Here is a 57671-nt window from a genome sequence, read left to right as displayed (position 1 = left end):
TTGGCTGAAGTAGAGCGCTTGGTCAATGAGCAAATACTGGCGAACGCGCCGACCAAAATTGAGCAAATGAGTTTGGCTGATGCCAAGGAGAAAGGCGCAGCCGCGCTGTTTGAAGCAAAATATGCTGACAACGTGCGCGTGCTGACCATTGGCGCCGATGACTTCTCTATCGAACTGTGTGGTGGTACCCATGTGGCCCGCAGTGGTGATATTGGCTGCTGTCATGTGATTAGCGAAGTGGGTATCGCGTCAGGTGTACGTCGTATAGAAGCGATTACCGGCGAAAATGCACTGGCGTACTTCCGCGAGCAAGAAGCCCGTGTGCAGCGTCTTGGCGAGCGTCTGAAAACCAAGCCTGAGCAAGTAGAGGCCAGGGTTGAGTCGCTAGTTGATCGTAACCGCGCGCTTGAGAAAGAGCTTGAGCAGTTGAAAGCCAAGCTGGCTAGCGCTGCAGGCAGCGACATGCTTAGCCAGGTGCAAGAAGTTAACGGCGTTAAGCTGCTGGTGACTCAGCTTGAAGGCGTATCGGGCAAAGACCTGCGCGGCGTACTGGATCAGTTGAAAAACAAGCTTGGTTCAGGGGTTGTCATGCTCGGTACAGCAGACGCCGCAGCGGGTAAAGTTAGCTTGATTGCTGGCGTAACCCAGGATTTGACCAGCCGCGTCAAAGCGGGTGAGCTGGTTAACCACGTTGCTTCCCAGGTGGGCGGTAAAGGTGGTGGCCGCCCGGATATGGCGCAAGCAGGTGGTAGCCAGCCTGATGCCTTGCCAGGAGCGTTGAACAGCGTTCCGGCTTGGTTGGAAAACACGCTTCGCTAATAACGAAGGCCGGTGGCATTATCTGCTACCGGCCTTTTTGTTAGTGAAGAAAATTAGCAATAACAACATTCACCCTCCATTCCCGAACCCATAGGAAAACGGCATATGGCATTATACGTACAGAAGTTCGGCGGCACTTCGGTGGGCTCTGTCGACCGTATCAAGGCCGTGGCGGAAAAGGTCAAAGGCTTTCGTGATCAAGGCCACCAAGTCGTGGTCGTCGTCTCTGCGATGAGCGGCGAGACCAATCGCTTGACCGAAATGGCGCAGGCCCTCAATGAAGAGCCGGCACCGCGCGAAATGGATATGCTGCTGTCGACCGGTGAGCAGGTCACCATTTCGTTGCTGGCCATGGCGCTCCAGCAAATTGGCGTTTCTGCCACTTCTCACACGGGTGCCCAGGTAGGTATTCACACCGATAGCGCCTACACCAAAGCGCGCATTCAGCGTATTGAAACCGACGATCTGAAAGCTGACCTGGATTCAGGCAAAGTGGTGGTGGTGGCTGGCTTCCAGGGCGTTGATGAGAACGGCAATATCACGACGCTGGGACGTGGTGGTTCCGATACCACGGGTGTTGCACTGGCCGCAGCGCTGGGCGCCGATGAGTGCCAAATCTACACCGATGTCGACGGTGTTTATACCACCGACCCCCGCGTATGTTCCAAGGCGCAACGCCTTGAGAGCATAACAGTGGAAGAAATGCTTGAACTGGCGAGCTTAGGCTCCAAAGTGCTGCAAATCCGTGCTGTGGAGTTTGCAGGTAAGTACAACGTACCGCTGCGGGTGCTGTCGAGCTTTGAAAACGGCCCTGGCACCCTGATTGTTGCAGACGCAGACCAAGACGAGGACTCTATGGAAGAACCGCTGATCTCCGGTATCGCTTTTACCAAAAACGAAGCCAAACTCACCCTGTTGAACACGCCTGATGTGCCCGGCGTGGCGTCACGTATTCTTGGCCCAATTGCCGACGCCAATATCGAAGTAGATATGATCGTCCAGAACGTGGCGCCAGCAGGTGATTACACTGACTTCACCTTTACGGTTGCCAAGGGTGACTATAAAGCCACTAAGAAGATTCTGGAAGAAACCGTTATTCCTGATTTAGGCGGTGGCGAGCTGCGCGGTGATGATAATATCGCCAAGGTGTCGCTAGTAGGCGTTGGCATGCGCTCGCATGCAGGCGTTGCTTCTAAAATGTTCCGCGTATTGGCCGATGAAAACGTCAATATTCGTATGGTATCTACCTCTGAAATTAAAATTTCCGTGGTGATTGACGAAAAACATATGGAGCTTGCGGTTAATGCATTACACAAAGCTTTCGGCTTAGATAAGACAGATATAGAATCTGAATAACAATAATGCCTTAAACCTTCTACGCTGAAGGGGTGACTCGCTGCCGAGTGGTGGTGAGCTTTCTTTCAACGGGAGGTTAAGGTGTCATGGAGCCAGAGAGCCATTGGTGACGAGCGACGCCATGCAGCATAATAGGGTGGCGTCGCTTCTGGCGGACACATCCCGTTGTATTAAAACGTCTGAGAAGGAGATCAGCCATGCTCATCCTAACCCGCCGTGTTGGCGAAACACTGATGATCGGTGATGAAGTTACTGTCACTGTACTCGGTGTGAAAGGCAACCAAGTGCGCATCGGTGTGAATGCACCCAAAGATGTAGCGGTTCACCGCGAAGAGATCTATCAGCGCATTCAGCGTGAACGTAATAGTGAAAGCGAAGCTGAGTAAATGTCCGTGATTGTCACGCCCCCCGTAGGGCGTTTAAGCGGTAACATCCGGTCGGTGCGAAAAAAAATCTGTAGAGGACTAGACAGCAGTCGTCATAATCGGTAATATTCGCGCCGTGCCGTTGAGGAGAGGTGGCCGAGTGGCTGAAGGCGCTCCCCTGCTAAGGGAGTATAGGGTTTATAGCCCTATCGAGGGTTCGAATCCCTCTCTCTCCGCCAACTGCATATCAAGTAGCAGTATCGCTTGAAAACGTAATATCGTATTACCTTCATGTGTAAGAAGATTAGCGCCCGTAGCTCAGCTGGATAGAGTACCTGACTACGAATCAGGGGGTCGGAGGTTCGAATCCTCCCGGGCGCGCCATCTTACAAGCGGGTGTTGTCAAAGCTAAGTTCTTTGAAATAAAAGTTTTAAAAGAACAGGCAGTTGAAAACAAACGTTGTTGAAAGCGTAAGTACCTGATGTTACAATAAATTCATTGTTTGATACGTTAAGCATGAATGTTAAGCGCCCGTAGCTCAGCTGGATAGAGTACCTGACTACGAATCAGGGGGTCGGAGGTTCGAATCCTCCCGGGCGCGCCAGAATTTAAAAACCCGCTCTCACAGAGAGCGGGTTTTCTGTTTTCTAGCCTGGTCAGCGTGGCTCGCACGCTGATCTTGCGATCGTGTCAAGCGCCCCCGCATTTGCGGTAGGGCGCTTTTTTTTGATCAATTCGTTTAGTTGGGTCTGGTGAGATTAAGCACTGCGCAGTAAGGTTGTATGAGCGACGGCTAAGCACTGTCTAAGTCGCTTCACAGGCAGGAAGAGGGGTGTCGCTAGGTACCAAGTTGGTTAATAGCGTATCGAGGTCTGTGAGGCGCTTTAAGCGCTGAAAGTGCTGGTCGGCTTCTGCATTGCCTTGGCGCATTTGAGCCAGCCACTGTTTCACAAGCGACACCACCACGCGATCAGGTAGTTGCTGCCGTTGTATGGCGGCGTATTGCTTAAGTACGCTGACACGCATTTCCCAGGTGGTTTCAGGAAGTCGCTCGCCGGTTCGCTGCCAGTGGCGAATGCGCGGTGCAAGCCAGGGGTCTGCTAACGCGCTACGCCCCAGCATGACATCGCGACAGCCAGAGAGCGTGCGCGCTTTCCAGTAGTCTTCAAGCGTCCATATATCGCCATTGGCCACTACGGGAATAGACACCTGATGGCGAATTTTGCTGATCCACTCCCAGTGCGCAGGTGGGCGGTAGCCCTCATCCCGTGTTCGGCCATGCACGACTAGTCGGGCTGCTCCGCCGGCTTGGGTGGCTTGGGCGCAGGCGATGGCTAGGCGTCGATCAGAGAAGCCAAGGCGAATCTTGGCCGTCACCGGTATTTGACCCTCCAGAGCCTCGGCAACTGCCTTTACCGCTTGGTAGACACGTTCTGGGCGGCGAAGTAGTGATGCACCGCCATCGTGGCGGTTAACCAGCTTTGCCGGGCAGCCAAAGTTTAGGTCGATGCTCAGCGCGCCAAGGGCAAGCGCTTGGCGCGCATTTTCCGCCAGAGCGGTGGGGTCGGAGCCGAGTAACTGAAGATGCACCGGTACGCCACTTGGGGTGGCGACGGGGCGTTGGGTAAGTTCGGGGCAGTGCCTGTAAAACACACGTGGCGGTAGGCGTGCATCAACTACCCGTACAAACTCGGTTACCGACCAGTCAAAACCTGCTTGCCGGGTGAGTAAGTCGCGGGTGAGAGCGTCGATAACGCCCTCCATAGGCGCAAGGCCTATTTCGCCGTTTTGTAGTAAATTAACAACCATGACTTCCACTATGGCGCCATTGCAATCTATTCTGGATGTGGCAGGTTAGTGCATAGACCTCACTGCGCCAAGTGCCTTTAGAGGCTTTTGAGGTACCGATAAGCATTTGAAATAAGGAGAATGCGGTATGCAAGATACAGAGCTACTCCACGAGGGACTGACCCTAATGGGGCTTGGTATGGGCTTTGTTTTTGTTTTTCTTACTGTTTTGGTAATTAGCGTTACGCTAATGTCAAAGCTGATTGGCCGCTTTCAGCCGACTCCGGCGGCGGTGCCTAGCAGTGGGAACGGTAAAAAAGCGACGGCTGCAAAAAGTCAAAACGATGAGGTGCTAGTCGTGATTAGTGCTGCAGTGCATCGTTATCGTTCTTCACGCCGCCAATAGGCAGCCCTTTTTGTAGCTGGCTTGCCACGCTACCGGCATTTTTTTTGTTAAATTTACTACAAATTCATAACGTACCAACTGTGAGCCACGACCATGAATGAAATAAAACGTCCTCTGGGAATCACTGATGTTGTCCTTCGCGATGCCCACCAATCGCTGTTTGCTACCCGGCTGCGGCTTGATGACATGCTACCGATTGCCGAAAAACTCGATAAGGTTGGTTATTGGTCGCTTGAAACCTGGGGTGGCGCTACCTTTGATGCGTGTATTCGTTATCTGGGCGAGGATCCTTGGGAACGTATCCGTGCGTTGAAAGAAGCGATGCCTAACACGCCCCAGGCGATGCTGCTACGCGGCCAAAACCTGCTGGGCTATCGCCACTACGCTGACGATGTAGTGGATAAATTTGTTGAGCGCGCAAAAACCAACGGTGTGGATGTGTTTCGCGTGTTTGATGCGATGAACGATCCGCGCAACCTAGAGCGTGCTATTAAGGCAGTACGCCAGGTAGGTGGGCATGCGCAGGGCACTATTTCCTATACGGTCAGCCCGGTACATACCCTGGATAGCTGGGTAGATCTAGCCAAAACCATTGCCGCAATGGGAGCAGATTCACTGGCTATCAAGGATATGGCGGGGCTGCTAACGCCGTATATCGCGTATGACTTGGTGGCGCGGCTGAAAAAAGAGCTGTCTATCCCGGTTCATTTGCACTGCCATGCCACTACCGGCCTCTCCACCTCGACGATCCTCAAAGCTGTGGAAGCTGGGGTCGACAATGTCGATACCGCTATCTCTTCAATGTCGATGACCTATGGACACAGCCCCACCGAGTCTGTGGTCGCGATGCTCAAGGATACCGACCGTGATACCGGCCTGGATCTGGAGCTTTTAGAAGACATCGCTAGCTACTTCCGTGAGGTGCGTAAAAAGTACGCAGCCTTCGAAGGGTCGCTCAAAGGCATCGACTCACGCATCCTGATTGCTCAGGTGCCGGGCGGCATGCTTACCAACATGGAAGGCCAGTTAAAAGAGCAGGGCGCTGGCGATAAGCTAGATGACGTGCTGAACGAAATCCCACGCGTGCGTGAAGACTTAGGCTTTATTCCCCTGGTGACACCAACCTCGCAAATTGTGGGTACCCAGGCTGTGATGAACGTCATGATGGGCGAGCGCTATAAGTCGATCTCTAAAGAAGTTCAGGCACTGCTTAAAGGTGAATACGGCTACGCCCCGGCGCCGTTCAATGCTGAGCTACAAAAGCGGGTGTTGGAAGGCGGCGAGCCGATCACCTGCCGCCCGGCGGACAACCTATCGCCTGAAATGGACAGGCTAGCGACTGAACTTAAAGAGAAGGCCGGTGCAGATAAAATCCGCCTAGCTGACGGCGAGCGGGAAATAGACGATGTGCTCACGTACGCCTTGTTTCCGCAGATTGGCCTGAAGTTTCTGAAAAACCGCGACAACCCAGACGCCTTTGAACCCGTTCCCCAGGCGCCTGATGCGAGCGCTGCCAAGGTTCCTGCTAAGGTCGAGAAGAGCGCCAGCGTTCCCGTGGCGGCGAGTGGCCCAGAAACTTACACCGTTAAGCTCAATGGCAAAGCGTTTGTGGTGGAAGTCTCAGAAGGGGGTGACATCGGTGAGGTGAAAGAGCAAGTCGCGGGGGGGGCAAAAGAGCCAGCGCCTAGTGCTGAGGCCGAAAGCAGTGGCGAAAGCATCGACGCTCCGCTAGCGGGCAATATCTTCAAAGTGAATGTGCGCCCCGGCGACCAAGTAGCGGAAGGTGATGTCGTGATTATTCTGGAAGCCATGAAAATGGAAACCGAAGTGCGTGCTAGCAGCGCCGGCACCGTATCGAAAGTTAATGTCAGCGAGGGCGACAGCGTTGCCGTTGGCGACTCGTTGATCGAGCTTTAAGGGCATTCGGCAATGGATAATTTAATCACCTTATGGGAGGGCTCGGGGCTTTATAACCTTGAGCTGGGTCAGGCGGTTATGATCCTGGTGGGGCTTGGGCTGCTCTACTTGGCTATTTATAAGAAGTTTGAGCCGCTGTTGCTGGTGCCTATTGGCTTTGGCGGCATTCTTGCCAACATTCCAGAGGCAGGGTTGGCTATTTCGGCCCTTGATCAAGCAATGGAGGTCGCGCAACCAGCTGTCTTGCATCAGATAGCATCGGCGCTGGGCGCAACGCTTGATCCGTTGGGCGGCGTAGAAGCATGGCGGGAGACATTAAAGGCAATTGCTGACGACGCTGCCGCACCGGATCAGTTGCGTGCTGCAAGAGATGTTGCCATGAACGTTGGCTATGGCGACGGCATGCTTTACACCTTCTATAACATCGCTATTGCCTCTGGAATCGCGCCGCTGATCATCTTTATGGGTGTTGGGGCGATGACCGATTTTGGCCCGCTGCTGGCCAATCCGCGTACGCTATTTTTGGGCGCTGCTGCGCAGTTCGGTATTTTTGCCACAGTCTTTGGTGCCGTCGGTATGTCGGCCATGGGCTGGATGGATTTCTCCATCGAGCAAGCGGCGGCTATTGGTATCATCGGTGGAGCTGACGGCCCAACGTCTATTTATGTATCGAGCGTGTTAGCGCCAGAGTTGTTGGGTGCTATTGCCGTGGCGGCCTATGCCTATATGGCGTTAGTGCCGATGATCCAGCCGCCGATTATGCGGCTGCTGACGACGAAGAAAGAGCGTGAGATTGCGATGACTCAGCTGCGTCCAGTGTCCAAGCTTGAGAAGATTATCTTCCCGCTGGCCCTGCTGATGCTGGTAGCGCTCTTTTTGCCGGATGCTGCACCGCTGTTGGGGATGTTCTGCTTCGGTAATTTAATGCGCGAGTGCGGTGTGGTAGAGCGCCTGACGGATACGGCTCAAAACGCTCTAATTAACATTGTCACGATTGTGCTGGGCTTGGCAGTAGGTTCGCGCTTGATGGCCGATTCTTTCCTGGCAATAGAAACGCTTGGCATCATGGCGCTGGGCATTGTGGCCTTCGCTATTGGTACCGCGGCTGGGGTTCTCATGGCGAAATTGATGAACGTGATGAGTAAGATGCCGATCAACCCATTGATTGGTGCTGCAGGCGTGTCAGCGGTACCGATGGCTGCTCGGGTTGCCAATAAAGTTGGCTTGGAGTCGAACCCGCACAACTTCCTGCTGATGCATGCGATGGGGCCCAATGTGGCTGGTGTGATTGGCTCAGCGGTGGCCGCCGGGGTGATGATCAAGTACCTGAGTTAAACGCAGTCAAAATGCAAAAATACGCATAGCCCGCTAACGCGGCTTATCGAGCAAGCGCTCGCTTAAGTCGCGTTTTTTGTTTTGTGAGTTTTGTTAACGCTATCTATTTAACGCGTAGGCTAGGCCTTCTGGATATTGAGCGTCATTTTGAGGCGGTTCTCGAGCGCTGCTAGATCCAGCACAACGTCCCGCGGCCAGCCAATGGTCAAGCGCACCCCGTTACCATCGTAATCGACATATTGAATCGGGATGTGCTGCTCATCGCACCATGCCCGCGTCACTGCTTCGTGGGCAAAGCCAACGTTTAGCTGATAGTTATCCCGTTCAACAATTTCTCGCAGTGGTAGCGTTTCAAGCCCTGAATTGACTGCTTGGGCATAAGCGCGGGCAAGCCCGCCGGTGCCGAGTTTTGTGCCGCCAAAATAGCGAATCACCACACAACCGATTTCACCCAGCCCACTGCCTAATAACGCTTGATACATAGGTCTTCCGGCTGTGCCGCCAGGTTCGCCGTCATCTGAAAAGCCAATATGTGTTTGCTCTCCTGGTGGTCCTGCAATAAAAGCGCTGCAGTGGTGGCTTGCGTTAGGGTGAGCGGCTTTGGCTGCATGCAGCAGCGCATCAAAAGCTTCTTTGTTCGGGGCATGGCACACCCAGGTGAGAAATTGGTTTTTCTCTACCTCTATAACGGCTGTGTGCCACTGGTAGGGGGGGAAGTCAGGGATGCGATATCGCACTCATTACTCCTGGGAGTCGTGAGGCTTGAATTAGCCTTAATGATGCCGTGATGGTGAGTCGTGATGCTCAATGCCCATCACCATGCCTAAAACTTGAATATCACAATTATGCAGGAATACTGCAGGTGTTGCTGCGTCTTCAGGCAATAAATGCACGCCCAGGCGATTGATCGAGAGCTGTTTTAACGCGACTTCACGCTGGTTAATAGTCACAACCGCTGTTTCCTGCTGGGTATCATGCTGATAGCGGCGAATAATAATAACATCGCCATCGAATAAGTTGCTGTCGCGCATGCGGTCGCCGCGTACTTTGAGTGCGTAGGTGTTGCGTCGTGTAATGTGTGCAGCGTTACGCCGCCGCGCGGTGGTAGTGGTCAGCGTTGCTGGCTGAAGGGGGGCGCCCTGGATAGGCCGTGGTGCTGGCATCGACATCGTCATTGTAGTTTCTCCAATGCAGCGCCCGTTCCTTAGGCGTTTGGTTGTATTGAGTGCTGTGTTTTTATGGGGTGTTTTTTCATACAGTATGTGCAGTATAAACCTGTTTTTGCATACAGTTCCAGTGGTGGTTTTTTTCTTATTTTCAGCACGCTTTTTTTGCGGTCCTGATGATATGTATCATGCTGCGACCCAAGGCCGCAGAGTGCGACTGGCGAGAAAGTGCCTTTCCGTGTAGAGTTCGACCCGAATTCAATATGGCTGGAGAGACCTTTGAGCCTGTGCCTACAAGCCCGACAATTGGCCTGTGAACGCGATGACCGTTGGCTATTTGAAGGGCTCGATCTTGATATCCAACGGGGTGAGATCGTGCGCATTGAAGGCCCTAATGGCAGCGGTAAAACAACGCTGTTGAAAATTCTCTCGGGCCAACTGAGCGATTATCATGGCGATCTTTACTGGAATGGCGCATTAATGCGTGAAACCCGTGAACATTTTCTCGCCAATTTGCTCTATTTAGGACACGCCCCAGGGGTTAAGTCGGGTCTGACTCCCTTAGAAAACCTTACTTGGTATCAGGCACTTAGCGGTGAGCAAGGCTCTGAAGAGCAGCGTGAAGAGGCCTTGGCTAAGGTGGGGCTGAGAGGCTTTGAAGACGTGCCGGCAGGGCAGCTTTCTGCGGGCCAGCAGCGGCGGATTGCGCTGGCAAGGTTAACGCTTATCCCTAGAGCTCTTTGGGTGCTGGATGAGCCATTTACGGCGATTGATCGTAACGGTGTGGCAGCGCTTGAGACGCAGTTAGTTGCGCACGCCAAAGCAGGAGGGTGTGTACTGGTTACCACGCATCACGAGTTAACCGCTTCACCCGTACTTCGAAGAGTACAGTTGGGGTAAAAGGAGATAGCGTTGCCCAGTACAAATGCCACCGTCAGTGCCCCGGTAATGCCTATGCACGACCCCAAAGGGGGGCTAATTGTTGCGCTTAACGCCACACTCAGGCGTGATCTAACGCTGATGCTTAGGCGGCGAGGGGAGGTGCTGAACCCTCTAGTGTTTTTTGCCTTGGTGATTACCCTCTTTCCCATTGGTATTTCACCAGACCCTCAGCTGTTAGCGGTTATCGCGCCTGGGCTATTGTGGGTAGCCGCACTGCTAGCGGCGCTGCTCTCTTTAGATAGCCTATTTCGCAGTGATTACGAAGATGGCAGCCTGGAGCAACTCCTTCTAGCGCCGCAACCTCTGGCAGCGTTAGGGCTAGCAAAAGTAGCTGTACACTGGCTACTTACCGGCCTGCCACTCGCACTAATGGCGCCATTGTTGGGCATTATGTTGGCACTCCCAGCTGGTAGCTATTTGGTTTTAGCACTTTCACTGGCGCTTGGTACGGCTAGCTTGAGTTTAATTGGTGCGATTGGCGCTGCACTAACGGTAGGTTTGGCACGGGGAGGGGTACTGCTTTCACTGCTGGTACTGCCGCTTTATATTCCAATACTTATTTTTGGTGCAGGCGCCGTACAGGCTGCGATTATGGGCGATGGGGTAACGGCGCACTTGGCCATCTTAGGGGCGTTACTTGCGATGGCGTTAATGCTTTCACCTTGGGCGATTGCTGCATCGCTACGTATCAGTATCAACGGCTAAAGGACGGAAATTCCATGTGGGCCTTTATTAATAAACTGAGATCACCCAAGTGGTTTTACGCAATTAGCGCTAAGCTGCAGCCTTGGTTTTGGGCGCTTGCAGCGCTGCTGTTGATAACCGGCACGGTATGGGGACTTGCTTTTGCTCCTGCGGACTATCAACAGGGCAATAGTTTCCGGATTATTTATGTCCATGTGCCAGCTGCGTTTTTGGCCCAGTCAATTTTTGTTTCCATGGCCATCACTGGGTTAGTGTTTATGGTGTGGAAGATCAAAATCGCCGATATGGCTGCAACCGTTATGGCCCCCCTGGGTGCTGCAATGACGTTTATAGCGCTGTTTTCAGGCGCGGTATGGGGAGTGCCCACCTGGGGCACGTGGTGGATGTGGGATGCCCGCCTTACCTCCATGCTAATTTTGTTGTTTCTGTATTTAGGCGTCATTGCCTTGCGGGGGGCGTTCAGTAGCCGAGACAGCGGCTCACGCGCAGCATCAGTATTGGCGATGGTAGGTGTCATCAATATTCCAATTATTAAATATTCGGTTGATTGGTGGTACACGCTACACCAGCCCGCCACCTTTACCATTACCGGCCGAGCGGCGATGCCTCTGGAAATGTGGGCACCGCTGTTGATTATGGTGCTTGGGTTTTACAGCTTTTTTATTGGTTTAACGCTGATGCGTACGCGCAGCGAAATCTTACGCCGTGAGGCCAGTAAGCGCTGGGTGCGTGACCTTATAGAGGAGTCGCGTTAATGGCTTTCTCATCGATTAATGAATTTCTCGCAATGGGCGGTCATGGGCCTTACGTATGGGCCGCCTGGGGCGTTACAGCGCTGTTGTTTTTAGTCATTTTGTGGCATGCGCGGCTGGAGCGTCGCCAGCTGCTTAGCAGCTTAAAACGTCGTGCTCGCCGTGAAAGTCAGGCTAACAACTACCCGCATAAATCAGCGCAGGCACCGGTTAAACCTGTTCAAGGGGACGTTCATCATGACGCCTAAACGTAAGCAAAAGCTGTTTGTTATTTTAGGGTTAGTCTCGTTAACGGCGATTGCCGTTGGGCTGACCCTTTACGCGCTGCGTGCCAACATCAATTTGTTTTTCAGCCCGGTACAAATTGCACAAGGCAATGCACCTATCGAGCGCCAAATCCGTGCTGGTGGCATGGTGAAAGAGGGCTCTGTTTCCCGCGATCGAGAAAGCTTGAATGTTGAGTTTACGGTGACTGACTACGTAGACGATCTCGATGTTTATTACAGTGGGATTTTGCCGGATCTGTTCCGCGAGGGGCAGGGGGTTGTCGTCGTGGGGGAGCTTCAAGCCGACGGGCGTTTCCGGGCTGACCAAGTGCTGGCGCGCCACGATGAAAACTATATGCCGCCAGAAGTTGCCCAAGCGCTGAAAGAAGCAGGCTACTCACCGGCCGACTTCCAAGCGAAGGCGGCTAAAGTCGGTGAGCGGTTGGAGCAAGAAGGCGTTCCACACGCTAGCGAATACTAACGCTCACGCTGCCCTGCTGCGCAGCATGCTGTTTTGCCCAGTGCTATCTCGGAGCGCTCATGTTCATAAAAATGATTCCTGAAATTGGCCATTTTGCCCTGGTTATTGCCCTGCTAATGGCGATAGTTCAGTCGATTATGCCGCTTGCAGGGGCGGCGACCCGCCGCCCACTGTGGATGGCGTATGGTCGTCCTATGGCAGCCGGCCAGTTTTTCTTTGTCGCGATTGCTTATATCTGCCTTACAACAAGCTACATGCTGGATGATTTCAGCGTTGCTAACGTTGCCAACAACTCTAACTCGCTACTGCCCTGGTACTACAAGTTTAGTGCAGTATGGGGCAACCATGAAGGCTCGGTACTGCTATGGAGCCTGATGCTGGCGGGCTGGGGTTATGCGGCATCGGTGTTCTCAGGTGATTTGCCACGGGACATGGTGGCACGGGTTCAAGGCATCATGGGAATGGTCTGCGTTGGCTTCCTGCTGTTTATCTTAATGACCTCCAACCCCTTTGAGCGTCTACTGCCTAACATGCCGCAGGATGGTGCGGATCTAAACCCGCTGCTTCAAGATTTTGGCCTCATTGTGCATCCACCGATGCTGTATATGGGCTATGTCGGCTTTTCCGTTGTTTTTGCATTCGCTATTGCAGCGCTTTTAGGTGGGCGTTTGGATGCCGCTTGGACCCGCTGGGCGCGCCCTTGGACCAACTTGGCCTGGGCGTTTCTTACCGTAGGGATTGCGCTAGGTAGCTGGTGGGCCTACTACGAGCTTGGCTGGGGCGGCTGGTGGTTCTGGGATCCGGTCGAAAACGCGTCGCTGCTACCTTGGCTCACGGGTACGGCATTAATGCACTCGTTGGCGGTCACCGAAAAACGCGGCTCGTTTAAAAGCTGGTCGGTATTGCTGGCGATCTCCACGTTCTCGCTCTCCTTGTTGGGCACTTTCTTGGTGCGCTCCGGCGTACTGACGTCGGTTCACGCCTTTGCCAACGACCCTTCCCGCGGCTTCTTTATTTTGATGCTGCTAACCATCACGGTCACGCTCTCGTTGTTGGTGTTTGCACTGCGCGCGCCACGGGTTAGCCATAAAGTTGGTTTTAACTGGCTTTCACGGGACTCACTGCTGCTGATCAACAATATTCTACTGGTCATCATGACGGTGACGGTGTTGTTGGGAACCGTCTACCCGCTGATTCTAGACTCGATGGGGCTGGGTAAAATCAGCGTAGGGCCTCCTTACTTTAACGCGTTATTTGTCCCCCTTACGGTCATCATGTGTGTCTTTATGGGCTTAGGCCCCGTGGCCCGCTGGAAGAGCATGCCTGCGGGGGAGCTAGTGCGTAAGCTATGGCTGGCAGGGGCTGCATCGCTGGTATTAGGCGCGGCAATGCCGCTGCTATACGGCGGTGAATGGAACCTATGGGTGTCGTTAGGGATTATTTCAGCCCTGTGGATTGTCTTGCCCATGGTGCGCGATCTATTTGATAAAACGCGCCACGCCAGCTCGTTTTTGGCCGGCCTGCGCAAGCTCTCGTTGGCCTATTGGGGCATGGTGCTGGGCCACGTGGGTATTGCGGTGACGATTGTTGGGGTGGCGATTGTTTCTAACTACAACATCGAGCGTAACGTGCGTATGTCACCAGGCACCACGGTGGAGGTCGCGGGCTACCAGTTCACCATGACGGAGCTTACCAATCGCCGTGGGCCAAACTTTTTGGCAGACACATCGATTATCCATGTACAGCGTGGCGAAACAGGGCGTAGCTTCATCATGCGCCCGGAAAAACGTCTGTATTTGGCGACTGGCATGCCAATGACCCAAGTCGCTTTGCGTCCTGGCTTATTCCGCGACCTGTATGTGGCCATGGGTGAGGATCTAGAAGACGGCAGCTACGCCATGCGTGTTCAATATAAGCCGTTTGTACGCTGGCTGTGGCTGGGCGGATTGCTGATGTCCTTCGGCGGCATACTGGCCATAGTGGATAAGCGCTACCGTCGGGTGACTGCGCGTAAGTCCGCGCCTGCCGATGCTGCTCAAGCGCCGTCGAAGGAGGCTACGGCATGACCCGTCGCTTGCTACTGCTACTGCTGCCGGTTGGCTTTATCGGTATCGCACTGTTTCTTTATCAGGGGTTGGGGATTAATCCTTCTGACCGGGATTCTGCGCTGATGGCACGGGAATTCCCCGCCTTTGAGGCCAGCACTCTGCGCGATGCCAGCCGTCGCGTAGACCAGACGCTGCTCACCGGCGAGGTTACGCTTGTGAACATATGGGGAGAGTGGTGCCCCGCTTGTAAACAAGAAATGCCTCAGTTGCTGGCATTGGCTGATCATAATATCCGTATGGTGGGCATCAACTATCGCGATACCCGTGAAAAAGGGCTGGAATTTTTAAGCGAGTTTGGCGACCCCTTTGAGGTCAATATCTTTGATCCTGAAGGCAGCTTAGGCTTTGACCTGGGTGTTTATGGCGCGCCAGAGACCTTTTTAGTCGATGCCGACGGTGTGATTCGCTATCACCATAAAGGCTACGTATCGCCTGAAGATGTCCGCGAACGCATCCTGCCGGAGGTGGAAAAATGGCGTTAATTCGTACGCTTTCAGTTCTCTTGATGTTGCTCTTTACAGCCAGTGCAATTGCTGGCGGTATCGAAGTTAGAGAGTTTGATGACCCGGTAATGGAGAAGCGCTACCGCGACTTGACCGCCTCCATGCGCTGCCCGCTATGTGAAAATCAGGCCATCGATGACTCTGATGCACCTATCTCAGGTGATATGCGCGAGCGGGTTTACCTACTGCTTCAGGATGGCCAGTCGGACATCGAAATTATTGATCATATGGTGCAGCGATTTGGGGATTATATTCTTTACAACCCTCGCCTGGAAAACCGCACCTACCTGCTATGGGGGCTGCCCATTGGGCTGATTTTTGTGGGGATGCTGGTGGTCGTGTTAATGGTGCGTGCCCGCCGTAATGCCTCTGCAAAAGCCCTTAGCGCCGAAGAACGCGCCCGCCTAGATGCGCTGATCAACCGCGAGAGGTCCTCATGACACCGCTCTGGATAGCAATTGCGTTACTGTTACTGCCTACGCTATGGCTGTTAATAGCACCGATGCGTGGCGCCCGTAAGCTGAGTGATCAGCTACATCACTTTGAAGCTAACGATACCTCTGCTGAACAGAATGTGGCGATATTTAGACGCCGCTTAGCTTCCCTGGAAGCCGCCCGCGAACGCGGTGATATTGATGAAGCCCGTTTCGAAGAAGATCGGCTTGAGCTGGAGCGCAGCCTGCTGGACGACACGGTCGTTATTACTAAACGGCCGCTAAAAGCCGCGACTGCCGGTAAAGTTGTGGTGCCCGTGCTGATGGTGACGGTCGTCGTTGCAAGCGTGTTTTGGTACCAGCAGCACGGCGCTGAGGGCGATCTAACCCTATATGCTATTCAACAGGAGGTTAGAAACGACCCAGACGGCTCATTAGCCATGTATCTAGAACGCATGGAGGCCGAGGCCGCCCGTCAGCCTAATAACCCTAACGTGTGGAGCTTGCTCTTTCCGCTATACCGCGACTCAGGCCAGCCAGAACAAGCTGCCGCTGCCTTGGAGCGGTTAATCGAAATTGACGGCCGGATTCCGCCGCTGCTTGCCCAGTTAGCCCAGCTGCGATTCTTTATGGCCGAGCGTGAGCTGGTTCCAGAGGTTCAAGACTTAGTGGACGAAACCCTGGCGCAAGATCCGCGCCAGCCCACTGTGTTGGGTATCCTGGGCATTTATGCCTTTGATAACGGTGAATATGAAGCTGCTATTGATCACTGGCGCCGGGCTCTCGCTAATATTGAAGACCCCAATACAGCCTCTTCGCTGCGCGATGGTGTTCGCGTTGCCCAGCAGCGCTTAGGCATTGAGCCTGAAACAGCCAATGTAGAAGCCGCGCAAAGCCAGGGTATACGGGTAACCGTGTCGTTAGATGAGACCCTAGTGGGCAGTGTCGATGATGATGCGGCGGTGTTCATTACTGCACGGGATCGAGAAGGCGAGCTGCCGCCGCTAGCGGTGGTCAGTGCCCAGGTCTCTGAGCTGCCGATCACCGTGGTATTAGACGATACCGCTGCTATGTCGCCCGACGCGCAGATCTCCCAAGTGCGCGACGCGCGCCTGATGGTGCGTGTTTCGCCTTCTGGCCAGGCAACGCCTCAGCCAGGGGATTTGTTTGGTGACTTGGATAACGTTAGCGTAGGCCCAATTAGCGAAGATGAAGCGGCGAATGTCGTTATCAACCGCGTTTTTGAATAACCGCCACGTAAGTAGCTGCTAAGAAGGGTCGCAATGCGCTTAACCTCTATTCGTCTGGTTGGGTTTAAGTCCTTTGTTGACCCTGTCACCGTGCCCTTCGATGGCAATATGACGGCCATCGTTGGGCCAAACGGTTGTGGTAAATCCAATATCATTGATGCCGTGCGCTGGGTAATGGGGGAGTCCTCAGCGAAAACCCTGCGCGGTGAGTCAATGGCCGACGTTATCTTCAATGGCTCAACGGGTCGTAAGCCCATTGGTCAAGCGTCCATTGAGCTAAAGTTCGATAACCGTGATGGCGGCATGGGTGGCGTGTATGCCCAGTATTCAGAGATTGCCGTTAAGCGCCTAGTAACCCGAGATGGTCAATCCAACTACTTTTTTAATGGCCAGAAGTGCCGCCGTCGGGATATTGCGGATCTTTTCATGGGCACCGGCCTTGGCCCACGCTCCTACGCGATTATTGGTCAGGGAATGATTTCCCGGCTGATTGAAGCCCGGCCCGATGACTTGCGCGCTACGCTTGAAGAAGCCGCCGGTATTTCTAAGTACAAAGAGCGCCGCCGGGAAACTGAAAACCGCATGCGCCGTACTCAGGAAAACTTAGAGCGCCTGGATGATATTCGTGAAGAGCTGGATAAACAGCTGGAACGCCTTAAGCGTCAGGCAGAAGCGGCAAAACGCTATCAAGAACTCAAACAACAAGAGTACCGGCTAAAGGGCGAGCTTGCTCTATTGCGCGGTCGCACGCTGCGTATTGAGCAGTCCCATCAAGAAAGCCGCGTCCGCGAGTTGGAAATTGCCGTTGAAAAAGACGTTTTTGGCGTTCGCCAGTGCGAAACACGCCTTGAGCAAGCCCGTGAGCAGCACGATGAGCTGGCCGAGGTGCTTGACCGCCACCAGCAGCAGTTTTACGAAACCACTACGCGCATCGCCCGCCTAGAACAAGATCAAGCTCACCGTCGCAGCCGCGATGCGCAGCTAGCAAGCGATATCACCACCGCTCGTAGAGACCTGAGCGAACAGCGCCGGGTCAGCGAGGGCGACCAAGAACGCCTCGCGACAATCAACGCTCGCTTCGATGACCTACTGCCTGAACATGAAGCGCTTGAGGAGCAGCTGGAGATTCTTGAGCAAACCCTCGCTGACGCCTCCCCTGCGTTAGAAGCCGCCGAGCAGCAGTGGAGTGATGCCGAGAATCACTGGCGGGATGCCAGTCGTGAAGCCGACCGTAGCCAAGATCAGCTACGCAACTTAGAGCAGCGCATCACCCGCCTGCAAACGGAAAGCCAGCGGCGTCGGCAGCAGCAAGGGGAGTTGGCCGATGTCACCGTGCTACGTTCAGAACACGCCGAGTGTCAAGAGCAGCGTGACGAGGCGGAGCAGCGCAGCGGCGCATTTCAAGTTGAACGCGACCAGTGGCAGCAACGCTACAGCGATGCCAAAGCCGCCTACCAACAGGCTGTTCAGGCCCGCGACCAGCAGCGCGCCGAGTTAACGCAACGCCAAGGAGAGCTGGCTTCGCTTAATGCGTTAATTGAAGCTGCGTTGGCCGACCACGACCCAATGCTAGCGGATGTGTTAGCGGCCCATGACCTTACAGATGCCCCGCGCTTGGGAGAAGCCATTAGCGTCACCCAAGGGTGGGAGCGGGTGATCTCTTGGCTGCTTGAGCCGTGGCTAAATGCCCGCTTGGTCGCCACTGAGCAATTAAAAACCTTGCCTGAAGCGCTGGCGACTGACTGGTGTTTGATCGAACAAACGGCGTATTCACCGTCACTTCGCCACCGTCTAGATTCGCTGGTAACCGGCGCAGGTGCACTCGGCGAGTGGCTGGCACGTATTCACTATGCGGAAACCTCTCAAGACGCCGAGGCGCTGCTTGCGACCCTAGCACCGGGGGAGAGTGTGGTGAGCCGTGATGGGGTTTGGCGCGGACGTGGCTGGCTTCACCAGCAGGCCAATGGCGAAGGCGTGGATGCGCTTTTGGTAACCCGCCGCCGCTATGATGAGTTAGCCGCCCGTCGCGAGCAGGATGAAAAGGCGCTGGCACTGCTAGACGCGCAGTGTGACGCCGCTAGTGACACCATCGAAGCATTAGAGCATACCCGGGAGCAGCAGGCCTCAGAAGAGCGCGCTCATGCGGCGACGCTGCAGCAGTTAGCGGTTCAAGAGCAGCGCCTCGCCCAGCGGCTGGAGCATTTAGAGGGCCGTGCCAGCGAGCTTAACGATGAATTGGCACAGCTGCAGGAGGACGAGGCGGAACTAACGCTCACGCTAGAAGAGCAGCGTGCCCGCTGGCACAGTGCCATGGAGCAGTTAGAAGCCGCTGCTAACGCGCGTGAAGCTAGCGTTCAGCAGCGTAGTCGTCAGCGCGAGCAACGCGAGCAGCTCAACCAGCAGCACGCGCCCCTTAAAGCGCGCCAGCAGTCCCTAGCACTTGAGCGGGAAAGGCTAACTGCTGAACGCGATAGCCTACGTGCCCAGCAAGCCCGCAGTAGCGATAGTGAAGAGCGTCTGGCGCTGCGTATTGCCGAGTTAGAAGAAGCACGGGAAATGTTGGTAGAGCCGGTTGAACTTGCCGCCGAAGAACTTGAGGAGCTGCTTTATCAGCGCGAACAGCAAGAGCGACGCTTAAACGAGACTCGCCAAAAGGCCCAAGCCCTGGCTGAGCAACTGCGGAATGACGAGCTGGCCCGTCAGCAGCATGAACGTAACCTAGAGCAGAGCCGTGAGCAGCTGCAGCAGCGCCGCATGGAAGTGCAAGCGCTGGTGCTAAAGGCCGCTACCCAGGATGAACAGTTAGCCGAGCTTGGTCATGACGCAGAAACCCTTGCCGAACACTTGCCCCACGACGCCAGTGAAACCGCATGGCAGGAGCGTTTAGAGAGCACTACGGATAAAATTCGCCGCTTGGGCGCCATCAATCTTGCCGCCATTGAAGAGTACGACCAACAGGCTGAACGGCGTAACTACCTGGAAGCCCAACATGCCGAGTTAACCGAAGCGTTGGAAACGTTGGAGCGTGCGATTAAGCGTATTGATCAGGAAACCCGCGTACGCTTTAGGGAAACGTTTGAGCAGGTGAATACGGGGCTGCAAACGCTATTTCCGCGAGTATTTGGCGGCGGGGCTGCTTGGCTAACCTTAACCGGGGATGATCTTTTGGAAACCGGCGTGGCCATCATGGCCCGCCCGCCAGGCAAGAAAAACAGTACAATTCATCTTTTATCGGGGGGTGAAAAGGCGCTAACGGCGCTCTCCCTGGTCTTTGCGATTTTTCAGCTCAACCCGGCGCCGTTCTGTATGCTAGACGAGGTAGATGCCCCGCTGGACGACGCCAACGTTGGCCGTTATGCCAAGCTAGTCAAAGAGATGTCGGAAAGCGTGCAGTTTATCTACATTACCCACAATAAAATTGCCATGGAAGCTGCTGAGCGCCTGATGGGGGTAACGATGCAGGAGCCTGGGGTGTCGCGGCTAGTCTCGGTGGGGATTGATGAAGCCGCTGCACTGGTGGATTAGCATTTTCTCTGTACAGCTTTAACCACTAAGCGTCAGTGCATCACCGTACGCGAACAGAATCTTTTAGAGAAATTCGCAAGAAACAAAAATATTCACTAGCCTTACATTCAGCAATAGAAGCTGGGGTGATTCATCAGCGCTGAACACTGATCACTTTTGTTAAACTATTCAAACACCATGCTTCAAACGCCAGGGCAGTATCAGAAAAGTTAGATTCATACAGAATCAAGGATGTTGGATTTAAAGGCAGCTGGATTAACGAGTTAGAGGGACGAGCGGGCGGCCTTTCGCTTAGTGAATGAGCAAAGCCAAAGTGAAAAGATGCGGTACTTGATGTTAATAAGCACTAAAATTGCACTTTTCACGGTTGATACGGTCGGAAAATTGCCTTAAAAACATCTAATGCGTCGCACTAACGTAGAAAATAGCAAAAAGTGGCCCTTTTCGTAGCAATCGCGCTATGCTTGGTGATAATTAGTTACTATCCAAAAGGTTTCCGTCTTCAGGCATGGCGCCTTAGCAACCGGTTAAATGACCCATGGAATGCTCGACATGGAATTAAGAGAGTGGTTAATCATTCTAGGACTGGCGCTTGTTTCGCTTATCGTGGTCGACGGTGTGCGAAGACTCCAGCGTCAGCGTCGCGTCCCTCGACTGGACCAAGCAGTCAACGACTTACCGGCCGTTAAACCGGAGGAGTTCGATGACGATGCTAAAGAGGCCGAGATAAACTGGGAGTTACCCAACGGTGGCGCCAGGGTAGTTAAACCTGCTGACTACAGCGGGCTTGGAAAAAAGCCCAAGTTAGAGAGACAAGAGCATCCTGGGCCTTCCAAAGTGCTCAATGATTTTAAACACTCCTTTTCTAAAGCGATGCCTAAGCACAAATTTACGGCTAAGCAGAAAACTGCGTCTGTTCCACCTAAGACTGTATCTGCTCCACCTATTATCGAACCTCAGGCTAGCGCGCCCTCAACCCATGAGGTCAAGCACAGTGAGCAGCCAGCATTCGAGCAAGACCGTCGCGAGCCTAGCATGTCCATGGCCGATAACGACAGCCGGATGCCCTCAGCGACTGCTCAAGCAGCAACGATTCCTGAATCCATAATGCCTGAAAGCGTTGCTTCTGAACCAACTGTTTCTAAAACCACTGTCTCTGAACCAACGGTCTCTGAACCAACTGCTTCTGAAGCCATCATTGCTGATCAAAAACTAAAAAGTGAAAAAACCAAGGTAGAGCAAGCGCCGCCTCAGCCAGCTGCCCAAACTGCTGCGGCTAGCATTACCGCTACTGAACAGCCTGTTTCAGGTGTTGATACTCCATCTGCCACTCTTTCTACGGCAGAAGAAGCCCCCGCACAAACGGAGGCGCCAGAGCGCCAAGCAGAGCCAGAGCCCGTACTGCGTGCCGAGCCGGAAGATGCTGTGTTTGCCAAACACGCCTCTGATGCGCCTAAGCGCCGTCAGCTGCGCTCAGATACGGTGGGCGAACACGACGAGCTTGATGACGATGCCATTGATGAATACCGTCTGGTTGATTTTGAGGGTATTGGACGCTCCTTTAAACGCCGCTTGATTGAGCGCCGCAAGCAAAAAGCCATTAAGAAAGCTGAAAAAGCCAAGCGTGCCGAAGCATTAGCCAAACAGAAAGCTGAGCGCAAGGCCCTCGAAGCAGAGCAGCGCCGCGAGGCGAAAGAAGCCGCTGAAGCTGAAAAAGCCCGTATTGCCCAAGAGCGTGCAGAGGCCCGAGAAGCGGCGGCCAGCGCCGCGGAAGCTCAGCGAATTGCAATGCAGCAAGAAGCGCGTGAAGCTGCCGCTAGCTCTCCGGTGAGCCGCCATGATGAAGGACATTATCAAGGCCTCTCCGAGGGATATGCTAACGACTATTCCCAAGGTTACGACAGCGTCGATGAGTATGATGAATATGTAACCGATGCTTACACCGCCCAGGATCGCGTTGTACGTGCCCACCCAGCGCTTGAAAAGGCGTTACGCCACGACGTTAATGGCGCGCATGCCAAGGAAACGTTGACCAACGCCGATGAAATGGTCGTGATTAGCGTTCTATCACGTGATCTCGAAGGCTTTGATGGTGCCAAGCTACTTGAATTAATGATGGTATGCGGGCTGCGCTACAGCCGTGAAATGGGCGTTTTTCACCGGTTTGAAACGGAAAGCGCTGATAGTGAGCTGCAGTTCTCGATGGTTAACGTGCTTAAGCCCGGTACTTTCCCCATTGAGGAAATGGACGAGTTCGTTACCCCGGGTATTACGTTCCTGATGCCTCTACCCGGTGCGACGGATAGTTCCGCCGCTTTTGAGGCCATGGTGGAAACCGCTATGGTGTTGGTACGCCATATGGGCGGTGAGTTAAAAGATGAAAACCGCAGCGTGATGACCGCGCAAACCATTGAGTTTGCTCGCCAGCGAGTGCACGAGTTTGAGCGTCGCCACCGCCTGCACCGCCAATTGCAGGCACGTTAATCACCGCGTTGTTATAACACCCGCCTTCTACGAAGGCGGGTGTTTTTGTTATTAAACGTCTGTTTTACTTTGTATGCCGGAACCTCCTGAATGAGTCAGACTGACCCCCGTTTGCTTGAAGAAATTAGCCAGCTCCGCGCCGACCTAGATGATGCTAATTACCGCTACTACGTGTTGGACGAACCGAAACTGACCGATGCGGACTATGACCGAAAGCTTCAGCGCTTGACGCAACTAGAGGCTGAGCACCCTACGCTGATATCGCCAGATTCGCCCACCCAGCGTGTAGGTGCTGCACCGGCGGAGGGCTTTCCTGAAGTCGCCCATGCTATTCCCATGCTCTCATTGGATAATGCTTTTAGCCGTGATGATGTGGTGGCCTTTGCTGAACGGGTCGCCGAGCGCTTGGAGTGTGACGCAACAGAGATTGAGTTTAGCTGCGAGCCAAAGCTTGATGGCGCGGCGGTATCGCTAGTGTATGAGCAGGGCGTATTAGTGATTGGCGCCACCCGCGGGGATGGACGCACCGGGGAGGGAATTACCTCGAACTTGCGCACCCTGCGTTCTGTACCACTAAAACTGATAGGTAAAGACCTACCCGAGCTGTTGGAAGTGCGCGGCGAGGTGATTATGCGCCATGCGGGTTTTGAGGCGCTTAATGACCGTGCCAGGGATGAAGACAGTAAGGTGTTTGCCAACCCGCGCAACGCAGCCGCTGGCAGCTTACGCCAGCTTGACCCGCGTATTACCGCCACTCGCCCATTAGAGTTTCATGCTTATCAAGCGGCACGGTTGCAGCCTGATATGGGTGACACTACCCACAGTGCGCTGATGGCGCGACTATCGGTGCTTGGGTTTCGCACCAGCGCCGAGTTAAGCACTATGCGCGGCCCCCAGGCCGTCGCTGACTACTGCGAACAGCTAGGCGAAAAGCGTGATCAATTGGGCTATGACATTGATGGCGTTGTGATTAAGGTGAATGATCTTCGTCACCAGCGAGAGCTTGGCTTTGTGGCCCGTGCCCCGCGCTGGGCAGTAGCGTTTAAATTTCCTGCCCAGGAAGAGGTCACCACACTGAATGATGTAGAGTTTCAGGTGGGCCGCACCGGGGCTATTACGCCGGTCGCGCGGCTTGAGCCGGTTACGGTTGCCGGCGTAACGGTATCCAACGCGACACTGCATAACGCCGATGAGATCACCCGTCTGGGTGTGATGATTGGCGATACCGTCGCTATTCGCCGTGCAGGGGATGTTATTCCCCAGGTTGTGCGGGTGGATACCGATAAGCGACCGGCAGAAGCACGCACGATTACCTTTCCTGACCACTGCCCAGTGTGCGGCTCGGACATTGAACGCCTGGAAGGCGAAGCAGTTGCCCGCTGCTCGGGTGGGCTCTACTGCGCTGCCCAGCGCAAAGAAGCGCTAAAGCACTTCGCCAGCCGAAAGGCGCTGGATGTTGATGGGCTGGGTGAAAAGCTTATTGAGCAGTTAGTGGATCTAGACTGGGTGAAAACCCCGGCAGACTTGTTTCACCTGACGGCGGGGCAATTGCAAAGCCTGCCGCGCATGGGCGAGAAGTCGTCTACTAACTTGGTGAACGCGCTGGATAAGGCTAAAAATACTACCTTGGCGCGGTTTATTTACGCGTTGGGCATTCGTGAGGTGGGCGAGGCGACGGCGGCTAACGTGGCCAACCATTTTGGAACCTTGCAAGCGTTGCAAGACGCTGACCTCACTGCGCTAGAAGCAGTTAATGATGTGGGGCCTATTGTGGCAGCCCATATCCACACCTTCTTCCGCCAGCCCCATAACCTAGAGACCCTTCAAGCGCTGCTGGATGCCGGTATCACCTGGCAAGAGAGTGAAGTGACCCATGGGCCCACTCCCCTTGAAGGGCAAACCTGGGTGCTGACAGGTGCCATGGACACCATGACCCGGGACGAAGGTAAAGCGCGGCTGCAATTGCTGGGGGCTAAAGTGGCGGGCAGTGTCTCAAAGAAAACCAGCTGCTTAGTGGCCGGTGAGGCAGCAGGCAGCAAGTTAGCCAAAGCAGAGCAGCTGGGCGTTGAGGTCATTGATGAAGCGACGTTTATTGAGCGCCTAGCTGCCTGGGAGCAGAGCGAATGAGCCGATTTATCGAAGTGCCGGCGCGCATGCTGCCGCCGGAAACACTGAATGCCTTGTTGGAAGCGTTTGTCACCCGCCAGGGCTATGACACCACCGATACAACCGGCGAGGGTATGCACGGCTGGGTAGCCGAGGTGAAAAAACAGTTAGAGCGCCATGAACTGATTATTGCTCATGACCTGGAGCTGGAAATGACCGAAGTGATGACGCTCGCCCAATGGCGCTCCTTTGGGCGAGACCTAGCTGATGATGAGGAAGAGGGCGACTACTGAGCTCGCACCAGCGCGGTGATAATGCGCCGCCCAGGGTGCAGGTGATCTACCAGCGGTAACTCTAGCGGTAGCGGGTCGTCGCATACACTTGAGGCAATCACTTCGGCGCACAACGGGGCGCTGGCCAGCCCGCGAGAGCCATGGGCAGTGGAGATCCACAGTCCAGCGTAGTGCTCCCCGTTGATATTGGGCGCTTTTGAGGCATCTTTGCGCAGCACCGCGTAGTCGCGTTGCCAGGCAGCTGCCTTCGGCACTGGCCCTGCATAGGGGCTTTTATCTGGGCTTGCCGCGCGAACAGCAGCGCGGCCTCCCAGGGCGTCAGCACTTAACGCTAGGCCAGATGCTTCAAGCTCTGCGACCCACTCGGGTAGCGCCAGGCGCAGCTCGTCAATGTTGCGCTGGTGGTCGTCAGTGGTGACGTGGTGGGTGGCGTCATTGGGCACAAAGCTGGCGCCAAATGTCAAAACGCCTTCCAACGGTGGCGACACATAGCCACCGGCGCACACTACCCGCTTGGGGGCCTTTACTCCTTTGGGGAGGGGCAGTTCACTGACTTGGCCGCGTACCTGCTGCAATGGCAGTTCAGCGGTCTGTGCAAAACGGTTGGCAAGCGTCGCGTTGGCCACCACCACGTGATCAGCGCTGACGGAATTACCGCTAGCCATCTCAACCTGCCATTGGCTGCCTTCCTGGTGCAAAGCGGAGGCTTCCCCTTTATAGAGCGTGATATTGGCGTGTTCAAGCAGCTGCTCACACAACCGTTTGGGCTGAACCCAGCCCGCCTGGGGATAAAAAAGCCCGTGATCGGCTGATACCGGCACACCGCTGAGTTCGCTAAGTGCTTCTCTCTGGGCGGAAACCACGGTTTCTGGCAGTGGATGGCCGGCCATAAAGCGCTGTTGGCGAGCGGCCTCTTTGTCGCTTAAGGCTAACTGCACCACCCCGCAGGGCTGCCACAGAGGCATCTCAAGCGGCGTGCTGGAAACGAGCTGACTAAGCCAGCGCTGGCTGTAGAGCAATCCCGCAAAATAGAAGCGGCTTTGAGGGTTGGTTTCGGCGGCGAGTTTTACATACAACGCTCCCTGACGGTTGCCAGAGCCGCCTGCACCTGGGGCATCTCTTTCAATAACGGTCACTTTTAGCCCGCGTTTTGCCAGAGCCGCCGCCATGCTGCAACCGGCGATGCCGGCACCTATGACGACCACATGGTTAGCGGGCTTCGCCGCGGGGGGCGTGAACCATGGTGTTGATTGGCGGCGGGTGTCGCTAGGTGGCGTGTCGATAGAGCCTGCGAGCATTTCCCGTTTACGCCCAAACCCCGGCACCTTTTTCCAGTGAAACCCTGCTGCTTTTAAACCGCGTTTAACAATGCCTGCACAGGTGAACGTGGCAAAAGTAGCGCCCGGGCGAGAGCGGGCGGCCATGGCTTCAAACAACGCTGGCTGCCACATACCAGGGTTTTTAGAGGGCGCGAAGCCGTCTAAAAACCACGCGTCCACCAGGCCTGCTAATAGCGTCAGCCGTTCTGTGGTATCGCCAAAGTGCAGGTCTAGCGTGACACGCTCGCTAAGGTGTAATCGGTGGATACCGCTGACAGCCTCTGGCCATAGGGCACATAGCTGCTGTGAATAACGCGCGAGCGAAGGCCAGGCGCTTAACGCGCGGGTCAATGAGTCTCGGTCGAGGGGAAACATCTCTGTGGATAACAGATGCAGTCGCGCGTTGGCGGGTGCGTGCTGTTCAAAACAGGCCCAGGCGCAGAGCATATTTAACCCGGTGCCAAAGCCTGTTTCACCGATCACAAAGGCGCGGGTGTGCTGCCAAGTGGAAAAACGCTCGGGAAGATGATTGGCCCCTAAGAAGACGTGCTCGGTTTCCGCGCGGCCATCTTCCCGGGAAAAGTAGACATCACCGAAGGCATCCGAGTGGGGTGAGGCGTCGTTCCAGGAGAGCAACGGAACGCTTAACGCCGCAAGCGGGGGTAGGACAATGGGGCGTTGAACAGGGCGGTGGGTCACGCGGGTATCCGTGGTGATGAAGTAAATAATAAAAATTGGTTAAAAAATAACCAACTTGTTAATCGTGGCGCTATCGCTGGCTTATAGAAAAGCGTCCGCCGAGTTTTCACAGAGTTTTCCACAGGCTCTGTGAAAAAGACGTCGGTCCCTCCACACTCACTCTAATCGGTCAAGGCAAAACTTTCTTGAATGGCTTAACAATTACCTTGGCATACACCCCTGCAATGATATACGGGTCAGCGTCTGCCCAGGCTTGAGCGGCATCTAAGCTTTCAAACTCTGCGACCACTAAGCTGCCGCTAAAGCCGGCTTCACCTGGGTTTTCGGCATCAATGGCTGGATGGGGGCCTGCTAGCACCAAGCGGCCTTCATCGCGCAATGCCTCTAGCCGGGCGAGGTGGTCGGGTCGGGCCGCTAAGCGGCGCTCCAAGCTGTTAGATACATCTTCACTAATAATCGCGTATAGCATAGGTGTAACTCCTTGAATGCAAGAGGCGGTAGTTAAGCCGTAGGATTGACCGCCTCTACATTAGCGCGCACCATGGCGAGCGCCTGTGAACCGTTAACGGGGAAACAGGATGCCTGTTTGTGTATGACTCACCTATTCTGACAAACTCGCCACACGGCGTCATGCTTATGCCCCTACTTCCTGCAATTTCTTTGCCCCATGTGTTTGATGCCGACCAGCGTTACCCCGTGGATTTACACATGCACTCAACGGCGTCCGACGGCGCGCTTACCCCAACGGCGCTAGTAACGCTGTGCGCTGAGCGTGGGCTTAGCCACATGGCATTAACCGACCACGACACCATGGACGGCGTAGCCGAAGCGGCAGAAGCTGCTCAGCACGCAGGGCTATGCCTGGTACCTGGCTGTGAGTTATCCACCCGTTGGCAGGGAATTAATATTCATGTGGTGGCGCTTATGCCCGGCGGACTGCAGGGTTCTATGATAGAAGGGCTTGAACAGCAGCGCCTGGCACGCATACAGCGTGCCGAGGTGATTGCTGAGCGGCTGGAGAAAGCGGGGCTTGCCAATGCGCTTGAAAAAGCCCGGCAGCAGGCGGGTAGCGAGCGCCCCTTGGGTCGTCCTGATTTTGCCCGCGCACTGGTAGCCGAAGGCATGGTGCCTGACTGGGCGGGCGCGTTTAAGCGCTACCTAGGCAGCGGTAAAAAAGGCGATGTAAAAGCACTCTGGCCAGAAATTAGCGAGGCAGTAGGGTGGGTAGTAGCCTCGGGGGGCGTGGCGGTTCTCGCGCATCCGCTGCGCCACGGGCTAACTCGGCGCAAGCGCGGCCTGCTCATGGACACCTTCCAAGCAGCCGGTGGGCAGGGGGTAGAGCTGGTGAGCGGCCAGCAAAACCCTGACAGCACCCGTGACCTGGCACGCCAACTGGTCGAACGTGGCTTCTACGCCTCTATGGGAAGCGATTTTCACTTTCCCGGTAGCCACGCTGCCCCCGGTAGCATGAGTTTGATCCCCCGTACCGCTGCGCCGCCTATCTGGGAGCACCCGCGCCTCGCGCATCTGCGTGATGCGCCCAGTGGAATGCTGGCGCGTGGGTGACAAGCCTGCGAATCAGCTAAGCTGAACGGATCAAGCTAAAAAATACATAGCGAACATAGCCCTACCAGCAGGAGCAAGCGATGAGCCAATATTTCCAGATACACCCAGAAAATCCGCAAAAGCGTTTGATCGACCAAGCCATAGAAATCATTCGTAAAGGCGGTGTGGTCGCGTATCCGACGGACTCCGGCTATGCGCTGGGCTGCCACTTGGGCGAAAAAAAGGCGATTGAGAAAATCAAATGGCTGCGCTCTCTAGACGATAAACACAACTTTACGCTGGTGTGTTCGGATCTGTCTGAGATAGGCACCTACGCCAAGGTCGATAACGCCGTGTTTCGGCTGTTAAAAGCGCATACGCCTGGCCCCTATACCTTCATTCTGGATGCCACGACCGAAGTTCCGCGCCTATTACTGCACCCTAAGCGTCGTTCTATCGGGGTGCGCGTGCCGGACCACCGTATTACCCACGCCTTGTTAGCCGCGCTGGGCGAGCCGCTCATGAGCGTAACGCTTATCCCGGTCGGCGATGACCTGCCCATGAGCGACCCTGAAGAGATCCGCGAACGCTTTGGCGCCCATTTAGACGCCATTATCGACGGTGGTGCCTGTCATTTAGACCCCACCAGTGTGATCGACCTACGTGAGCTGCCGCCTAAAATCCTGCGCGAAGGCCGGGGCGATGTTTCGCCGTTTACGAGTTAATACCCTGCTAGCATTGATGACCAGCCCCCTGATGACGGGGGCTGTTTACGTTTACCTTCTGCATGTATCTATCATCCATCCAGAGCAGTGATAACAAGCGCATCAATAGTGCTTTCTTTGGCATGTCTCCTTTCTTATTTGAATGAGCAATAAAAATAAATTATGATGATAATGCTTAATGTCTATAATTAATTGTGATGAATGGTGTGGGGTTCCCCCGCGACTTGATAATCACCAATAACTGGAGATTGCTTAATGACGATATCTCGATACCGTAATGCTGCCACAGCAACGGCTTTCGCAAGCTTAGCGCTACTCCCGCTGTCGGGAAACGCTGTAGCCGATGACGCTAGTGCCTGTGAACAGACTGAATACGCCATGGGACTTCGTTACCAACAGCAATCCGCAGAAATAATTGCTTTACAGCGCCAAGGCTTCGAACTGGCGACCTATCGTCTGGAGAAACAGATTGAAGCGCATGGTGAAGGTGCCGACTTGGCCATCATTACCGATGTGGATGAGACCCTTATCGATAACAGTGCCCTATTAGTGCGCGATATGCAGGCCTGTCACGACTTCACTGTTTGGGATACTTGGCTGCATTGGGAGCGCGAAGGCGAGCCGCGTTTGATCCCAGGTGCCATGGAGTTCCTGAAGTTTGCCGATGAGCAGGGTGTGTCGATCTACTATGTATCGGATCGCTACCAAGAAAATAAAGCGGATACGCTGGCTACCATGGAAGCATTAGAGTTTCCCCAGGTATCTGACGAGCGAGTGATGTTGCTTGGCCCTCCGAAGACCGAGCGTCGCGCGATTGTCGAAGACAACCACACGCTTGTGATGCAGCTGGGCGATACGCTGCATGATTTCTCGGGTGACTTTGTCGACGCCAGCCTTGAAGAGCAGCGCGATCTGGTTAATGATCATGCAGAACGGTTTGGTAACGACTGGATTGTGTTCCCCAATGCGTCCTACGGAAATTGGAGCGGCGCGGAGCTTGAAGCTTGGCAAGCACCTTTTGAAGACGAGTAAGTTGTAGCTGCCCACTTGAAAGCTAGCCAGCTCGCTGAGAAGGCCCTAGTGCATGACTAGGGCCTTTTTTCGTTTTTGTGCTCTTTTTTCTTCTTGCGTGGATCTTCGCTCTCTTCGTCCAGCCATGTGCCGCAGCGCAAGCAGTAGCGGGCGCGCTTTTCGTGCCGGTCGTGGCCGCAGCCAGGGCAGGCTTCATCTGAATAACGATCCTCTCGAATAGAGCGTATTACCTGGGCCGAAAATACCCCTGTAGGTACGGCGATAATCGAGTACCCCAGCAGCATCAAAATCATAGTGATCGACTTGCCCAAGGGCGTGGCGGGCACAATGTCGCCGTAGCCTACGGTGGTCATGCTAACAATCGCCCAATAAATGGACATGGGGATGCTGGTAAAGCCTGCCTCTGGCGACTCAATGGTGTACATCAGCGCGGCAAACAGCGTAACAACCATCAGAATGCTGCTAAAAAACAGCAAAATCTGGCGTAGGCTACGTTTGAGCGCATCTATTAGCAGCCGCGCTTCGCCGACAAACTCCATTAAGCGTAAAATGCGGAAAATACGCAGCACACGCAGTAGCCGAACAATGACCAGCCCTTGAGCGCCGGGCACTAATAGCACTAGCCACGTGGGCAAAATGGCGATCAGGTCTATGATGCCGTAAAAACTTTTTAGATAGAGGGTTGGGCGTTCAAGGCAATAGATCCTCACTGCTAGCTCGATGGTAAATAGCAGGGTAAAGGCCCACTCCACATAGAAAAAAATAGCGCCATAGCGCGTGGCGTAGGCTTCCACGCTGTTTAGCAGTATTACCGCTACACTCATCAAAATGGCAATAATCAGCGCAAGATCAAATGCCTTGGCCCCCGGCGTATCCGACTCAAAAATAATATGGAAAAGCCGCGTGCGCAGCCCCTCTGCACCGGGGGTTAAATGAAAGCTCATCGTGTCATCCTGAAGTGGGCTTAATGCGTATCAGCGTAGCGGGGTTTGTGTCGACAAGCGATGGGCCAGCGTTAACGCGGCGTGGCCGTAAGCAGCACTCGGCTGCCCGTTGGCAGTAAGTGCATTGGGCAGCTGTTGGGCAATAGGGTGTAGGTTATCGTCCAGCTGAGGGTGAGTGGCCAGGGCATTCAAGGCCTGCTGGGCCGCTACTAAGTGCGTGTTTTGACCACTGTCGTGATAAGCATCTAGCGCCAGGGTAGCCCGGTGTAGCCACTGGGCGGGCGTGCTGGCATCCGGAAGCGGCCACTGGTTAGCGGCCAAGGCGTTACCCCGGGCAGCTTTGCTGCTGTCAGATGGCCGCAGCGGCACGCTTTCCGTAAGCGCTAGTGCCAGGGACCATAGCGCTTCTGGTTCGCCCGCTTTTAACTCCAGTTCTACCTCGCAAATCAATGCGTGGGCGCCGCCGCTGATAATTTCCCCCTCGTCCAATACCAGCTCAATATGGCTACCTTGCCACGTTAGCTGCCAGCTGTGACGGGTAAAGTCGGTATTTAACGTAGGGGTTAGTTGCTCAATAGCCCTTGCTAGTTCGCCTTGAAAGGGTGGAAGTTCAGCAAGAGCGGTAGCGTCCAGCTGCCGGTGGTTAAGCGCCCACTCCCACTCCTGGCGGCTTGATAGGCCTCCGCTGCCATGGCCTGCAGTTTTAACCGTTTGCAGCACGTGGCTATCTACTTGGCGCAGGCGTACGGCGATCTGGCTCCTGGCTAAATCACCGGCAGGCGTGTCGAAGTAGGTATTAACTAAATGCTGTTTTAATGGCGCCGCACCCACAACGGTCGCGTGGTTAAACAGCGCATCCACCTGTGTGGAAGGCAGTGCCAGCTTAAGCTCAACCTCATTAATGGCAGAATTGAGGTTTGAATTTTTCATGATATTAGCCACCTTAGCTGTGTGACGGTTTGGCGAGTTTCTAACGACATTATGAACTTTTTATGACGGGGGCAGGCGCACTCTTTATACTAGCGCCCGCCATTTCCAGGCACTCCGAAAACAGGCTAAAGGCTATATGGTTACCTCCAACCCTTTTTCCGCGATGTTTGGCCGCTCGCCATTCCAGCCGCTGTTGGCTCACATCGTCAAGGCTAATGAATGTGCCGATCAACTGTTGCCCTTCTTTGAGGCAACCCTTATCGGTGATTGGGAAACCGCGACCACGTTACGCGAAAACGTGACCCGGTTAGAGCACGATGCGGATATGCTCAAAACCGAGCTGCGGCTAAACCTTCCCAACACTATGTTCTTGCCCGTATCGCGCTCTGACCTGCTCGACTTGATCAGCGTACAGGACAAAATCGCTAATAAAGTACGCGACATTACCGGCATTATGCTGGGCCGTAAAATGCGCGTGCCCGATGAGCTAGCAGCGCCTATGCGCGAGTATATGGTCACCAGCGTGGCCTGTGTTGCCCAGGCACGCCAGGCGCTCGAAGAGCTTAAAGACCTGCTGGAGTCCGGGTTTGGGCGCAATGTTTCCGATGTCATGCAGAACATGATCCGTGAACTGCACACCCTCGAACACCAAGCGGATGGTCAACAAGTGGCGATTCGCCGCCGTTTGTTTGAACTGGAAAGCCAGTTGCCCCCCGTGGATGTGATCTTTCTCTACAAGATCATTGACTGGGTCGGCGAGCTATCCGATCGCGCCGAACGCGTGGGCAGTCGCCTACAGATTCTGACCGCTCGCTAAGGGGTTCTCATGCTGATTATTGCCCAGCACGGTGAAATTTTTATTATCCTAGCCTGTCTGTTTGGCTTCTTTATGGCGTGGGGCGTAGGTGCCAACGATGTGGCCAACGCCATGGGTACCTCGGTGGGGTCGAAAGCGATCACCATCAAGCAGGCCATCATCATTGCGGTTATTTTTGAATTTTTAGGCGCCTGGTTAGCTGGTGGGGAGGTGACCGCAACGATTCGCGGCGGCATGCTTGATCCGGTACTGCTTGAGGCAAACCCGCAACTATTGGTCTATGGCATGCTCTCCGCGCTACTGGCAGCAGCGATTTGGCTGATGATTGCCTCTGCTCGCGGCTGGCCGGTATCCACTACTCACTCCATTGTGGGTGCTATCGTCGGCTTTGGCGCAGTAGGTTTAGGTGTGGAAGCCGTAGCATGGGGCAAAGTGGGGCAGATTGCGTCCAGCTGGGTAGTCTCGCCCTTGTTGGCCGGTACCATTGGTTTTGTGCTGTTCAAGTCGGTTCATCACCTGATTTTTGAAAGTAACGATCCGTTTGCTGCCGCCAAACGCTATGTGCCGGGCTACATCTTCTTAGTGGGCTTTATTGTTTCCATGGTCACGCTCACTAAGGGGTTGACCCATGTCGGGCTGGATCTTTCGTTTGGTCAAAGCTTCCTTCTGTCGATCCTGATTGGTGTCGTCATTATGGGCTTGGGCGTGGTGATGCAGCGGCGTATCAAATACGAAAAAAACGCAAGCGACCACTTTGGTTATGCCAACGTTGAGCGGGTGTTTGGCGTGTTGATGATCTTTACCGCCTGTGCGATGGCCTTTGCCCACGGCTCTAACGATGTGGCGAATGCCGTTGGCCCGTTGGCGGCGGTGATTAGCGTGGTGCGTAGCGATGGTGTTATCGATAGTGCTGCGTTAGTCCCTTGGTGGGTGCTGGTGCTTGGTGGCGGTGGCATCGTCTTTGGTCTTGTCACCTACGGCCATAAAGTCATTGCCACCGTAGGTACTGGCATTACCGAGCTAACCCCCAGCCGTGGTTTTGCGGCCACGCTGGCGGCGGCTACCACGGTCGTACTGGCGTCCGGTACGGGCTTGCCGATTTCCACTACCCACACCTTGGTAGGGGCAATCCTTGGGGTGGGCTTAGCACGCGGTATGGCGGCTCTTAACCTGCGTGTGATTGGCACCATCGTGATGTCGTGGTTGATTACCCTGCCTGCAGGGGCAGGCTTAGCTATCCTGTTCTTCTTTATGTTTAAAGGCATGTTTGGCTAATGGGCGATTAGCCTGTACGGCGCGCTTTGGCATGGTGCCAGGGTAGGCTGAACCCCAGCGGCACCTTCTTTTCACAAGAAGGTGCCGCTGTTTTTTGTGCTCTGTTAAAGTAAGTGCGGTTATTTTTCTTTCACCTGCTGCCGGAGAGCGGCCCTTGGACACACGTTTCCCCTTTGTTGATTGGTTTCGCAATGCCTCCCCCTATATTAATGCGCACCGGGGACGAACCTTTGTCATCTTAATTGAGGGCGAAGCCATGGCGTCTGGCCGAGGGGAGCAGCTGATCCAGGATTTGGCGTTACTACATACCCTGGGCGTGCGGTTAGTGGTGGTGTTTGGTATACGCCCCCAGGTGCACGAGTCACTCCTCGCTGCCGGTGTTGAGCCAACCCGTGTCGATGGCCGCTGGGTAGCCGACCGCGCGGTAATGGCCCATGTCGAGCAGGTGGCCGCCCACCAGCGGCTATGGCTGGAAGCGCGGCTGTCACTTGGCCTGCCCAGCACGCCGCTGCACGGCGTGGAGCTTAGCGTGATTTCCGGCAACTTAGTGACTGCCAAGCCACTGGGCGTGCGTGAAGGGGTCGATTTTGACCACAGTGGCGAAGTACGCCGGGTGCGGGCCAGCGCCATTGAAGGACTGCTTGAAAAAGGCTCGCTGGTGTTGCTACCACCGTTGGGCTTCTCCAGTACCGGCGAAGTGTTTGATTTAGATGCCTCGGATGTGGCCCAGCATGCCGCCGTTGCCCTAAAGGCAGATAAGCTGATTTTACTGGGTGAATCTGAGGGGCTAGAAGACGAGCAGGGCGCGCTGCTGCGCCAGCTCTCCCCCGCAGAAGCCGAGCCTCGCCTGCAGCATGCGTTGCCGGGCAGCGAGTTGGCACGCCACTTAAACGCGGCCTGTACCGCTGCCCGGGAAGGTGTAGCTCGCACCCACTTACTTTCCTGGCGTAATCACGATGCGCTATTGGGGGAGCTGTTCACCCGTGACGGGGTGGGCACCATGATCACCCAACACCGCTACGAGCAGCTTCGCCCAGCCACGCTTAACGATGTAGCGGGCCTGCTTGAATTGCTAGAACCGTTAGAGCGTCGTGGCATGCTGGTGGCCCGCTCCCGGGAGCGGCTTGAGCATGAAATAGATGATTACATGGTGATCGAGCGGGACGGCATGGTGATTGGTTGCGCCGCGCTGCATGTTTTCCCCGGTACCACCGTGGGCGAAATGGCCTGCGTAGCGGTACACGGTAACTACCGGGGCGGCGAGCGGGGCGAGCGCTTAGTCGAGGCATTAGAGCGCCGTGCCCGCCAGCGTGGACTGGCAGAAATATTTGTGCTCACTACCCATACCGCCCACTGGTTTGTGGAGCGCGGCTTTCGCACGGCTAACCTAGATGACCTGCCGCCGTTAAAACGCGAAACCTATAACCACGCACGAAAATCCAAGGTGCTGGTAAAGTCGTTAAACGGGTAACGTTGACCAAGACGAAGCGGGTGAAAAACTGGATAATGGGCCGCAATTCGCCTGGCGCCTTATTTTAAATGCCAAGGCACACTCATTGCTCCGGACGCCCGCTCATGGAAATTAAAGTTAACTATCTCGATAACCTCCGCCTAGAGGCTAAGTTCGACGACTTCACGGTGATTTCTGACCAGCCGATTCGCTACAAAGGCGACGGCTCGGCCCCTGGCCCGTTTGACTACTTCCTGGCGTCTTCTGCCATGTGTGCCGCTTACTTTGTAAAGGTGTACTGCAACGCCCGGAATATCCCCACCGAGAACATCCGCCTTTCCCAGAACAATATCGTCGACCCGGAAGATCGCTATAAGCAGATTTTTAAAATCCAGGTCGAGCTGCCGGAAGATATCTCCGAAAAAGATCGCCAGGGCATTTTACGCTCCATTGACCGCTGCACCGTTAAGAAAGTGGTGCAAACCGGCCCCGAGTTCCAGATTGAAACAGTCGAAAATATCGATGAGGATGCCCAGGCACTGTTAATGGGCGCCCCGGAAGGCAGTACTACCTACATTCCGGGTAAAGACCTGCCGCTAGAACAGACCATCGCCAATATGAGTGCGATGCTGGCCGAGCTAGGCATGAAAATCGAGATCGCTTCCTGGCGTAATATTGTGCCCCACGTCTGGTCGCTGCATATTCGTGATGCTGCTTCGCCCATGTGCTTTACCAACGGCAAAGGCGCCACCAAAGAGAGCGCGCTGTGCTCGGCTCTGGGTGAGTTTATAGAGCGCCTGAGCTGCAACTTCTTCTATAACGACCAGTTCTTTGGTGAAGAGATTGCGGGCAGTGATTTTGTTCACTACCCCAATGAAAAGTGGTTCCAGCCGGGGCCTAACGATGAGCTGCCCAACGAAATCCTCGATGAGCACTGTCTGGCCATCTACAACCCAGAAGGTGAACTATGCGGGTCGCACCTGATTGATACTAACTCCGGCCGCGAAGACCGAGGCATTGTATCGCTGCCGTTTGTGCGCCAATCCGATGGTGAAACGGTCTACTTCCCCTCGAATCTCATCGAAAACCTTTATTTAAGCAATGGCATGAGCGCCGGTAATACGCTGGTAGAAGCCCAGGTGCAGTGCCTGTCGGAAATTTTTGAGCGGGCGGTAAAGCGGGAAATCCTTGAGCAGGAGCTAACCCTGCCCGACGTGCCCCAGGAGGTGCTTGCCAAGTACCCAGACATCTTGGAGGGCATTAACGCCCTGGAGGCTCAAGGCTTCCCAGTGCTGGTGAAAGATGCCTCCATGGGCGGTCAGTTCCCAGTGATGTGCGTGACGCTGATGAACCCACGTACCGGTGGCGTGTTTGCCTCTTTTGGTGCCCACCCAAGCTTTGAAATAGCCCTAGAGCGCAGCCTGACCGAGCTGCTCCAAGGCCGCAGCTTTGAAGGCCTGAATGACCTGCCGTTGCCGACGTTTAACTCCCAAACCGTGTCCGAGCCCAACAACTTTGTTGAGCACTTTATAGACTCTTTCGGCGTGGTGTCCTGGCGCTTCTTTAGCGCGACGCCTGATTTTGAGTTCAGCGAGTGGGACTTCTCAGGCAGCAACGAAGAGGAAGCCGCCACGCTGTTCGGTATTTTTGCAGAGCTAGATGCGGAAGTGTATATGGCGGTACACGAAGACCTGGGCGCGCCGGTCTGCCGTATTTTGGTGCCGGGCTACTCCGAGGTGTACCCCATTGAAGATTTGATTTGGGATAACACCAATAAGGCGCTGGATTACCGCGAAGATATTCTCAACCTGCATCGACTGGATGATGATCAGCTCACCGACTTGGTGGAGCGGCTGGAAGAGAGCCAGATGGATGACCACGCCGATATCATCACGCTGATTGGTATTGAGTTTGATGAGAACACCGTGTGGGGACAGCTGACGATTCTGGAGCTAAAGCTGCTGGTGTATCTGGCCCTGCAGCGCCATGAAGAAGCGTTGGACTGTGTGCAGATGTTCCTGCAGTACAACGACAACACCGTGGAGCGCGGCTTGTTCTATCAAGCGGTGAACGCGGTGCTGGAAATTGCGCTGGATGACGAGCTGGAGCTTAAAGACTACCTGCCCAATTTCCAGCGCATGTTTGGCGAGGCCACCATGGCGGCGGTGGTGGGCTCAGTCAGTGGCGAGGTTCGCTTCCACGGCCTCACGCCAACGAATATGCAGTTAGAAGGCCTAGAGCGCCATCAGCGCCTGATCGAAAGCTATAAAAAGCTTCATGCGGCTCGGGCGGCAAAGGCGAATAGCTAACCCGTTGGCTTTATCGTAATCAGCGCCATCTAGCGATCAACGGTGCGTCGCCTTACAAGACGCGCACCGTTTTGCTATTTGCTTGAAGAGACGCTGAGTTTTGTTACGGTCGCGAGTATTAACGCCATGCCAGCCATTTGCACAACGCCTAGCTGTTCGCTCAGTATCACGACGCCGAACAGGGTAGCCGTGATGGGTTCAACCATGGCAATCATGGAGGCGAGAGCAGCAGACGTATGGTTGATGCCTAGGATATAGAGTAGAAAGGAAAGGCCCGCGCCGAAAATACCCAGCGCCAAAAACAGCGGTACATCGGGTGTGCTCAACACGCTGATAGTTTGATTGATATCGGTTGGCACCAGTAGAACGATAGTCAGAACGGCAAAGGCAATAGAAAGTATCGCTTGGGGGCTGCCATGGGGAGCGGCATATTTAAAACCAAAAATGAATATGGCGTAGGAGAGCCCTGCCAGTAGCCCAGCACCGACCCCAAATAGCGATAGTTCGCTAGTGCCAATCTCATAAAGCTTGGTCAGCATAGTGATGCCCAGCATTACTAGAGCGATCGCCACCCACTTTCCAACCGTCGACCTTTCGAGCTTTAGTGCAAAGGAGATCAGGTAAACGAAGATTGGCGCGCAATACATCAAGGTAGCGGCAACTGCCACGTTACCGTGGTCAATACTGATGAAGTAGAAAGTGAAATTGCCTGCTACGCCAAGACCCGCGATAACCGACCAAAACCAAAGCTGCTTGTTTCTCAGGCCGCTGTGCTTTCGCTGAAGTAGTAGCCAGAGTATCGCGAAGAGAAGGCCGACAGCCCCACGGTAAAATGTAACAACAGAGGCATCCCACCCATCGTCTAAAAGAACGCCTGCAATTCCCCCTGATACCCCCCAAAAAAAAGCGGCGAGTACAATAAATATGCTGCCTTTACTTAGCATTACTTCTCCCATCATCCATGATGACGCCCAATAAACTGGCGTAGTAGACGCTTAACTATAGTCTAAAAAGCCTCTTCATAAGGCTCGGTTGAAAAATGAGGACGCAACTTTTTTAAAATGAGTATGGCAGCCATCTAAGCTGCCAGCATAGAACGTGGTTTACCGGGTGGCGGCCACTTCTACCTGGACAAACTGCATGTTTAACGATGAAGTCGCAGGATAGAGGTGCAGCTTTCATTAACGCTTGGCTAGTGCTTTTTTACTTTCCAAACTCGCCAGGTAAGCGTAGCGATAATAAGCGTGCCCAGCGGGACTAGCACGGTGGCGGCAACGTTGGGTTCGATATCTATTCCTAGCGCACTTAAACTTTCTAGCCCTAACTTCATTAAGCTGAAGATGTAGTAGCTGATCACTATGATCGAAAGCCCTTCAACCGCTTTCTGTATTTTAAGCTGGCTGCTGGCGCGAGCATCTAGGCTTTGCAAGATTTTGTAGTTTTGCCCTTCGATTTCTACCTGAGAGCGTGTGCGTAACAGGTCATTAAGTCGTGTGGCACTGGTGGCAAGGGTTTCAACGCGGCGGTTCATGGCGTCGCAATAGCGGGTGGCAGGCTCAAAGCGGCGCAATATAAACATGCCAAGTTGAGGATAATGGCCGACCCGTTCTTCGCGCATCTCACTGATACGGGCAAACACAATGCTGGAGTAAGCCTCTGTTGCGCTGAACCGCTGGCGGGTTTGTACGCCACAGCGCTCAAGCTTTGCCGAAAAGAGCGTTAAAGCGCTTAGCAATGGCTCCGCTGGCGACGTGTGTTGCTCGGCGTGTTGGTTAGAGAGCGTCGATAGTTCGGCCTCATAGTATTGAAGGTCGCTACTCAATGCTTTGGCTTCAGGCAGCGCAAGCATCGCCATCATTCGGTAGGTTTCAATATCAAATAGCCGTCTCGCCATTCGTCCTAGTCGGTAGTTGTCCAGACAGTCGTTGACCAGTAAAAAGCGGTTGATGTGCCGATCATCGAGGTTGAAATCGCTCCATACAGTGGCATCGTCGCCCCCTATCCGCGAGCCGGCGGGTTTATCTAAACCGTAGGCCTCAACACTGCCTGCCCAGCGGTTGGCGGTTTCTACGCGTAGTGTGCTGGCGCTGATAATTTGATCAGCATAGTCTGCCAAAACGCTATGTAAAAACTTGGGAGGCGTTGGCCATGTTTGCGGGTCGTCACTGTTTGCTTGCTTGATGGTCAGCGTAAAAAACTCAGTGTGGCGCTCCCATTTCACAGAGCACCCTTGGTAGCTGACAATCTGTTGCACTTGATCTGGGGAAACCGTGGTGCCTGTTGCATCCGCGAGACGAATAAGCAGCGCATCAACGTCATCGCCCTCAATTACAAAGGCGAAGTGATGTAGGCAAGCTGGGCCTTCAAAATAGATAGGGGGGCGGGCGTGGAGCTCGTTATGAAGCGCCGCATGTTGGTGGTGAATAGGGAGTTACTCAATATATTGTTATAGAAAAGTTATTCAGTGGCTTAGTTGGCGCTAAGCTGCCTAGCCAAAAAACCAGTAGCAGACTGCAATGGCCGTAAAAATACCAGCGGCATCGGCCACCAGGGCGCAGCCTAAGCCGTGACGAATACGGCGAATTCCAACGGCGCCGAAATAGACGGCGATAACGTAAAACGTGGTTTCAGTGCTGCCCTGCAGGGTGGCGGCCAGTAGCCCTGCAAAACTGTCGACGCCGAAGGTATCCATGGTTTCAATCATCATGGCGCGGGCGCCGCTGCCGGAAAGCGGCTTCACAAAGGCAGTGGGCAGCGCATCCACAAAGCGGGTGTCCCAGCCAACTCCTTCTACCAGCCAGCGCACGCCGCTTAGCCCGGCATCCAGTACGCCGCTGGCGCGCAGCACACCCACCGCCACCAGCATGGCGATTAGGTACGGCAGCAGGGTGACGGTAAAGCTGACGCCCTCTTTTGCGCCTTCAATAAAAGCGTCATACACCTTCACGCCCCGAAGCGCACCCACCACTAAGAACATAATCACAATACTGAAAAGTGTTAGGTTGCCCACGAGGGTGGAAGCTGCGGCTAACGCCTGTGCTGACATGCCCGCCAGCGTGGTAATTAAAAGCCCCAAGGCAAGTGCAGCAGCGAGTAAGTAGGCAAGCACAACAGGTTGCCAAAGCTTTAAGCGTTGCATTAACGCCACCGCCAGAAGCCCCGCTAGGCTAGAGGCGCTGGTGGCCAGCAAAATAGGTAAAAACACCAGTGTTGGCTCGTCTGCGCCCTGTTGAGCGCGGTACATAAAAATAGTAACCGGCAGCAGCGTGAGCGATGAGGTGTTCAGTACCAAAAATAGAATTTGCGCGTTACTGGCGGTCTCTTGACTGGGGTTAAGGCTTTGCAGCGAGTGCATGGCCTTGATACCAATGGGGGTCGCTGCATTATCCAAGCCCAGAATGTTAGCCGCAAAATTCATACTAATCAGCCCCATCGCAGGGTGGCCACGGGGTACGTCGGGCATTAGGCGGCAAAACAACGGGTCAAGCACACGCCCAAGAAGGCGAATCAGCCCTGCTTTTTCAGCAATAGAAAGAAACCCTAGCCACAGCGTCATGGTACCCAGCAGCACCAAAATGATATCGACGCTCACCCGCGCCATATCGAACAACGACTGCACAAGACGCGCAAATACTTCGCTGTCGCCACCCACTAACCACTGCCAGACAGATGCTGCAAAAGCAGCAATAAAAAAGCTTAACCAAATTCCATTTAGCATGAGGCGCGGGCATCCTGGGCATTGAAGCGATGGCGATTTAAACTGTCAGAGCTGCTTATCCTAACCAATACACGCTCATGGTTACTAACCGGATAGCGAAAGAAAAAACAGGATGAGCGGCGGGGAGAGCAGCGATAGGATAAAGCCGCTGACGACTGCCACGGGCACGCAGGCCACGCCGCCGTGTTGTTGGATAACGGGTAGAGTGAAGTCCATGGACGTCGCACCGCCGTAACCAATGGCCAGGGCGGTGTGGCGGTGAATGACCAGTGGAATCAGGATAAACGCCAGCAGCTCACGGGTAAGGTCGTTAAAAAACGCCACGCCGCCCATCAGTGGGCCAAGCTGGTCGCCAATTAAAATGGCTGAAAGTGAATACCAGCCAAAACCTGACGCCATGGCGAGGCCTTCGTTCCAACTCAACGAAAGCAGCGGAGCGGCCACCAAGCCCGCCAGCAGCGAGCTAAGCGCTAGCGTCACGGCAATGGCTAACCCCATGCGGTTGAGCAATATTTGCTTTAGTGGCATGCCTGAGTTGCGCAATTGGCAGCCAATCAATACCAGCAGCAGGTAGAGCACCCATTCAGCCAGTAAATCGGCTGTATCAAACAGCGCTTCACCTAGATAGGGGCCAAGCAACAGACCTACTATAACGCCTGCCACCACTACTGCGACTAGCAGCAGAGAACCCTGCATCGCGGCCAGTTTGCTGGTAGGGGCATTTTTTACCACCGGGGAGTTGCCCACTTTTAACCTTAAACGACATGACAGCCACCACAGCGCCGCTAAGTTAAACGCGGTGGTAATGCTGAATAGCAGCAGGGCATTGCCGCCCAAGCGTGAAAGTTGACTGGTAAGGTTTTCAAGCCCCGCCAAGCTGATGCCCATAAACAGCAGGATCAGATAAACCGAGCCACTCACGGCTCGGTTTATCTGATCAAGTAAGCGGGATGAGCGAATGCGGACTAAGTAACCCAGCACCAGGGGCAGTAGAACGATCAGTAATCCTGAGAGCATTTAGGGCGTATCTACCTCGGCGGGATTAAATTGCGTCATGGTGAGCTGCGTTTGCCGACGCCCCTCTTTTTCATACCGTGCCGACAGAATTAGCCCCGGCCACTCAGGGTGGAAGTTAATCTGTAAATGGCGGTCGGGCTTCTCCACATCGAAGAGTGTTACGCGGCGTGCTTCAAATTCACCTGCCGGAACGCTGACGGTGCCAGGCTCGGTCACGTAATACTGAAAATGCTCGTCGCGCCCGCGATGGTCGACAAACTCGATATCGCACGGGGCATTGGCTGTGCAGTTCTCGTGACCGGCTCGGCGTGAGAGATCGAACAGCGCAGCCTGACGATCAAGGGAGCTAATATCACTTTCGTCTAGCTGATAACTATCGCCTATTCCAAACAGCGAGTAGCTGCTGTTATAAAGCAGTGAGTGTGTCTCGTTATCATTTAATGTAAAGCGGCTGCGTTCTTGGCCCCTTGCCACTGCCACAGAAAAACGCATATCGCTGAGCCAGTGAAACCCTTCGTTGTTGAGGGTGTGGGTGATGGAAGCGCTCGGCCAGCCGCGAATTTCAAGCTGGTACTGAGCCTCAAAAGGCTGCGGCATGGGAAGTGGCTGGGTATCGGCATTAGGCGCGGTATCGGCGGCGGCAGAGCTATAAAAAGCCAAGCCGTACATTGCCAACATAATAGCAGCGCTGGTTAACTGGCTTTTAGTTAAACGTAGCGAAACGTTACGCAAAAGCTCATCCTCCATTGATAGTGTAGTCCTAAGAGTTGTTGACCAGCACTTGGTTCCCAGTACCAGTATAACGAGGGCGGCGGGCAGCGTCAGTAGCCTGCATCAGGATTAACAGTGGCAAGTTCTTCACCTGCTTCAAAAGCGCGAAGATACGAGATGACTTGGTCAATCGCGTCGTTTAACGGCGTGGGGCCGGCCATGTGGGGGGTGACGATAACCCGCGGATGCTGCCACAACGGGTTGTTGGCAGGTAGCGGCTCTTCACAGAAAACATCCAGCAGTGCACCGCGTAGATGCCCTGGCTTGCGATCTTTGCCAAGTGCGTCTAGTAGCGCCTGCTCGTCGATGAGGCTGCCCCGGCCAGGGTTAATCACACAGGCGCCTTGGGGGAGTTTTGCCAGTCGTTTAGCGTTGAGAATGCCGTGAGTCTCGGCGGTATCCGGCAGAATAGTCACGACGCACTGCACTTGGCTAAGCAGCCCATCAAGTCCTGCGTCACCGTGAAAGCACTCAACACCCGAAATCTGCTTTGCTGAACGGCTCCAGCCTAGTACTGGAAAACCTGCTTGCGAAAGGTGAGTGGCCACTAGGCTTCCAATCGCCCCTAGGCCCAGGATGCCAATTGGCCAGTGGGATTTCTCAGGCACCTGGTGAGGCTGCCACTCGGCATTAGGCTGCTGCTGGGCGTAGCGGTCCATACTGCGATAAAAATGCAGTGCGCCGTAAAGGGTGTAGTCGGCCATTAGCTCGCCCATGCCCGCGTCGCGTAATTTCACGATCGGCACACCGCTGGGTAGGCCAGGCGTTTTTAGCAGGTGATCCACTCCCGCGCCTAGGTTAATAATGCCCTTAAGCTGGGCTTGTTCCTGCAATAGGTGCGCCGGGGCTTTCCAGACTGCTAGGTAATCGGCATTAGCACGCGCTTCGGCGGGCGCGTCGCTCGTCAACACCGTTGCCTGGGGTAGCGCTTTCTCAATCGCCGCCTGCCACTGGGCGGCATCATCAATATGCACCACTATTTTCATATCGTTTCCTCTGGCTCATCGTCGTGTTTTATCAGCCTAACATGGTGAGCGCTAAAGGCTGATCTACGCGGGTATAGCGTATATCACCGTTCAGTATGCACTTTTTGTAATAAAGGCTTTGACCGGCAACCAAGGGTGAGTGCTAGTATCGGCTTAAGACGACATTGGCGGGCCTACTGCGGCGGTGGCCAGGTCGATCCTGTGGCCCAGCGCAGCGCCTATTATGGGCAGTGTGCTGGTTCTTAGTGATCTTTGATGGCGAGTTGCCCGATGACTGAGGTTTCCCTGCCTTTTACGCGCGAAGAGTATGCTACCCGCCTGTGGAAGGTGCGTGCAGAAATGGCTGGCCGTGGCATTGATGTGCTGATCGTCAGCGACCCTTCTAACATGGCGTGGCTAACCGGCTATGACGGCTGGTCCTTTTATGTTCACCAGTGCGTGCTGGTGGGCCTTGAAGGCGAGCCGGTATGGTTTGGCCGCCGGATGGATGCCAACGGTGCCCTGCGCACCTGTTGGATTCATCCTGATAACATCACCTACTACCCGGATTACTATGTTCAGAATCCGGATATGCACCCCATGGAGTATCTGGCTCAGTCGATCATGCCTGACCGTGGCTGGCATACCGGCGTGGTGGGCATGGAAATGGACAACTACTACTTCTCTGCCAAAGCGTATCAAAGCCTTTTGCGCGAACTGCCACATGCGCGCTTTATGGATGCCAACGCCCTGGTGAACTGGTGCCGAGCAATTAAGTCCCCACAAGAAGTCGCTTACATGCGTATCGCCGCCAAAATAGTGGAAGGTATGCATACGCGCATCTTGGAGGTGATCGAGCCGGGCCTTCCCAAGAGCAAGCTGGTATCGGAAATTTACCGCGTCGGTATCGAAGGGTTTATCGACGAAAATGGCAAAGTGTTTGGCGGTGACTACCCGGCCATTGTGCCTATGTTGCCCACCGGCAAAGACGCCGCCGCACCGCACCTTACCTGGGACGACACACCCTTTCGTAAAGGCGAAGGCACGTTTTTCGAAATTGCCGGGGTGTTTAAGCGCTACCACGCGCCGATGTCGCGCACGGTGTTTCTGGGAACACCGCCGGCGGATTTTATCCGTGCGGAGTCAGCCCTGTTGGAAGGCATTGAAGATGGCTTAGCCGTTGCCAAGCCTGGCAACCGCACGGCGGATATCGCCATGGCGCTGGGCGCGGCCATGGATAAATACGGTTTTGATCGGGGTGGTGCTCGCTGTGGTTACCCCATTGGTATTTCTTATCCGCCCGACTGGGGCGAGCGCACGATGAGCCTACGTCCCTCAGATGAAACCATCCTAAAACCTGGCATGACCTTTCACTTTATGCCCGGCCTATGGGAGGACGATTGGGGTCTGGAAATCACTGAAAGCATTCTTATTACTGATACCGGCTGTGAAACTCTGGCCAATTTTCCGCGCCAGCTGTTTGTTAAGTAGTGGGTTGTAAAAAATAAAAGGAACATGCAATGACCGATCAACTGAGTCAAAAGCGCCCTAGCCCTATCTCTGCCACCGTTGATTTTGATGCCGATGGGGTGCAACACGGTTTTTTAAAGCTGCCGATCTCTACCGATGAGTCGGCCTGGGGAGCGGTGATGATCCCTGTCACCGTGATTAAAAATGGCGAAGGCCCCACGGCGCTACTAACGGGCGGCAATCACGGCGATGAGTACGAAGGGATTACCTCGTTGCTTAAGCTTTCTGCATCGCTGAAAGCAGAAGAGGTGACTGGGCGGGTGATTATCGTTCCGTGCATGAATACGCCCGCGGTCATGGCAGGTAAGCGCACCTCGCCGATGGATAAAGGTAACCTTAACCGCAGTTTTCCCGGTGATCCGAACGGCAGTGTCACGCCACAAATTGCCGACTACTTTACCCGCGTGCTGGTCCCCATGAGCGATGTGGTACTCGATCTGCACTCCGGTGGCCGCACGCTGGATATCCTGCCGTTTGGCGCCTCTCATGTGCTGGATGATAAAGCGCAGCAGCAGTCTGCTCTTGAGGGTGCCAAAGCCTTTGGCGCGCCCTATGCCATGGTGATGTTTGAGCTGGACGCAGAGAAACTATTCGATACGGCCTGTGAACGCCAGGGCAAGGTATTTGTAGCCACCGAGCTAGGCGGTGGCGGTACCTCCACGCCGCAAAGCATTGCGATTGCCGAGCGCGGTGTGCGCAATTTCTTGATTCATTACGGCTTGGTCGCGGGTGAGGTGGAAATGCCCGAAGGCGGTCAGATGTATCTCGATATGCCGGATGCCAGCTGCTACGTACAGAGCCAACACTCCGGCGTACTGGAGTTGCTCGTCGCGTTGGGAGATGAGGTGAAAAACGGCCAAACCATTGCCCACGTATACGACATGACCCGTAGTGGCACGGCCCCGGTGGCCTATAAAGCGGAACGCGACGGTATTTTAATGGCCCGCCGCGCGCCTTCGTTAATCAATATGGGGGACACCCTTGCGGTGATCGCTGATGTTGTTGAACGTCTGGAGGCGTAGCGTCGGGCATGATGAAACTCGACCGTTATGATCTGAAAATACTCGACATCCTCTCCCGGGATGGGCGCATTACCAAGTCGAAACTTGCCGAGGCGATTAACCTCTCGGTAAGCCCCTGCTGGGAGCGGGTGAAACGGCTAGAAAAGGCGGGCGTGATTGAAGGCTATACGGCGCGCATCAATGCAGACGTATTGGTACCGCGTAACCCAGTGTGGGTGCAGATCGAACTCAAGCAGCATAACGCCGAAAGTTTCGCCCGCTTTGAAACGTTAGTCATGCAAACCCCAGAGGTTACTGAATGTGTGGCGGTGGGGGGAGGGGTCGATTACTTAGTCAAGTTTGAAGCTCGCACCATTGATAGCTACCAGCGCCTGATGGATAAGTGGTTAGTATCTGAGGCGGGTATTGAGCGTTACTTCACCTACATTGTGACAAAAACGGTTAAGCGCGAGCCCATTGGCATTGACGACACTGATATGCTCTAGTGTGCTATTCGCTAACTGCCGAAAAAAACCACGCAAAAACGCCTTTTCACAAAAAAAGTGCAGCGATAACTCCTCGTTTTCAAAAACACTTCGTGGCCACTCTCCTTTACCCTAGTTACATCGAATCAGCTCGGCGTTAGGTCGAGCGATTCACCTTTATTTTTATAATGGTTTGTCGTCCAACGTGGCTGCAGCCAGGGGAGGTGCCCATGACCACACTATCGACCACGCTCGCGAAACGCCTGGAAGATCCGCGTCTTTTCCGGCAGTACGCCTACGTTGACGGCAAGTGGACCCATGGCGAAGGTGGCCATGAAGAAGCCGTATATGACCCAGCGACTAACGAAGCCATTGGGCATATCCCGCTCCTGGAAGCTGAACAGATTACGGCCGCAGTGGATGCTGCAGAGGCTGCGTTTACCCACTGGCGTGCGCTGCGCGCTGATGAACGTTGCGAGCGGCTGCTCGCTTGGTACGACCTAATTCAAGCCAACCGTGAAGACCTCGCCACCATCATGACCCTAGAGCAGGGCAAGCCACTGCCCGACGCCCGTGGTGAGGTTCAGTATGGCGCTAGCTTTGTGCGCTGGTTCGCAGAAGAGGGCAAGCGTACCTATGGCGAAACCATTCCTAGCCACATTCCTAACGCCTCACTTGGCACCCTTAAAGAGCCGGTGGGTATTGCTGCAATGATTACGCCGTGGAACTTCCCGCTGGCGATGATTACCCGCAAAGCAGCGGCCGCGCTTGCTGCTGGCTGCCCGGTAATTGTCAAACCCGCCAACGAGACGCCGTTTTCGGCGCTGGCGCTAGCAGAGTTGTCCGAGCGAGCGGGTATTCCAGCCGGGATTTTCAACGTAGTGCTGGGCGACCCGGCGGAAGTCTCGAAAATTTTGTGTAGCGAGCCGCGTATTCGTGCGCTGTCGTTCACCGGCTCCACGCGTGTAGGGCGCCTATTAATTGAGCAGAGCGCTAATACCGTCAAGCGTCTTTCTCTGGAGCTGGGTGGCAACGCGCCGTTTATTGTTGGGCCAGATATGGACCCCAAACAAGCCGCCTATGCGGCCATCGACGCCAAGTTTCAAACCGCTGGGCAGGATTGCCTTGCCGCGAACCGTATTCTGGTTCATGAGTCGATTCACGATGAGTTCGTTGAGCATTTCAAGGAGCGCATGTTGGCCCTCACAGTGGGAAATGGCTTGCAGAGTGAAATTGACCTTGGCCCGCTCATTCATCGACAGGCGGTAGAAAAAGCGGCAGCCATTGTGGATGACGCCATCTCCAAAGGCGCTACCGTGAGCGGCGGCGACCAAAGCCAAGCGCCAGGTGAGAACTACTTTATGCCGGTTATGCTGACAGGCGTGACCCCCAAAATGAAAGTATGGCGTGAAGAGAACTTCGCCCCTGTGGCAGGCATTACTGCTTACAGCACCGACGACGAAGTGATTGAAATGGCTAACGACACCGAGTACGGCCTAGCGGCCTATATCTATACCCACGATATTCGCCGTATCTGGAAACTGATGCGCGCGCTGGAGTACGGCATGGTGAGTGTCAACTCGGTGAAAATGACGGGCCCGCCGGTGCCTTTTGGCGGTGTGAAGCAATCCGGCCTTGGCCGTGAGGGCGGCGCCACTGGTATCGATGAATATCTAGAAACGAAGTATTACTGCTTGGGTGCTTTGGGCTCAGTATCGGGTAGCTAACGACGGATCGCTCAGTCAGGCCTTTGCTCGCAGAGCAGCAGTTATTGCCTAAAAAAGTGCTTACTTATTAAAAATACCCTCCTCGCTGACCGGGGAGGTTTACCGTATAGAGAGAACGTTATGAGCTTGCATCAGGATCTGATCGAACGCGACCGCAAAGTTACGTTCCACGCTTCTACCCACCTGCGCGATTTTGCCCACGGCGATGCGCCGGGCCGCGTAATTACCGGCGGTAAAGGCATTAACATTGTGGATAAAGATGGCCGTGAGTTTATCGACGGCTTTGCGGGGCTTTACTGCGTCAATATTGGCTATGGTCGCACCGAAGTTGCGGAAGCGATCTACAAACAAGCCCTGGAACTCTCCTACTATCACACCTACGTGGGTCACTCCAACGAGCCACAAATTGAGCTTTCCGAGCGCATTTTGAAAATTGCCGGCATGAACATGTCCAAGGTCTACTATGGCATGTCCGGCTCGGACGCCAACGAAACCCAGCTTAAGATCGTGCGTTATTACAATAACGTGCTGGGCCGCCCGCAGAAGAAGAAGGTCATTTCACGCATGCGCGGCTACCACGGTTCAGGCATTGCCTCTGGCTCGCTGACCGGTCTGAAAGCATTTCACGACCATTTTGACCTGCCGATTGACACGATCCGCCATACCGAAGCGCCGCACTACTATCTGCGCGCCGCCGAGCAGCACGGTATGACTGAGCTGGAATTCTCCTCCTTCTGTGCCGATAAGCTCGAAGCGATGATTCTGGATGAAGGCCCGGATACCGTGGCCGCTTTTATCGGCGAGCCAGTACTGGGTACCGGCGGTATCGTGCCGCCGCCAGAAGGTTATTGGGAGGCCATCCAAGCCGTGCTGACGAAGTACGATGTGCTGCTGATTGCCGACGAAGTAGTGTGTGGCTTTGGACGCACCGGTTCCGATTTTGGCAGCCACCATTACAACATGAAGCCTGATTTGGTCACCATCGCCAAAGGCCTCACCAGTGCCTACCAACCGCTTTCCGGTGTGATTGTGGGTGACAAAGTATGGAAAGTGCTTGAGCAGGGCACCGGCGAGTTTGGCCCTATCGGCCACGGCTGGACCTACTCCGGCCACGCCCTAGGGTGTGCTGCTGGCCTTGCCAACCTGGACATTATCGAGCGTGAAAACCTCGTAGGTAACGCCGCTGAAACCGGCGCTTACTTCCAAGCTCAGCTGAAAACCGCCTTTGAAGGCCACCCCTTGCTGGGCGATGTGCGTGGTGTTGGCCTGATGGCAGCGCTGGAGTTCTCACCAGATGCCAAGCAGCGGCTGCACTTCGACCCAGCGCTGAAAGTTGGCCCCCGTGTCGCTGCGGCGGCAATGGAAGAAAGTTTGATAGCCCGTGCAATGCCACAAGGCGATATCCTGGGTTTTGCGCCGCCGCTGACCATTAACCGTAGCGAAGTTGATGAGATGATTGGCCGTACCAAACGTGCCATCGACCGTATTACCGATGAACTGGTGCGCTCGGGCGATCTTAAAACCGGCGAACAAAAAGCTGCCTTTACCGTTTAATAGGGCTGAACGCCGGTCAAACGCCGCTGTATATCACAGCGGCGTTTTTGTTTTTCAAACAGACAGCTATGCTAAATGCATGAGATAACGAGTCACAAGCACCAGGGCGGGAGTTACTATGCAACCGGTATTAGCATTTGATGTGTACGGTACGTTGATTGATACCCAGGGCGTAACGGTGGAGCTTGAAAAGCGCCTGCGCGATTCTGCAAAAGCAGGCGAGTTTTCCAAGCGCTGGCGGGAAAAACAGTTGGAATACAGCTTTCGCCGAGGACTAATGGGCGCTTACGTGCCGTTTTCAGAATGTACCCGTGAAGCATTGGTATTCACCGATCGTGCGATGCAAACGGGCCTTACCGATAATGACCAAGACCACTTGATGGCGATTTATGCGGAGTTGCCCGCGTTTCCTGATGTGGTGCCTGCACTTGACCAATTGCGCGATGCAGGTATTCGTTGCGTCGCATTTTCTAACGGTACTCATGAAGCGGTGACTAAACTACTTGCCCGGGCAGGCGTAGAAAGCCACATGGACGCGGTGGTTAGCGTCGATGATGTAAAACGCTTCAAGCCTGACCCCGCCGTGTATGCTTATTTACGTACCCGGCTAGAGATTCGGCCAGAGCATACCTGGCTGATTTCCAGCAACCCCTTTGACGTGATTGGAGCTACTCATGCAGGGCTGCGCAGCGCCTGGATAAGACGTCACGCTGACGCGCCCTTTGACCCTTGGGGCGGTGAACCTGACATGACGGTGTCTGATTTAGAGATCTTAGCTGAACGCATTATTCGATAGGTTGTGAACCCGGTTGCTGAAGCCGCATAATGACGCACGCTTAATGAATTAGGAAATTGACCATGTCGGAAAAAGTCTACTGTATCGCCAGCTTCAAACCCAAAGCCGGTAAAGAGGAAGCTGTCTTTAAAGCGCTGCAATCATTAGAGCCGAACACCCACCGGGAAGATGCATGTATTCACTACACCGTCACGCGTCAAATCGATAACCCTTTCGCTCAGGGCACCAGCTACCCCATCGTGTTCCATGAAATTTGGGCCAGCCGTGAAGAGTTTGAAGCTCACTGCCAGCGTAAAGAGATCCAGGATTTTTTCGCTGAGCATGTCGAATCTCCTGATGGCGATATTGAAGATGCCAACGTGTGCGTTTACACCGATGAGCCGTGGAATTTTGATGCTCCCAAGGTGTAAAAAGCGGCAAGAGTGTAGAATACGCCCATGACACACACGAAAAAATGGAGCCAACATGACTGAAAAGAAAATGAACGTCGAAAGCTTTAACCTGGATCATACCAAGGTAAAAGCGCCTTACGTCCGCTTGGCCGATATTAAAGAAGGCCAGCACGGTGACCGTATCCATAAATACGACCTGCGCATCTGCCAGCCTAATAAAGAGCACATGGACATGCCCGCGCTTCACTCTTTGGAGCATTTAATGGCTGAGCTGTCGCGCAATCACACGGATAAAGTGGTTGATATTAGCCCGATGGGCTGCCAAACCGGCTTTTATATCGCGATGATCAACCACGATGATTATGACGGAGTGATCGACATCATTGAGCAAACGCTCAATGATGTGCTGAATGCCACTGAAGTACCCGCTTGCAATGAGCTGCAGTGCGGCTGGGCCGCCAGCCATAGTTTGGAAGGTGCGCAGGAACTTGCCCGCAATCTGCTGGCTAAGCGCAATGAATGGACAAACGTATTCGCGTAAGCTAAGCGAATACATATGTCATTACACGAATGCCTCCGTGCTCTATGTAACTGCACGGGGGCGTTTTTGTAAGTGATTGTTGATAACAATTGGAAACGCAATAGTTGTTGTTAACATAATACTTTTTGGCTAGTTTAAGTTATTAAAAGTCTGTATTTTTAAAATATTCGATACTCCATATTCGATACTCCATATTCGATACCCCATCACTGATAATTAAAACGACACGGGGAATAACAATGCATACCCTCTACCAAAGTAAAAATCCATCCGCAAAAGTGTTACAAAACCTTATCAAGCATGAGTACGAGCTTTGCATCTACGCTAAAAATTTACCGTGCACACTAGCGGCTGAGGTAGTAGGGCTAAGCCTGGATGGTGGACAGCTATTGTTAAAGGTAGAGACACAGGGAGATAAGATAGAGGACTATTTAGATGAAGAGTGCATTAATTTTGACATTGAGGCCCTTCACCTCTATGAAGCCAGTGATAAGAATAGAACGCTAAGACGTGACGCGTACAGTATTAGCAATGTACCTGCAGTGGCGACAAAGCTAAATGCCGGTATCTATCAGTTAAAATGCACACTGCCTGCGTCTGTTTTTTTAGTGGAGCACCGTGGCACTGCCAGAATCCCCTTTATTTTAGGGATGAGCGCAAGGGTGAGTATTGAAATTTATACTAACGGTTTGGTAGTAAATGGTTCTTTGCGCAATATTTCAGTAGGTGGCTGCCTAGTGGAGATTAGTATTGAGGATAGTAATGCGCTAACTGTTGGTCACCTGTTGCCCGGGGTCACCATAGAGTTTCCAAACGGTACTAACTTTCGCGCAAAAGCGTTATTGCGCCATATACGGCCTTTTGGGCACCATGGCTATGCCGCGCTAGGTATACAGTTTGAAGGGCTAGACCCACAGCAGACAGAAGAGATTTTTCACCTGGTTTCCGAGGTAGAGCGCGAGGCTGCTTATCGTTCAGGTATTAATGAAAAAATAGTCAGTCATTCGTATCTTTTTCTACCCGGTACAAAACAGAAAACGATTCTCCGTCGTGAGGAGCAAAGCCTGGAAAAGCGCAAACGTCAATCGCCTATACAACGCGGTGTTTTGGAGTTAGCACATCAGCTTCAGTATGCACTGATGTATATTAAAAGCCGTGAACACTTCCCTGAAAAAACACTCTATGACTGTGTTGAAACGGTGCTTTATTTTGTCAGGCAAGATAGAAAAACAGCGCTGTATTCGCTCTCCTTTTTGCACAATGAGCCGGGCTGGGTAAGGCACGCCATACGTGTGGCCACGCAAACCGCTGATATGATGCTATTAAGGGACGCCTATTCAATCAGCATTAGGGAAGTGGTGCTAGGCGCTTTGTTGCATACCATGGGTAAGCCCTTAATGGTGAGCGAAGAGCTACCCTCTTTAAAAGAGAGCATGAACGCACGTCAGAAGCTTCTTTTAAAGCAGCATGTTAATGTTCTGATAGAAAAGCTAACAGCACTAAAGTGGGTGCCTAGTGAGATATGTGAAGATGTAATATTGAATGCTAACGAGCGGCTGGATGGCACGGGCTACCCACGAGGCTTGAAAGATGAGCAGTTAACAGAAGTGGTTAAGCTTGTATCAATTATTAAGGCGGTTGATAAGCTGACCCATGTGCGCAATGGAATTCAACCCCGTACGCCTCTAGATGCCTACCGCATAGTTAATGAGCAGCATGGTAGCTATGATAAGGCGATATTGGTTGAGTATATTCAGTGCTATGGCCTTTATCCTATTGGTAGCTTGGCGAAATTTTCAGGTGGCTTTTTAGCATGGATAATGGATGTTGATAATAAAGGTATGCCGGTGAAAGTCGATGTGGTTAAAAACTTGGCCTTTAGGGATACAAATATCGATACTATTTTAGACGTGAACGACTTTGGTCAAATCGGTAGGCTGGAGGGCATTGTCGATCCGGATGATTATGGTATTCAGTTTGCAAAAATGTAACCGCGATAGATGAGTTGGCCTGTTTTTAAATGCTCTATATAAATGCCCTACAGGGCAGGGCGTGTTAAAAACCACTGTATCCAGTTATGTGTTGTATCAGTGTGACTTTAACCATTTTGCCATAAACTCATCAGCAGGCAGGGGTTTGTCGTACAAATAGCCTTGTCCCTCTTGGCAGCCCATCTCACGTAGGGCTGTGGCCAGCTCGCAAGACTCCACCCCCTCAGCAACCGTGACCATGCCCAGGCTATGGGCCATCACAATAATTGTCTCCACAATAGTGCGGTCGTGATGGTTGTTTAGCATGTCGAGAATAAACGACATATCAATTTTGAGCTTATCGGCTGAAAAGCGCTTTAGGTACGCCAGCGATGAGTAGCCTGTGCCGAAATCATCAATGGCTAGGCCGTAGCCAGCCTCTTTTAGAGCTTGAGTTATCGCCACGGCTTCCTCGGGGGCTTCCATAAAGCCACTCTCAGTCAGTTCAAGGCAAATTTGAGAGGGCAAGACGCCATGGGCAATACATTTACGCTGTAGGTTGTCGATAAGCCGGGAGTCTTCAAAGTGGCGAGACGCAATGTTGATGGCTATTTTTCCGGGCATGGTGAGCCCTTCAGACTGCCAAGCGGCCAACTGGCGAAAAACGTCGTTGATGACCCAGTTGCCCAGTGGAATGATAAGGCCGCGTTCTTCTGCCAAGGGTATAAACTCATTCGGGCCAACAAACCCCAGCACGGGGTCGTACCAGCGACAAAGGGCTTCTGCACCGGTTAACAGGCCGGTTTTGAAGTCAATTTGCGGTTGATAATGAAGGCTTAATGACCCGTTGACTAGCGCTTCAGAGAGCCGCTTTGCCATATCCAATCGCGAAGCAAGTGCAACCCCCATCTGTGCTTCAAAAAAGAGATAAGGTAGTTTTTGCTGCTTGGCTTGGTACATGGCAATATCAGCGTGCTTCAGTAGTTCCCGGGCACTCTCTGCATCGTCTGGGTATAGCGCAACGCCAATACTCACTTCTAGCTCAAAACTCTGACCATCGATGACCAGAGGGTTCGCCAGTGCATGCAGCAAGCACTCTGCCGTGTGAATAAGTGAGCGTTGAGTGCTTGGTTCGATGAGCACCACAAATTCATCGCCCCCCAAGCGAGCGAGATACTCATTGCCCGTAAGGGATCGCTGGAAGGCCGCCGCCACCGCCTTTAAAACCTTATCGCCAACATCGTGCCCTTGGGTATCGTTAATCTCTTTGAAGTGGTTAAGGTCGAGCAGCATTAAGCCAAGGCCGTGGTCTTGTTCTACCGCATGATCAAAGCCACTTTCCAGGCGCCGTATGAATGCAGTGCGGTTAGGTAAGCCGGTACCTGGGTCGTAAAAAGCGAGTTGGCGAATATGTGCTTCATCTTTTTGGCGCGCCAGCTCTGCGGCAACGCCCGAGGCGAAAATCTGTAACACGCTGGAAACTAACTCGGTGTCGTGTAGCGGTTCTCTGTACATTACGCCTAACAACCCAATCGCCTTGCCCTCATTATTATCTAACCGTCGGCCTGCGTAGGCACGCACCCAGTACAGTGCATCACGCCCCTCCACGGGAAGTGATGACCCAGCACCGTCAGCCACAATACACTCACTATTAGCTAACACTTCTGCACAGGGAGAACCTGGTAGAGTGTAGGTAAAATTAGGCTGCCGCTCCCCATCAATCACGACTGCCAGCGTATCAGCCCGATTGGGGTCGCTGGTATTAAGCTGAGCAATAAACGCTAAGTCTGCGCTTAGCGCATCTGCCATATGGTGAGTTAGCTGATCGAGAAACTCCTCCCCTGTGCGTGCAGAAACAGCCAGGGTGATTTTTAATACCGCGCGCTGAATGCGTTGCTGAGCCGCTTTACTGCGTAGCGTATCAATACCAAAGGCGACGTTACCTGCTAGTGCATTAAGTAGCTGTAACTCATCGTCGTCGAAGGGTTGAGTATCAGGCTTATAAAGTGCCAGCACGCCATAACATTGGTCGTGGCACTCAAGGGGGAGGCACACGACGCTGCGTAGATGGCAGGCTAACGCAATGTCTTTTTGCGAGCTAAAAGCAGGGTGGTTTGCAATATCAGCAAGCTGTATAGGTGTGCAGCAGCCTACCTCGGTGTGCTCCAGGTGCGGAGAAGCCGCATAAAACTCCCCGAACGCTGCCACAATAGTCGCTATGTGGTCGTGTGCCTTGCCTGCAGCTGCTTGAGGGGCGATTACATGCCTATTGCCCGGCTGTGAATAGCCGATCCAAGCCATCGAAAACCCACCAACCTCAACGGCCTGCTGACAAACTGTGTCTAATAATGCCTGTTCACTACTGGCTTGGGTAATCACTTTGTGGCTATGGCTAAGTAGCTTTAAGGCGTGCCTTTTGTAGAGCGTGCGCTGCTGCTGGCGCCGCTTTTTTTCAAGCCGGGTAATCTCCGCCCCGATACTCACCGACGCCATGCGTAGTACTTCCGCCGAGTAACGTGAGTCTTCAATAGCGCTGGGGCTGGCGTTAGCGGCTGCTACAAACCCAATGGACCCTCTTTCAGAATGAGCTGCCGAGGGTAGGGTGAAGGGTACGCTTAAATAATCATCAACATTTAGTGTAGGGAGCAGCAGGTTGTGGGGGAAGTGTTGCGCGGCGTTTGGGTGAATATTTAAATTGACTGTGTTGTTGGTAGCGCTTGGAGGCACATCTTTTAAAGAAAACGTGACGTTATTAAGTAAACTTCCTTTAGACCACATTGCTAGCGTGGTGGCCTGTTGATGCTTATCAATACGAGCAATTATTAAATGGTCGACTGCTAACAACGCACCAAGCGCCGCTGCGACTTTTTCAAAGTAGGCTTCGCCATGCGCTTCAGAGAGCACGTCGGCAAGGCGATGGAAAATGTTAGCGTCTGAAACCTGGCAATTCATTGATTTTCCTAAATAACTGCCGCTAGCAGAAATGGTTTGGCGTAAGGTTATTGGAAGTTTTCTAGCGAGGCTTGGAGAATGAATTTTATGAATAAATAGCCTGCGTAAATTTTGAACAGTACGAAAGTTGATTTTAAAACTAGAGTTGTTTAAACAATTCACTGCTTGATGTTCATAAATATAAATTATAAATTATAAATTAGAA

At 53.9% G+C, this 57671-nt stretch carries 49 protein-coding genes and 3 tRNA genes (1 of these 52 running past the window's edge); 38 read left to right on the top strand and 14 right to left on the bottom strand.

Annotation, left to right across the window (positions count from 1 at the left end; genetic code table 11):
- The 6 genes from alaS to MOY_RS03880 form a co-directional block, all read left to right on the top strand.
- Nucleotides 1-819, top strand: partial view of an alanine--tRNA ligase gene (gene alaS / locus MOY_RS03905; RefSeq protein ID WP_009096720.1) — the final stretch only. Its footprint begins 1791 nt before the window's first position; 819 of the gene's 2610 nt are visible here — the last part of the coding sequence; the start codon falls outside the window, past its left edge; it ends in the stop codon at nucleotides 817-819.
- Nucleotides 820-924: 105 nt separating this feature from the next.
- A complete protein-coding gene (locus MOY_RS03900) occupies nucleotides 925-2175 on the top strand; it encodes an aspartate kinase (RefSeq protein WP_009096718.1) in 1251 nt (416 codons plus the stop codon).
- A gap of 197 nt (nucleotides 2176-2372) precedes the next feature.
- The gene (gene csrA / locus MOY_RS03895) at nucleotides 2373-2561 is read left to right on the top strand and encodes a carbon storage regulator CsrA (RefSeq protein WP_009096716.1); all 189 of its coding nucleotides are present in this window, start codon (nucleotides 2373-2375) and stop codon (nucleotides 2559-2561) included.
- Nucleotides 2562-2686: 125 nt separating this feature from the next.
- Nucleotides 2687-2779, top strand: a tRNA-Ser gene (locus MOY_RS03890).
- 68 nt (nucleotides 2780-2847) lie between these two features.
- Nucleotides 2848-2924: transfer RNA gene (locus tag MOY_RS03885), tRNA-Arg, on the top strand.
- 144 nt (nucleotides 2925-3068) lie between these two features.
- Nucleotides 3069-3145 (top strand) — tRNA-Arg (locus MOY_RS03880).
- A gap of 200 nt (nucleotides 3146-3345) precedes the next feature.
- Here MOY_RS03880 and MOY_RS03875 read toward each other — a convergent pair.
- Nucleotides 3346-4350, bottom strand: coding sequence for a tRNA dihydrouridine synthase (locus tag MOY_RS03875; protein WP_009096715.1), 1005 nt, complete (start codon nucleotides 4348-4350; stop codon nucleotides 3346-3348).
- A 127-nt stretch (nucleotides 4351-4477) separates the two neighbouring features.
- Between MOY_RS03875 and MOY_RS03870 the strand changes: the two genes are divergently transcribed.
- The 3 genes from MOY_RS03870 (at nucleotide 4478) to MOY_RS03860 (ending at nucleotide 7987) form a co-directional block, all read left to right on the top strand.
- Nucleotides 4478-4735, top strand: coding sequence for an OadG family protein (locus MOY_RS03870; protein WP_009096712.1), 258 nt, complete (start codon nucleotides 4478-4480; stop codon nucleotides 4733-4735).
- 93 nt (nucleotides 4736-4828) lie between these two features.
- A complete protein-coding gene (gene oadA, locus MOY_RS03865) occupies nucleotides 4829-6652 on the top strand; it encodes a sodium-extruding oxaloacetate decarboxylase subunit alpha (protein ID WP_009096711.1) in 1824 nt (607 codons plus the stop codon).
- Between the two features lie 12 nt (nucleotides 6653-6664).
- A complete protein-coding gene (locus MOY_RS03860) occupies nucleotides 6665-7987 on the top strand; it encodes a sodium ion-translocating decarboxylase subunit beta (RefSeq protein WP_009096709.1) in 1323 nt (440 codons plus the stop codon).
- Between the two features lie 119 nt (nucleotides 7988-8106).
- Here MOY_RS03860 and MOY_RS03855 read toward each other — a convergent pair whose 3' ends face one another.
- Nucleotides 8107-8724 (bottom strand): IMPACT family protein, encoded by a 618-nt coding sequence (locus MOY_RS03855; protein ID WP_009096708.1) that lies wholly within the window; start codon nucleotides 8722-8724, stop codon nucleotides 8107-8109.
- 36 nt (nucleotides 8725-8760) lie between these two features.
- Entirely contained in the window at nucleotides 8761-9162 is a 402-nt protein-coding gene (locus tag MOY_RS03850) for a LexA family protein (RefSeq protein ID WP_009096706.1), read from the bottom strand.
- 270 nt (nucleotides 9163-9432) lie between these two features.
- Between MOY_RS03850 and ccmA the strand changes: the two genes are divergently transcribed.
- From ccmA to MOY_RS03785, 13 genes are all read left to right on the top strand, one after another.
- On the top strand, nucleotides 9433-10053 hold the full coding sequence (gene ccmA, locus MOY_RS03845; RefSeq protein ID WP_009096704.1) for a cytochrome c biogenesis heme-transporting ATPase CcmA: 621 nt from the start codon (nucleotides 9433-9435) through the stop codon (nucleotides 10051-10053).
- A 48-nt stretch (nucleotides 10054-10101) separates the two neighbouring features.
- Nucleotides 10102-10800: a heme exporter protein CcmB gene (ccmB, locus tag MOY_RS03840; protein ID WP_193391955.1), complete on the top strand. Its 699-nt coding sequence runs from the start codon at nucleotides 10102-10104 to the stop codon at nucleotides 10798-10800.
- 14 nt (nucleotides 10801-10814) lie between these two features.
- Entirely contained in the window at nucleotides 10815-11555 is a 741-nt protein-coding gene (locus MOY_RS03835; RefSeq protein WP_009096699.1) for a heme ABC transporter permease, read from the top strand.
- The gene (gene ccmD, locus MOY_RS03830) at nucleotides 11555-11800 is read left to right on the top strand and encodes a heme exporter protein CcmD (protein ID WP_009096697.1); all 246 of its coding nucleotides are present in this window, start codon (nucleotides 11555-11557) and stop codon (nucleotides 11798-11800) included. Before MOY_RS03835 ends, ccmD begins: the two co-directional genes overlap by 1 nt.
- The gene (gene ccmE, locus MOY_RS03825) at nucleotides 11790-12299 is read left to right on the top strand and encodes a cytochrome c maturation protein CcmE (RefSeq protein WP_009096695.1); all 510 of its coding nucleotides are present in this window, start codon (nucleotides 11790-11792) and stop codon (nucleotides 12297-12299) included. The genes ccmD and ccmE overlap by 11 nt, the downstream gene beginning before the upstream one ends.
- Before the next feature lie 59 nt (nucleotides 12300-12358).
- Complete coding sequence (locus tag MOY_RS03820) at nucleotides 12359-14365, top strand: heme lyase CcmF/NrfE family subunit (RefSeq protein ID WP_009096693.1); 2007 nt, start codon at nucleotides 12359-12361, stop codon at nucleotides 14363-14365.
- Entirely contained in the window at nucleotides 14362-14889 is a 528-nt protein-coding gene (locus MOY_RS03815) for a DsbE family thiol:disulfide interchange protein (protein WP_009096691.1), read from the top strand. Before MOY_RS03820 ends, MOY_RS03815 begins: the two co-directional genes overlap by 4 nt.
- On the top strand, nucleotides 14880-15350 hold the full coding sequence (locus MOY_RS03810) for a cytochrome c-type biogenesis protein (protein ID WP_009096689.1): 471 nt from the start codon (nucleotides 14880-14882) through the stop codon (nucleotides 15348-15350). The genes MOY_RS03815 and MOY_RS03810 overlap by 10 nt, the downstream gene beginning before the upstream one ends.
- Nucleotides 15347-16594: a c-type cytochrome biogenesis protein CcmI gene (ccmI, locus tag MOY_RS03805; protein WP_009096687.1), complete on the top strand. Its 1248-nt coding sequence runs from the start codon at nucleotides 15347-15349 to the stop codon at nucleotides 16592-16594. Before MOY_RS03810 ends, ccmI begins: the two co-directional genes overlap by 4 nt.
- A gap of 33 nt (nucleotides 16595-16627) precedes the next feature.
- Entirely contained in the window at nucleotides 16628-20119 is a 3492-nt protein-coding gene (gene smc / locus MOY_RS03800; RefSeq protein ID WP_009096685.1) for a chromosome segregation protein SMC, read from the top strand.
- Nucleotides 20120-20671: 552 nt separating this feature from the next.
- Nucleotides 20672-22603, top strand: a complete 1932-nt coding sequence (zipA, locus tag MOY_RS03795) for a cell division protein ZipA (RefSeq protein ID WP_009096683.1) — start codon at nucleotides 20672-20674, stop codon at nucleotides 22601-22603.
- Between the two features lie 90 nt (nucleotides 22604-22693).
- Entirely contained in the window at nucleotides 22694-24730 is a 2037-nt protein-coding gene (gene ligA / locus MOY_RS03790) for an NAD-dependent DNA ligase LigA (RefSeq protein WP_009096681.1), read from the top strand.
- Complete coding sequence (locus MOY_RS03785; protein ID WP_009096679.1) at nucleotides 24727-25002, top strand: YheU family protein; 276 nt, start codon at nucleotides 24727-24729, stop codon at nucleotides 25000-25002. The genes ligA and MOY_RS03785 overlap by 4 nt, the downstream gene beginning before the upstream one ends.
- Here MOY_RS03785 and mnmC read toward each other — a convergent pair.
- On the bottom strand, nucleotides 24996-27020 hold the full coding sequence (mnmC, locus tag MOY_RS03780; protein WP_009096676.1) for a bifunctional tRNA (5-methylaminomethyl-2-thiouridine)(34)-methyltransferase MnmD/FAD-dependent 5-carboxymethylaminomethyl-2-thiouridine(34) oxidoreductase MnmC: 2025 nt from the start codon (nucleotides 27018-27020) through the stop codon (nucleotides 24996-24998). The two genes, MOY_RS03785 and mnmC, sit on opposite strands and share 7 nt — an antisense overlap.
- Nucleotides 27021-27189: 169 nt before the next feature.
- A complete protein-coding gene (locus tag MOY_RS03775; RefSeq protein WP_009096673.1) occupies nucleotides 27190-27489 on the bottom strand; it encodes a YciI family protein in 300 nt (99 codons plus the stop codon).
- Nucleotides 27490-27656: 167 nt separating this feature from the next.
- On the opposite strand from MOY_RS03775, the gene MOY_RS03770 reads away from it, so the two are divergent.
- From MOY_RS03770 to MOY_RS03760, 3 genes are all read left to right on the top strand, one after another.
- Nucleotides 27657-28586, top strand: coding sequence for a PHP domain-containing protein (locus tag MOY_RS03770; protein ID WP_035539988.1), 930 nt, complete (start codon nucleotides 27657-27659; stop codon nucleotides 28584-28586).
- Nucleotides 28587-28666: 80 nt separating this feature from the next.
- A complete protein-coding gene (locus MOY_RS03765; RefSeq protein ID WP_009096669.1) occupies nucleotides 28667-29290 on the top strand; it encodes an L-threonylcarbamoyladenylate synthase in 624 nt (207 codons plus the stop codon).
- 255 nt (nucleotides 29291-29545) lie between these two features.
- Entirely contained in the window at nucleotides 29546-30322 is a 777-nt protein-coding gene (locus tag MOY_RS03760) for a 5'-nucleotidase, lipoprotein e(P4) family (protein WP_009096667.1), read from the top strand.
- A gap of 56 nt (nucleotides 30323-30378) precedes the next feature.
- Here MOY_RS03760 and MOY_RS03755 read toward each other — a convergent pair whose 3' ends face one another.
- Nucleotides 30379-31266 carry an ion transporter gene (locus MOY_RS03755; RefSeq protein WP_009096666.1) on the bottom strand — a complete coding sequence of 296 codons (888 nt, stop codon included), beginning with the start codon at nucleotides 31264-31266 and terminating at the stop codon, nucleotides 30379-30381.
- Nucleotides 31267-31296: 30 nt separating this feature from the next.
- On the bottom strand, nucleotides 31297-32196 hold the full coding sequence (locus tag MOY_RS03750; protein ID WP_009096664.1) for a CYTH domain-containing protein: 900 nt from the start codon (nucleotides 32194-32196) through the stop codon (nucleotides 31297-31299).
- Between the two features lie 136 nt (nucleotides 32197-32332).
- Here MOY_RS03750 and MOY_RS03745 point away from each other — a divergent pair, with 136 nt between their 5' ends.
- The 4 genes from MOY_RS03745 (at nucleotide 32333) to MOY_RS03730 (ending at nucleotide 38047) form a co-directional block, all read left to right on the top strand.
- The gene (locus tag MOY_RS03745) at nucleotides 32333-33013 is read left to right on the top strand and encodes a TIGR00153 family protein (RefSeq protein WP_009096661.1); all 681 of its coding nucleotides are present in this window, start codon (nucleotides 32333-32335) and stop codon (nucleotides 33011-33013) included.
- A 9-nt stretch (nucleotides 33014-33022) separates the two neighbouring features.
- The gene (locus MOY_RS03740; RefSeq protein ID WP_009096659.1) at nucleotides 33023-34288 is read left to right on the top strand and encodes an inorganic phosphate transporter; all 1266 of its coding nucleotides are present in this window, start codon (nucleotides 33023-33025) and stop codon (nucleotides 34286-34288) included.
- A 154-nt stretch (nucleotides 34289-34442) separates the two neighbouring features.
- Nucleotides 34443-35759, top strand: coding sequence for an amino-acid N-acetyltransferase (argA, locus tag MOY_RS03735; protein ID WP_009096657.1), 1317 nt, complete (start codon nucleotides 34443-34445; stop codon nucleotides 35757-35759).
- 104 nt (nucleotides 35760-35863) lie between these two features.
- A complete protein-coding gene (locus MOY_RS03730; protein WP_009096656.1) occupies nucleotides 35864-38047 on the top strand; it encodes an OsmC domain/YcaO domain-containing protein in 2184 nt (727 codons plus the stop codon).
- 74 nt (nucleotides 38048-38121) lie between these two features.
- Here the strand turns inward: MOY_RS03730 and MOY_RS03725 are convergent, their stop codons facing one another.
- From MOY_RS03725 to MOY_RS03700, 6 genes are all read right to left on the bottom strand, one after another.
- Entirely contained in the window at nucleotides 38122-38991 is an 870-nt protein-coding gene (locus MOY_RS03725; RefSeq protein ID WP_009096654.1) for a DMT family transporter, read from the bottom strand.
- Nucleotides 38992-39239: 248 nt separating this feature from the next.
- Nucleotides 39240-40472, bottom strand: coding sequence for a DUF3422 domain-containing protein (locus tag MOY_RS03720; protein ID WP_035539967.1), 1233 nt, complete (start codon nucleotides 40470-40472; stop codon nucleotides 39240-39242).
- Nucleotides 40473-40535: 63 nt separating this feature from the next.
- The gene (locus tag MOY_RS03715) at nucleotides 40536-41765 is read right to left on the bottom strand and encodes a nucleoside recognition domain-containing protein (protein ID WP_009096650.1); all 1230 of its coding nucleotides are present in this window, start codon (nucleotides 41763-41765) and stop codon (nucleotides 40536-40538) included.
- A gap of 84 nt (nucleotides 41766-41849) precedes the next feature.
- Nucleotides 41850-42782, bottom strand: coding sequence for a lysine exporter LysO family protein (locus tag MOY_RS03710; RefSeq protein WP_009096647.1), 933 nt, complete (start codon nucleotides 42780-42782; stop codon nucleotides 41850-41852).
- A complete protein-coding gene (locus tag MOY_RS03705; RefSeq protein WP_009096645.1) occupies nucleotides 42783-43529 on the bottom strand; it encodes a hypothetical protein in 747 nt (248 codons plus the stop codon).
- A gap of 74 nt (nucleotides 43530-43603) precedes the next feature.
- Nucleotides 43604-44539 (bottom strand): 2-hydroxyacid dehydrogenase, encoded by a 936-nt coding sequence (locus MOY_RS03700; protein ID WP_009096644.1) that lies wholly within the window; start codon nucleotides 44537-44539, stop codon nucleotides 43604-43606.
- Between the two features lie 270 nt (nucleotides 44540-44809).
- Between MOY_RS03700 and doeA the strand changes: the two genes are divergently transcribed.
- The 9 genes from doeA (at nucleotide 44810) to MOY_RS03655 (ending at nucleotide 54535) form a co-directional block, all read left to right on the top strand.
- A complete protein-coding gene (doeA, locus tag MOY_RS03695) occupies nucleotides 44810-46009 on the top strand; it encodes an ectoine hydrolase DoeA (RefSeq protein ID WP_009096643.1) in 1200 nt (399 codons plus the stop codon).
- Between the two features lie 29 nt (nucleotides 46010-46038).
- On the top strand, nucleotides 46039-47070 hold the full coding sequence (gene doeB, locus MOY_RS03690) for a N(2)-acetyl-L-2,4-diaminobutanoate deacetylase DoeB (RefSeq protein ID WP_009096642.1): 1032 nt from the start codon (nucleotides 46039-46041) through the stop codon (nucleotides 47068-47070).
- A gap of 8 nt (nucleotides 47071-47078) precedes the next feature.
- Entirely contained in the window at nucleotides 47079-47555 is a 477-nt protein-coding gene (locus MOY_RS03685; protein ID WP_009096641.1) for an Lrp/AsnC family transcriptional regulator, read from the top strand.
- A 209-nt stretch (nucleotides 47556-47764) separates the two neighbouring features.
- Nucleotides 47765-49261 (top strand): NAD-dependent succinate-semialdehyde dehydrogenase, encoded by a 1497-nt coding sequence (locus MOY_RS03680; RefSeq protein WP_009096640.1) that lies wholly within the window; start codon nucleotides 47765-47767, stop codon nucleotides 49259-49261.
- A gap of 120 nt (nucleotides 49262-49381) precedes the next feature.
- Complete coding sequence (locus MOY_RS03675; protein ID WP_009096639.1) at nucleotides 49382-50815, top strand: aspartate aminotransferase family protein; 1434 nt, start codon at nucleotides 49382-49384, stop codon at nucleotides 50813-50815.
- 118 nt (nucleotides 50816-50933) lie between these two features.
- Nucleotides 50934-51611: a haloacid dehalogenase type II gene (locus MOY_RS03670; RefSeq protein WP_009096638.1), complete on the top strand. Its 678-nt coding sequence runs from the start codon at nucleotides 50934-50936 to the stop codon at nucleotides 51609-51611.
- A gap of 62 nt (nucleotides 51612-51673) precedes the next feature.
- Nucleotides 51674-52021, top strand: a complete 348-nt coding sequence (locus MOY_RS03665) for a putative quinol monooxygenase (protein WP_009096637.1) — start codon at nucleotides 51674-51676, stop codon at nucleotides 52019-52021.
- 55 nt (nucleotides 52022-52076) lie between these two features.
- Nucleotides 52077-52544: an S-ribosylhomocysteine lyase gene (locus MOY_RS03660; RefSeq protein WP_009096636.1), complete on the top strand. Its 468-nt coding sequence runs from the start codon at nucleotides 52077-52079 to the stop codon at nucleotides 52542-52544.
- 239 nt (nucleotides 52545-52783) lie between these two features.
- Nucleotides 52784-54535: an HD domain-containing phosphohydrolase gene (locus MOY_RS03655; RefSeq protein WP_009096635.1), complete on the top strand. Its 1752-nt coding sequence runs from the start codon at nucleotides 52784-52786 to the stop codon at nucleotides 54533-54535.
- A gap of 96 nt (nucleotides 54536-54631) precedes the next feature.
- Here MOY_RS03655 and MOY_RS03650 read toward each other — a convergent pair whose 3' ends face one another.
- The gene (locus MOY_RS03650; protein WP_009096634.1) at nucleotides 54632-57466 is read right to left on the bottom strand and encodes a bifunctional diguanylate cyclase/phosphodiesterase; all 2835 of its coding nucleotides are present in this window, start codon (nucleotides 57464-57466) and stop codon (nucleotides 54632-54634) included.
- Nucleotides 57467-57671: the final 205 nt, after the last annotated feature.

Source organism: Halomonas sp. GFAJ-1 (assembly GCF_000236625.2).
Classification (GTDB): domain Bacteria; phylum Pseudomonadota; class Gammaproteobacteria; order Pseudomonadales; family Halomonadaceae; genus Vreelandella.
This window is presented reverse-complemented; position numbering and strand designations above follow the sequence as displayed.

Excerpts from the sequence above, each read along its gene's own strand:
- MOY_RS03900 (WP_009096718.1), top strand. The coding sequence starts at position 925 with ATGGCATTATACGTACAGAAGTTCGGCGGCACTTCGGTGGGCTCTGTC.
- csrA (WP_009096716.1), top strand. The coding sequence starts at position 2,373 with ATGCTCATCCTAACCCGCCGTGTTGGCGAAACACTGATGATCGGTGAT.
- MOY_RS03875 (WP_009096715.1), bottom strand. The coding sequence starts at position 4,350 with ATGGTTGTTAATTTACTACAAAACGGCGAAATAGGCCTTGCGCCTATG.
- MOY_RS03870 (WP_009096712.1), top strand. The coding sequence starts at position 4,478 with ATGCAAGATACAGAGCTACTCCACGAGGGACTGACCCTAATGGGGCTT.
- oadA (WP_009096711.1), top strand. The coding sequence starts at position 4,829 with ATGAATGAAATAAAACGTCCTCTGGGAATCACTGATGTTGTCCTTCGC.
- MOY_RS03860 (WP_009096709.1), top strand. The coding sequence starts at position 6,665 with ATGGATAATTTAATCACCTTATGGGAGGGCTCGGGGCTTTATAACCTT.
- MOY_RS03850 (WP_009096706.1), bottom strand. The coding sequence starts at position 9,162 with ATGACGATGTCGATGCCAGCACCACGGCCTATCCAGGGCGCCCCCCTT.
- ccmB (WP_193391955.1), top strand. The coding sequence starts at position 10,102 with ATGCCTATGCACGACCCCAAAGGGGGGCTAATTGTTGCGCTTAACGCC.
- MOY_RS03835 (WP_009096699.1), top strand. The coding sequence starts at position 10,815 with ATGTGGGCCTTTATTAATAAACTGAGATCACCCAAGTGGTTTTACGCA.
- ccmD (WP_009096697.1), top strand. The coding sequence starts at position 11,555 with ATGGCTTTCTCATCGATTAATGAATTTCTCGCAATGGGCGGTCATGGG.
- ccmE (WP_009096695.1), top strand. The coding sequence starts at position 11,790 with ATGACGCCTAAACGTAAGCAAAAGCTGTTTGTTATTTTAGGGTTAGTC.
- MOY_RS03820 (WP_009096693.1), top strand. The coding sequence starts at position 12,359 with ATGTTCATAAAAATGATTCCTGAAATTGGCCATTTTGCCCTGGTTATT.
- MOY_RS03815 (WP_009096691.1), top strand. The coding sequence starts at position 14,362 with ATGACCCGTCGCTTGCTACTGCTACTGCTGCCGGTTGGCTTTATCGGT.
- MOY_RS03810 (WP_009096689.1), top strand. The coding sequence starts at position 14,880 with ATGGCGTTAATTCGTACGCTTTCAGTTCTCTTGATGTTGCTCTTTACA.
- ccmI (WP_009096687.1), top strand. The coding sequence starts at position 15,347 with ATGACACCGCTCTGGATAGCAATTGCGTTACTGTTACTGCCTACGCTA.
- smc (WP_009096685.1), top strand. The coding sequence starts at position 16,628 with ATGCGCTTAACCTCTATTCGTCTGGTTGGGTTTAAGTCCTTTGTTGAC.
- zipA (WP_009096683.1), top strand. The coding sequence starts at position 20,672 with ATGGAATTAAGAGAGTGGTTAATCATTCTAGGACTGGCGCTTGTTTCG.
- ligA (WP_009096681.1), top strand. The coding sequence starts at position 22,694 with ATGAGTCAGACTGACCCCCGTTTGCTTGAAGAAATTAGCCAGCTCCGC.
- MOY_RS03785 (WP_009096679.1), top strand. The coding sequence starts at position 24,727 with ATGAGCCGATTTATCGAAGTGCCGGCGCGCATGCTGCCGCCGGAAACA.
- MOY_RS03775 (WP_009096673.1), bottom strand. The coding sequence starts at position 27,489 with ATGCTATACGCGATTATTAGTGAAGATGTATCTAACAGCTTGGAGCGC.
- MOY_RS03770 (WP_035539988.1), top strand. The coding sequence starts at position 27,657 with ATGCCCCTACTTCCTGCAATTTCTTTGCCCCATGTGTTTGATGCCGAC.
- MOY_RS03765 (WP_009096669.1), top strand. The coding sequence starts at position 28,667 with ATGAGCCAATATTTCCAGATACACCCAGAAAATCCGCAAAAGCGTTTG.
- MOY_RS03760 (WP_009096667.1), top strand. The coding sequence starts at position 29,546 with ATGACGATATCTCGATACCGTAATGCTGCCACAGCAACGGCTTTCGCA.
- MOY_RS03755 (WP_009096666.1), bottom strand. The coding sequence starts at position 31,266 with ATGAGCTTTCATTTAACCCCCGGTGCAGAGGGGCTGCGCACGCGGCTT.
- MOY_RS03750 (WP_009096664.1), bottom strand. The coding sequence starts at position 32,196 with ATGAAAAATTCAAACCTCAATTCTGCCATTAATGAGGTTGAGCTTAAG.
- MOY_RS03745 (WP_009096661.1), top strand. The coding sequence starts at position 32,333 with ATGGTTACCTCCAACCCTTTTTCCGCGATGTTTGGCCGCTCGCCATTC.
- MOY_RS03740 (WP_009096659.1), top strand. The coding sequence starts at position 33,023 with ATGCTGATTATTGCCCAGCACGGTGAAATTTTTATTATCCTAGCCTGT.
- MOY_RS03730 (WP_009096656.1), top strand. The coding sequence starts at position 35,864 with ATGGAAATTAAAGTTAACTATCTCGATAACCTCCGCCTAGAGGCTAAG.
- MOY_RS03725 (WP_009096654.1), bottom strand. The coding sequence starts at position 38,991 with ATGCTAAGTAAAGGCAGCATATTTATTGTACTCGCCGCTTTTTTTTGG.
- MOY_RS03715 (WP_009096650.1), bottom strand. The coding sequence starts at position 41,765 with ATGCTAAATGGAATTTGGTTAAGCTTTTTTATTGCTGCTTTTGCAGCA.
- MOY_RS03710 (WP_009096647.1), bottom strand. The coding sequence starts at position 42,782 with ATGCTCTCAGGATTACTGATCGTTCTACTGCCCCTGGTGCTGGGTTAC.
- MOY_RS03705 (WP_009096645.1), bottom strand. The coding sequence starts at position 43,529 with ATGGAGGATGAGCTTTTGCGTAACGTTTCGCTACGTTTAACTAAAAGC.
- MOY_RS03700 (WP_009096644.1), bottom strand. The coding sequence starts at position 44,539 with ATGAAAATAGTGGTGCATATTGATGATGCCGCCCAGTGGCAGGCGGCG.
- doeA (WP_009096643.1), top strand. The coding sequence starts at position 44,810 with ATGACTGAGGTTTCCCTGCCTTTTACGCGCGAAGAGTATGCTACCCGC.
- doeB (WP_009096642.1), top strand. The coding sequence starts at position 46,039 with ATGACCGATCAACTGAGTCAAAAGCGCCCTAGCCCTATCTCTGCCACC.
- MOY_RS03685 (WP_009096641.1), top strand. The coding sequence starts at position 47,079 with ATGATGAAACTCGACCGTTATGATCTGAAAATACTCGACATCCTCTCC.
- MOY_RS03680 (WP_009096640.1), top strand. The coding sequence starts at position 47,765 with ATGACCACACTATCGACCACGCTCGCGAAACGCCTGGAAGATCCGCGT.
- MOY_RS03675 (WP_009096639.1), top strand. The coding sequence starts at position 49,382 with ATGAGCTTGCATCAGGATCTGATCGAACGCGACCGCAAAGTTACGTTC.
- MOY_RS03670 (WP_009096638.1), top strand. The coding sequence starts at position 50,934 with ATGCAACCGGTATTAGCATTTGATGTGTACGGTACGTTGATTGATACC.
- MOY_RS03665 (WP_009096637.1), top strand. The coding sequence starts at position 51,674 with ATGTCGGAAAAAGTCTACTGTATCGCCAGCTTCAAACCCAAAGCCGGT.
- MOY_RS03660 (WP_009096636.1), top strand. The coding sequence starts at position 52,077 with ATGACTGAAAAGAAAATGAACGTCGAAAGCTTTAACCTGGATCATACC.
- MOY_RS03655 (WP_009096635.1), top strand. The coding sequence starts at position 52,784 with ATGCATACCCTCTACCAAAGTAAAAATCCATCCGCAAAAGTGTTACAA.
- MOY_RS03650 (WP_009096634.1), bottom strand. The coding sequence starts at position 57,466 with ATGAATTGCCAGGTTTCAGACGCTAACATTTTCCATCGCCTTGCCGAC.